Annotated in this window: 49 protein-coding genes, 1 tRNA gene and 1 pseudogene (1 of these 51 running past the window's edge); 13 read left to right on the plus strand and 38 right to left on the minus strand. The window is 63.1% G+C overall.

Annotation, left to right across the window (positions count from 1 at the left end):
* Together E3T35_RS20185 and E3T35_RS07555 are read right to left on the minus strand one after the other, a co-directional pair.
* Nucleotides 1-326, minus strand: a 326-nt coding sequence (locus tag E3T35_RS20185) for an Ig-like domain-containing protein (RefSeq protein WP_370449310.1), incomplete at its 3' end; no start/stop codon positions are given.
* A 64-nt stretch (nucleotides 327-390) separates the two neighbouring features.
* A pseudogene (locus E3T35_RS07555) lies at nucleotides 391-1,989 on the minus strand (ice-binding family protein); the annotation flags it as partial.
* A gap of 286 nt (nucleotides 1,990-2,275) precedes the next feature.
* Here E3T35_RS07555 and E3T35_RS07560 point away from each other — a divergent pair.
* Nucleotides 2,276-3,409: a class I SAM-dependent methyltransferase gene (locus tag E3T35_RS07560; protein WP_134344530.1), complete on the plus strand. Its 1,134-nt coding sequence runs from the start codon at nucleotides 2,276-2,278 to the stop codon at nucleotides 3,407-3,409.
* Nucleotides 3,410-3,501: 92 nt separating this feature from the next.
* Here E3T35_RS07560 and E3T35_RS07565 read toward each other — a convergent pair whose 3' ends face one another.
* The 4 genes from E3T35_RS07565 to E3T35_RS07580 form a co-directional block, all read right to left on the minus strand.
* Complete coding sequence (locus tag E3T35_RS07565) at nucleotides 3,502-4,266, minus strand: SCO1664 family protein (RefSeq protein ID WP_134344532.1); 765 nt, start codon at nucleotides 4,264-4,266, stop codon at nucleotides 3,502-3,504.
* Between the two features lie 5 nt (nucleotides 4,267-4,271).
* Nucleotides 4,272-4,817, minus strand: a complete 546-nt coding sequence (locus tag E3T35_RS07570; protein WP_092341241.1) for a DUF3090 domain-containing protein — start codon at nucleotides 4,815-4,817, stop codon at nucleotides 4,272-4,274.
* Nucleotides 4,818-4,826: 9 nt separating this feature from the next.
* A complete protein-coding gene (locus tag E3T35_RS07575) occupies nucleotides 4,827-5,534 on the minus strand; it encodes a histidine phosphatase family protein (protein WP_134378301.1) in 708 nt (235 codons plus the stop codon).
* Between the two features lie 81 nt (nucleotides 5,535-5,615).
* Nucleotides 5,616-5,688: transfer RNA gene (locus E3T35_RS07580), tRNA-Glu, on the minus strand.
* Nucleotides 5,689-5,829: 141 nt separating this feature from the next.
* Here E3T35_RS07580 and E3T35_RS07585 point away from each other — a divergent pair.
* The 4 genes from E3T35_RS07585 (at nucleotide 5,830) to E3T35_RS07600 (ending at nucleotide 9,406) form a co-directional block, all read left to right on the plus strand.
* Entirely contained in the window at nucleotides 5,830-6,483 is a 654-nt protein-coding gene (locus E3T35_RS07585; RefSeq protein ID WP_134344535.1) for an MBL fold metallo-hydrolase, read from the plus strand.
* A gap of 207 nt (nucleotides 6,484-6,690) precedes the next feature.
* A complete protein-coding gene (locus E3T35_RS07590) occupies nucleotides 6,691-7,377 on the plus strand; it encodes an ABC transporter ATP-binding protein (RefSeq protein ID WP_370449308.1) in 687 nt (228 codons plus the stop codon).
* Entirely contained in the window at nucleotides 7,374-8,666 is a 1,293-nt protein-coding gene (locus E3T35_RS07595) for an ABC transporter permease (RefSeq protein ID WP_134378302.1), read from the plus strand. The genes E3T35_RS07590 and E3T35_RS07595 overlap by 4 nt, the downstream gene beginning before the upstream one ends.
* 35 nt (nucleotides 8,667-8,701) lie before the next feature.
* Nucleotides 8,702-9,406: a TetR family transcriptional regulator gene (locus E3T35_RS07600; protein ID WP_134378303.1), complete on the plus strand. Its 705-nt coding sequence runs from the start codon at nucleotides 8,702-8,704 to the stop codon at nucleotides 9,404-9,406.
* 5 nt (nucleotides 9,407-9,411) lie between these two features.
* Here E3T35_RS07600 and E3T35_RS07605 read toward each other — a convergent pair whose 3' ends face one another.
* From E3T35_RS07605 to E3T35_RS07675, 14 genes are all read right to left on the minus strand, one after another.
* Complete coding sequence (locus E3T35_RS07605; RefSeq protein ID WP_134378304.1) at nucleotides 9,412-10,308, minus strand: response regulator; 897 nt, start codon at nucleotides 10,306-10,308, stop codon at nucleotides 9,412-9,414.
* Between the two features lie 4 nt (nucleotides 10,309-10,312).
* The gene (locus E3T35_RS07610; RefSeq protein ID WP_134378305.1) at nucleotides 10,313-13,105 is read right to left on the minus strand and encodes a response regulator; all 2,793 of its coding nucleotides are present in this window, start codon (nucleotides 13,103-13,105) and stop codon (nucleotides 10,313-10,315) included.
* 274 nt (nucleotides 13,106-13,379) lie between these two features.
* On the minus strand, nucleotides 13,380-15,839 hold the full coding sequence (locus E3T35_RS07615) for a hypothetical protein (RefSeq protein WP_134378306.1): 2,460 nt from the start codon (nucleotides 15,837-15,839) through the stop codon (nucleotides 13,380-13,382).
* Between the two features lie 743 nt (nucleotides 15,840-16,582).
* Nucleotides 16,583-17,749, minus strand: a complete 1,167-nt coding sequence (gene rhaI / locus E3T35_RS07625; RefSeq protein WP_134378308.1) for an L-rhamnose isomerase — start codon at nucleotides 17,747-17,749, stop codon at nucleotides 16,583-16,585.
* 40 nt (nucleotides 17,750-17,789) lie between these two features.
* Nucleotides 17,790-18,398: a histidine phosphatase family protein gene (locus E3T35_RS07630; RefSeq protein ID WP_134378309.1), complete on the minus strand. Its 609-nt coding sequence runs from the start codon at nucleotides 18,396-18,398 to the stop codon at nucleotides 17,790-17,792.
* Nucleotides 18,395-19,990 carry an FGGY-family carbohydrate kinase gene (locus E3T35_RS07635; protein WP_134378310.1) on the minus strand — a complete coding sequence of 532 codons (1,596 nt, stop codon included), beginning with the start codon at nucleotides 19,988-19,990 and terminating at the stop codon, nucleotides 18,395-18,397. Before E3T35_RS07635 ends, E3T35_RS07630 begins: the two co-directional genes overlap by 4 nt.
* Complete coding sequence (locus E3T35_RS07640; RefSeq protein ID WP_092341253.1) at nucleotides 19,914-20,687, minus strand: class II aldolase/adducin family protein; 774 nt, start codon at nucleotides 20,685-20,687, stop codon at nucleotides 19,914-19,916. Before E3T35_RS07640 ends, E3T35_RS07635 begins: the two co-directional genes overlap by 77 nt.
* A 35-nt stretch (nucleotides 20,688-20,722) precedes the next feature.
* Nucleotides 20,723-21,745 (minus strand): LacI family DNA-binding transcriptional regulator, encoded by a 1,023-nt coding sequence (locus tag E3T35_RS07645; protein ID WP_134378311.1) that lies wholly within the window; start codon nucleotides 21,743-21,745, stop codon nucleotides 20,723-20,725.
* 111 nt (nucleotides 21,746-21,856) lie between these two features.
* A complete protein-coding gene (locus E3T35_RS07650) occupies nucleotides 21,857-22,900 on the minus strand; it encodes a rhamnose ABC transporter substrate-binding protein (RefSeq protein ID WP_134378312.1) in 1,044 nt (347 codons plus the stop codon).
* A gap of 12 nt (nucleotides 22,901-22,912) precedes the next feature.
* On the minus strand, nucleotides 22,913-24,025 hold the full coding sequence (locus tag E3T35_RS07655; RefSeq protein ID WP_134378313.1) for an ABC transporter permease: 1,113 nt from the start codon (nucleotides 24,023-24,025) through the stop codon (nucleotides 22,913-22,915).
* Nucleotides 24,022-25,053 (minus strand): ABC transporter permease, encoded by a 1,032-nt coding sequence (locus E3T35_RS07660; protein WP_134378314.1) that lies wholly within the window; start codon nucleotides 25,051-25,053, stop codon nucleotides 24,022-24,024. The genes E3T35_RS07655 and E3T35_RS07660 overlap by 4 nt, the downstream gene beginning before the upstream one ends.
* Entirely contained in the window at nucleotides 25,050-26,555 is a 1,506-nt protein-coding gene (locus tag E3T35_RS07665) for a sugar ABC transporter ATP-binding protein (RefSeq protein WP_134378315.1), read from the minus strand. Before E3T35_RS07665 ends, E3T35_RS07660 begins: the two co-directional genes overlap by 4 nt.
* Nucleotides 26,552-27,550 (minus strand): aldose 1-epimerase family protein, encoded by a 999-nt coding sequence (locus E3T35_RS07670; RefSeq protein WP_134378316.1) that lies wholly within the window; start codon nucleotides 27,548-27,550, stop codon nucleotides 26,552-26,554. The genes E3T35_RS07665 and E3T35_RS07670 overlap by 4 nt, the downstream gene beginning before the upstream one ends.
* Entirely contained in the window at nucleotides 27,543-28,781 is a 1,239-nt protein-coding gene (locus E3T35_RS07675; protein ID WP_134378317.1) for a hypothetical protein, read from the minus strand. Before E3T35_RS07675 ends, E3T35_RS07670 begins: the two co-directional genes overlap by 8 nt.
* A gap of 215 nt (nucleotides 28,782-28,996) precedes the next feature.
* Here E3T35_RS07675 and E3T35_RS07680 point away from each other — a divergent pair, with 215 nt between their 5' ends.
* The 4 genes from E3T35_RS07680 to E3T35_RS07695 all read left to right on the plus strand — a co-directional run bounded on the left by E3T35_RS07680 (nucleotide 28,997) and on the right by E3T35_RS07695 (nucleotide 34,391).
* Complete coding sequence (locus tag E3T35_RS07680) at nucleotides 28,997-29,761, plus strand: DeoR/GlpR family DNA-binding transcription regulator (RefSeq protein WP_241988763.1); 765 nt, start codon at nucleotides 28,997-28,999, stop codon at nucleotides 29,759-29,761.
* Nucleotides 29,762-29,883: 122 nt separating this feature from the next.
* Nucleotides 29,884-31,920, plus strand: coding sequence for a bifunctional aldolase/short-chain dehydrogenase (locus tag E3T35_RS07685; protein WP_134378318.1), 2,037 nt, complete (start codon nucleotides 29,884-29,886; stop codon nucleotides 31,918-31,920).
* Between the two features lie 4 nt (nucleotides 31,921-31,924).
* Entirely contained in the window at nucleotides 31,925-33,349 is a 1,425-nt protein-coding gene (locus E3T35_RS07690) for a rhamnulokinase family protein (protein WP_134378319.1), read from the plus strand.
* A 121-nt stretch (nucleotides 33,350-33,470) separates the two neighbouring features.
* Nucleotides 33,471-34,391, plus strand: a complete 921-nt coding sequence (locus E3T35_RS07695; protein ID WP_166789877.1) for an NAD-dependent epimerase/dehydratase family protein — start codon at nucleotides 33,471-33,473, stop codon at nucleotides 34,389-34,391.
* A 24-nt stretch (nucleotides 34,392-34,415) separates the two neighbouring features.
* On the opposite strand, the gene E3T35_RS07700 is transcribed toward E3T35_RS07695, so the two are convergent.
* From E3T35_RS07700 to E3T35_RS07725, 6 genes are all read right to left on the minus strand, one after another.
* Nucleotides 34,416-36,230 carry an amino acid transporter gene (locus E3T35_RS07700; RefSeq protein ID WP_241988765.1) on the minus strand — a complete coding sequence of 605 codons (1,815 nt, stop codon included), beginning with the start codon at nucleotides 36,228-36,230 and terminating at the stop codon, nucleotides 34,416-34,418.
* Between the two features lie 387 nt (nucleotides 36,231-36,617).
* Nucleotides 36,618-36,836: a hypothetical protein gene (locus E3T35_RS07705; protein WP_134378322.1), complete on the minus strand. Its 219-nt coding sequence runs from the start codon at nucleotides 36,834-36,836 to the stop codon at nucleotides 36,618-36,620.
* 130 nt (nucleotides 36,837-36,966) lie between these two features.
* Nucleotides 36,967-37,653 (minus strand): cation transporter, encoded by a 687-nt coding sequence (locus E3T35_RS07710; RefSeq protein WP_134378323.1) that lies wholly within the window; start codon nucleotides 37,651-37,653, stop codon nucleotides 36,967-36,969.
* The gene (locus E3T35_RS07715; protein WP_134378324.1) at nucleotides 37,650-38,003 is read right to left on the minus strand and encodes a helix-turn-helix transcriptional regulator; all 354 of its coding nucleotides are present in this window, start codon (nucleotides 38,001-38,003) and stop codon (nucleotides 37,650-37,652) included. Before E3T35_RS07715 ends, E3T35_RS07710 begins: the two co-directional genes overlap by 4 nt.
* Before the next feature lie 209 nt (nucleotides 38,004-38,212).
* Nucleotides 38,213-38,524 carry a thioredoxin family protein gene (locus E3T35_RS07720; protein ID WP_134378325.1) on the minus strand — a complete coding sequence of 104 codons (312 nt, stop codon included), beginning with the start codon at nucleotides 38,522-38,524 and terminating at the stop codon, nucleotides 38,213-38,215.
* Nucleotides 38,525-38,655: 131 nt separating this feature from the next.
* Nucleotides 38,656-39,261: a hypothetical protein gene (locus E3T35_RS07725; RefSeq protein ID WP_134378326.1), complete on the minus strand. Its 606-nt coding sequence runs from the start codon at nucleotides 39,259-39,261 to the stop codon at nucleotides 38,656-38,658.
* 600 nt (nucleotides 39,262-39,861) lie between these two features.
* On the opposite strand from E3T35_RS07725, the gene E3T35_RS07730 reads away from it, so the two are divergent.
* A complete protein-coding gene (locus E3T35_RS07730) occupies nucleotides 39,862-40,425 on the plus strand; it encodes a hypothetical protein (RefSeq protein WP_134378327.1) in 564 nt (187 codons plus the stop codon).
* A gap of 210 nt (nucleotides 40,426-40,635) precedes the next feature.
* On the opposite strand, the gene E3T35_RS07735 is transcribed toward E3T35_RS07730, so the two are convergent.
* The 3 genes from E3T35_RS07735 to E3T35_RS07745 are packed head-to-tail and all read right to left on the minus strand — an operon-like array spanning nucleotide 40,636 to nucleotide 43,379.
* Nucleotides 40,636-41,646: a helix-turn-helix transcriptional regulator gene (locus E3T35_RS07735; RefSeq protein ID WP_166789878.1), complete on the minus strand. Its 1,011-nt coding sequence runs from the start codon at nucleotides 41,644-41,646 to the stop codon at nucleotides 40,636-40,638.
* A gap of 54 nt (nucleotides 41,647-41,700) precedes the next feature.
* On the minus strand, nucleotides 41,701-42,819 hold the full coding sequence (locus E3T35_RS07740) for an LLM class flavin-dependent oxidoreductase (RefSeq protein WP_134378329.1): 1,119 nt from the start codon (nucleotides 42,817-42,819) through the stop codon (nucleotides 41,701-41,703).
* Between the two features lie 47 nt (nucleotides 42,820-42,866).
* Nucleotides 42,867-43,379, minus strand: coding sequence for a flavin reductase family protein (locus E3T35_RS07745; RefSeq protein WP_134378330.1), 513 nt, complete (start codon nucleotides 43,377-43,379; stop codon nucleotides 42,867-42,869).
* Nucleotides 43,380-43,785: 406 nt separating this feature from the next.
* Between E3T35_RS07745 and E3T35_RS07755 the strand changes: the two genes are divergently transcribed.
* Complete coding sequence (locus E3T35_RS07755) at nucleotides 43,786-43,947, plus strand: AraC family transcriptional regulator (RefSeq protein WP_134378332.1); 162 nt, start codon at nucleotides 43,786-43,788, stop codon at nucleotides 43,945-43,947.
* Between the two features lie 213 nt (nucleotides 43,948-44,160).
* Here E3T35_RS07755 and E3T35_RS07760 read toward each other — a convergent pair whose 3' ends face one another.
* Entirely contained in the window at nucleotides 44,161-45,642 is a 1,482-nt protein-coding gene (locus E3T35_RS07760) for a Na+/H+ antiporter NhaC family protein (protein WP_134378333.1), read from the minus strand.
* 82 nt (nucleotides 45,643-45,724) lie between these two features.
* Nucleotides 45,725-46,894, minus strand: a complete 1,170-nt coding sequence (locus E3T35_RS07765; protein ID WP_198421007.1) for an aminotransferase class V-fold PLP-dependent enzyme — start codon at nucleotides 46,892-46,894, stop codon at nucleotides 45,725-45,727.
* Nucleotides 46,895-46,996: 102 nt separating this feature from the next.
* On the opposite strand from E3T35_RS07765, the gene E3T35_RS07770 reads away from it, so the two are divergent.
* Entirely contained in the window at nucleotides 46,997-47,536 is a 540-nt protein-coding gene (locus tag E3T35_RS07770; RefSeq protein WP_134378334.1) for a cupin domain-containing protein, read from the plus strand.
* A 75-nt stretch (nucleotides 47,537-47,611) separates the two neighbouring features.
* Here the strand turns inward: E3T35_RS07770 and E3T35_RS07775 are convergent, their stop codons facing one another.
* Nucleotides 47,612-49,261 (minus strand): thiamine pyrophosphate-binding protein, encoded by a 1,650-nt coding sequence (locus E3T35_RS07775; protein WP_134378335.1) that lies wholly within the window; start codon nucleotides 49,259-49,261, stop codon nucleotides 47,612-47,614.
* A 130-nt stretch (nucleotides 49,262-49,391) separates the two neighbouring features.
* Nucleotides 49,392-50,765: an aromatic acid/H+ symport family MFS transporter gene (locus E3T35_RS07780; RefSeq protein WP_198421008.1), complete on the minus strand. Its 1,374-nt coding sequence runs from the start codon at nucleotides 50,763-50,765 to the stop codon at nucleotides 49,392-49,394.
* A gap of 148 nt (nucleotides 50,766-50,913) precedes the next feature.
* Here E3T35_RS07780 and E3T35_RS07785 point away from each other — a divergent pair, with 148 nt between their 5' ends.
* The gene (locus tag E3T35_RS07785; RefSeq protein WP_134378358.1) at nucleotides 50,914-51,339 is read left to right on the plus strand and encodes a thioesterase family protein; all 426 of its coding nucleotides are present in this window, start codon (nucleotides 50,914-50,916) and stop codon (nucleotides 51,337-51,339) included.
* A gap of 51 nt (nucleotides 51,340-51,390) precedes the next feature.
* Here the strand turns inward: E3T35_RS07785 and E3T35_RS07790 are convergent, their stop codons facing one another.
* The 5 genes from E3T35_RS07790 to E3T35_RS07810 all read right to left on the minus strand — a co-directional run.
* The gene (locus tag E3T35_RS07790) at nucleotides 51,391-53,796 is read right to left on the minus strand and encodes a bifunctional salicylyl-CoA 5-hydroxylase/oxidoreductase (RefSeq protein WP_134378336.1); all 2,406 of its coding nucleotides are present in this window, start codon (nucleotides 53,794-53,796) and stop codon (nucleotides 51,391-51,393) included.
* A 28-nt stretch (nucleotides 53,797-53,824) separates the two neighbouring features.
* Nucleotides 53,825-55,453, minus strand: a complete 1,629-nt coding sequence (locus tag E3T35_RS07795; RefSeq protein ID WP_134378337.1) for an AMP-binding protein — start codon at nucleotides 55,451-55,453, stop codon at nucleotides 53,825-53,827.
* A gap of 132 nt (nucleotides 55,454-55,585) precedes the next feature.
* Entirely contained in the window at nucleotides 55,586-56,488 is a 903-nt protein-coding gene (locus tag E3T35_RS07800) for an acyl-CoA thioesterase II (protein WP_134378338.1), read from the minus strand.
* On the minus strand, nucleotides 56,485-56,922 hold the full coding sequence (locus E3T35_RS07805; protein WP_134378339.1) for a cupin domain-containing protein: 438 nt from the start codon (nucleotides 56,920-56,922) through the stop codon (nucleotides 56,485-56,487). Before E3T35_RS07805 ends, E3T35_RS07800 begins: the two co-directional genes overlap by 4 nt.
* Before the next feature lie 56 nt (nucleotides 56,923-56,978).
* Nucleotides 56,979-57,671: the 3' portion of a fumarylacetoacetate hydrolase family protein gene (locus tag E3T35_RS07810; protein WP_134378340.1), read on the minus strand. The gene runs 159 nt beyond the window's last position; 693 of the gene's 852 nt are visible here — the last part of the coding sequence; its start codon lies beyond the right edge, outside the window — the gene reads right to left on this strand; its stop codon occupies nucleotides 56,979-56,981.

A 57,671-nucleotide genomic window follows, 5' to 3' on the forward strand; every position in this document is an offset into this window, starting at 1 on the left:
GTGCCGGTATTGCCAGCAACATCCGTGACGGAGACCGTCACGGTGTGCCCGCCCTCGACGAGAGCCGCGGCCGTCACCGACCAAGATCCATCCGCAATAACCCTGGCGGTCAACGTTTGACCCGCAACCACCACAGTGACCGTCGTGCCGACCGGGGCATCCGTCGTACCCGAAATCGTCGGCGTGCCATCCGCGGTCGTCAGCGACGAACCACCAGAAATGACCAGCGACGGCGCAGTCACATCCAGCGTCAGACGCTGCGTCACCGTGCCGGTATTGCCNGCCGACCGGGGCATCCGTCGTACCCGAAATCGTCGGCGTGCCATCCGCGGTCGTCAGCGACGAACCACCAGAAATGACCAGCGACGGCGCAGTCACATCCAGCGTCAGACGCTGCGTCACCGTGCCGGTATTGCCGGCTACATCCGTGACGGAGACCGTCACGGTGTGCCCGCCCTCGACGAGAGCCGCGGCCGTCACCGACCAAGATCCATCCGCAATAACCCTGGCGGTCAACGTTTGGCCCGCAACCACCACGGTGACCGTCGTGCCGACCGGAGCATCCGTCGTACCCGAAATCGTCGGCGTGCCATCACTGGTCGTCAACGACGAACCACCGGCGATGGCCACCGTCGGCGCTGTCGTGTCGAGAGTGATGGTCTGGCTCGCCGTTCCGGTCGCGCCGGTGACGGTGATGGTAACGACGGCCGCGTAGGAACCATCGGCACCGAGGTTGGCCACGGGCACCGAGAATGCACCCTTCGTAACGGTCGACGTGGCGGTAACGCCGTCGATCAGTACCGATACCGCGCTTCCGTCGGGGGCATCGGTTGTGCCGGAGATCGTCGGTGTCGGGTCGTTGGTGAGGAGCGTGGCCCCGCCGGTAATCATCACGGTCGGGACGCTCACGTCCTCGGTGGAAAACGACTTTGTAATACGAATATTGCCAACGATCGTGGCGGTGATCGACCAGGAGTAGCTGGCCGAGTCAGTTCGCGTTCCCGCCACCGTTCCGGTGACGGGATCCAGAGTGATCCCGGGTGGTAGTTGGCCCGCTGTCACTGCCCAGGCCACGTCCTCAGCGCCGACCGATCTATTGTCGGACGACACGACCGAGAGACGGTCGGAGTAGGAGACTCCGTCTGTCATAGCTCCGAGGGTCTGATCGAGCCAATTCGTGGTGGCCGTGCCAGAGGGGGCATCGTTGATGATTCGTGCCGCCGCGCTGAGGGTGATCGCTGTTCCCGTCGTGAGCAGCTGACCGTGCAGCACGGAGCCCGCCGAGAGGGTACCGGCCGTGCCGCCGATGACCCGACCGCTGAATTGGGCGTTAGCCGCAATGGTGAAGGCCGCGCCGATGAACCAGTAGACGTTTCCGGCCTGCGCACCGTTGGCCAGAACCACTTCGGCATTTGCTGCGGTGTCGAATGCGCCGTGCGGCACCATGATGAAGATGGCATCGGGGTCGCCGCCCGCGTCAAGAGTGACATTGCCGGTCAGCGTGACATTGCTGTCAGCGGTGTGAATCCCCGGCAGAAGGGTCTTTCCCGCCAACTCTCCCGAAAGAATGTAGTTCCCGATCAAGGCCAGTGCGGCGGTGTGCGCTGTGGTGAGATCAGACTGCGCGCGCTGCGCCGCTGCGTTCCGCAGGTTGATGGCACCCACGCCCGAGAGCGTTCCCGTATTGGTGTAGACCCCGGTTGGACTGGACACACCCAGGTCGGAGCCGAAGGTGCCCTGGACGCTCCCCGCGTCGCTGATCGTGACGGCCGAGTTGCCCAGAACGACATACGAGTTCGCAAAACCAAGGTTGGGGCGCGCTGTCACCGTGGTGGCGGCAGCAACGCCGCCAACCAGCATCGATCCGATCAGGGCGACCACCCCGACGGTACCGGTCCATCGGAGTGCAATCGTCGTCCGTCGCGGTCGGGCAGAGTGTCTGGCACGACCAACTGGTGGCTTGCCGGTCGGTGAAGAGCGAAACGTCATGGTGCGTGCTTTCGTCAAGGTACGCCATCCCCCGGTGGAGTTTCTCGGAGAGCAACGAGTCGTCGGACTACCGAAGTTCCAGCCTGACGTACTTGTGGGTATTACCCCGGCGATGGAGCCACCCACTACGAGGGGAGAATACCCGTCTACGCCCCAGCCGGGTGACTCACCACGTATACAAGCCCTCAGAGTCAGGCCCTGGTGCGTCCCAGCCGGCGGTGACAACCCCGGGACACCGCCGCGGCAGCGATCTATAATTGAAGGCTATGACTATGCACCGGGTTCGATGACTCCCTTAGCCGACGACCCCGCAGACGTTCACTGGGCTCAGGAAGGCATTCCGGCCTCAGCACTCTGGCGTTCGGCCAATGGCGCGCCAGCCCCCTCGAGCGTCGTGCCCGTTGACGACACCATCACAGCGGATGCCGCGTATCGGCTGGCTTCGCAGGGCGTCGCCATGCTCTGGAGCGGGGACTTTCAGAACGCCCGCCAGATTCTGACGGCGCTGGAGCACCGCACTCGGCCACGTCCCGACAAATCCCAGCGCACGACCGGCGAGTTGTTCTACCGGTATCGGCAGAATCGTTCGCATCGGGCCCGGATCCTCGGCCTGCTCCTCATTCCGATGCAGGCCGGCAACATCATCGGGTTGCGGCGCGCCCCCGACGTGATCGCGGCCACGGTCGACGCTTATGGGAGCATCTCGGAGGCATCCGTTGTGTCGCTGCACGAGGTGCTCGGCACGATCGGAGCGCACCAGTGGCGCACCAAGGGCATTCCGGTTGCCGCGCTGAACGCGTCGATCTATCCCCACTACGGCACGTTCTTTCCAGTGCGTAGTGAATACGTCGACCTCGTCGCGACGGCTCCGCTCGCCGCGCCGAACCTCGCCTTCGACATCGGCACCGGAACCGGGGTGCTCGCGGCAGTGCTGGCGACCCGGGGCGTGCCGCGGGTGATCGCGACGGATATCGAGCCGCGAGCCGTCGCATCCGCTCGCGAAACGATGGCGCAACTCGGGCTCTCTAAACGCGTTGAGGTGCAGCTGGGCGATCTCTTTCCCGAGGGGCGTGCCGACCTCATCGTGTGCAACCCACCGTGGATTCCGGCGACCGCGCACTCACTGCTCGACGCGGCGGTCTACGACCCCGGTTCGCGCATGCTCAAGGGTTTTCTGGCCGGTGTGCGTGACCATTTGCAGCCCGGCGGCGAGGTGTGGCTCGTGCTCTCCGATTTTGCCGAACTGGTGGGGCTGCGCTCCCGCGACGATCTGCTCAAGGTCATCGATGCGGCCGGCCTGCGGGTGATCGGGGCACTCGACGCGCCCGCCGTGCACTCCCGCGCGACCGACGCGAGCGATTCGCTGCACGCGGTGCGTGCGAACGAGGTCACCTCGCTCTGGCGACTCTGCGCCAGCTAACCCAGCGCTCGTGTCCTGCGTCGGAAGTTCGTGCCAACCTGAATTCGCACTGACAGCCGCGTTTTGCGATTCGCGAGCGGACGCTCGGCCCCCTAGAACAGTGGCCAGGGCACGGCGGACTGGCCACCGCGCGGGGCGGGAAACCGGGGCTCGGCGATCAAGAGATCGCAGCGTGCGGCGAGCTGCGCGACCTCGGGCCCGGTAATCAACCCGGCGAGCGTCTCGCCGAGCTGGCCCAACAGTTGCGAACGCACGCGTTCCACGCCGGCCAACTCGTCACGTGTGAGAGCCTCACCCAGCCATCCCCACAAGACCGTCCGCAATTTGTCGTCGACGTGAAATGTGAGGCCGTGATCGACGCCGAAGCGATGGCCGTCTGGCATGGCCAAAATGTGGTCGCCCTTGCGATCGGCGTTGTTCACGACGATGTCGAAGACCGCCATGCGGCGCAGGGCCGCCGAATCTTCGTGGATGAGGGTGACCGCGCGGTCCTCCTCGTCCCGTCCGTCGAAAACCCGGCGCCAGCCGGCATCCGGTACAGCGTCGGTCAAGACAAGGTCGACCGCTGCCTGGTCCGGGTCGGAGTCCTGCCAGAGCTGCACCATGCCAACACCGCCGGGGCCGTCGCGCAACCAGGTACGCGGCACCACATTCCAGCCGAGCGCCTCCGAGACCAGGTACGCCGCAGCCTCACGGTGGGCAAGGATTGCGCCCGGAAAGTCCCAGAGCGGCCGTTCACCGGCCATCGGCTTGTAAACAACCACGACATCGTCGATGCGCCCGAGGAAGGTCGCATTGGACGCTGTGCGGATGCGGCCCGTGAGCCCGAGCTCCGCGTTCTCGAGGTCGGGCTGCATGGCTGTCAGCGTTCGCCGGGCAGGGCGCAGACGTGCCCGGCGGCATCGATGGGAGTGCCGCAGAGCGCACAAATGGGGCGACCGGCCCCGACGACCTCGCGAGTACGCATGGCGAAGGCCTGCGCGGAACCCACCGGAATGCGCACGACCAGCATTTCCGCCGCCTCTCGGCTAGCCGCGTCGGGGTCGTCCTCGTCGTCCACGAGCGGAAACGCCTCGATCACCACCTGCGCGGTACTCGGGTCCCAGCCCAGGGTCATGGTGCCGGTGCGAAACTGCTCGTCGACCGGTTGCTCGAGCGGGTCGTTGTCGACCAGTTCGATCGGCGTGCTGGCTGGCACGCTGAACGAGTTGCCCTCGTGCGTCGTCAGCTGCTCGAGCAGCTCGTCGATCTTCTCGGCGAGCAGCTCGGATTGCTGTTTCTCGAGGGCGATACTGACGATTTGGGCTCCCGTGCGCACCTGCAGGTAGAACGTGCGAGATCCGGGCACGCCGACGGTGCCGACGACGACTCGATCGGGCCAGTCAAATTCGTGAACAATTGTGGGCATACGACTATTTTACGAGCGCAATGTCTGTGGCGCATCAGGACCGGCCCCGCCGCCAACCGGCGCGTCGTCCCCGCCTGCAGTCGTACGCAGCCAGGACAGGTCACCGGCGTCGGTATTGGTGGCAATGACATTGGGTCGGCTCGGCCCGTAGCGCACGATCGACACCGAGGCCGGACCGACCGAGATGCGCTGGAACAGGTCCAGGTGCATGCCGAGCGCGTCGGCCAGGATCGACTTGATGATGTCACCGTGGCTGACCGCGACCCACACGGCGTCCGGCCCATGCTGCGTCTCAAAGAACGCGTCCTGGCGTCGGATGGCGGCAACCGACCGGGCCTGCATGGTCGCCATCGACTCGCCCCCGGGAAAAACGGCAGCCGACGGCTGCGTCTGCACAACCGCCCACAGCTTTTCCAGCGCAAGCTCGCTGAGCGAGCGACCCTGCCAGTTTCCGTAGTCGCATTCGGTGATGTCCGCGTCAATCGAGCTGACCGGTGAACCGGCCTGGTGCAGAAGGATCAGGTTCGAGGTCTCCTGGCACCGTTCCAGCGGGCTGGAGACCACGCCGACCAGCGGCACCGCGGCGAGCCGCTCCCCCGCGCGGGCCGCCTGCTCGCGCCCGACCTCGTCGAGGCTTACTCCGAGGGTGCGCCCGGCCAGCATTCCGGTGGCGTTGGCGGTGGTGCGGCCGTGCCGCACGAGAATGACTGTGGCCATGACTATAAGCCTATACAGGCTGAAGCACTCCCTTAAACAACGAGCGCCCGGCACCTACATGAGAAGGCATCCGGGCAATTGTGACCCCAGCGGGATTCGAACCCGCGTTACCGCCGTGAGAGGGCGATGTCCTAGGCCGCTAAACGATGGGGCCGTTTTTGCAACTTACCGAGTATGCCACACAGTTGAGCGCACTTCCAAACTGAGCGCGCGCGGCGCGTCGCGACTGCTGCCAACACCATTCAGGAAAGCGGATGCTGTTGCGCCACGACTCGAATCGGGGTTAGCTCGGAGCATGAAACTGACCAAGCTGGAGCATGCCGCGCTCATCATCGAACTCTCGGGCAAAAAGCTCTACATCGACCCCGGTTCGTTCACCACGGCGCTCACCGGCACGGCCGGTGCGGTCGCCGTGGTGATAACCCACGAGCACGCTGATCATTGGACTCCGGAGCAGCTCACCCGCATCATCGAAATGAATCCTGACCTCAGCATTTTCGCTCCGGCCGGTGTCGCTCGGGCCATCGCAGCGTCCAGTCTCAGCGACACCCCGGTCACCATCGTCAAGGCCGGCGACGTCATCGAAGTCGCGCCGTTCACCCTGCGCTTCTTCGGCGCCACCCACGCGGTCATCCACGAGTCGATACCGGTCATCGACAACGTGGGTGTGCTCGTCAACGACGAGCTGTATTACGCCGGCGACGCCTTCACAATTCCAGAGGGAGTGGAGATCGGCACGCTCGCCGTGCCGGCCGCGGCGCCCTGGATGAAGATGAGCGAGGCGATGGACTTCATTTTCGCGATCAAGCCCAAGCGCAGCTTTCCCACCCACGAAATGTTGCTGTCCCGCGCCGGAAAAGACCTGTCCAACACCCGATACGAGAACGTGACGAAAGTCGGCGGGGGCGAGTTCTTCCCACTGGAACCGGGCGACAGCCTCGATCTGTAGGCCGAGCCGCACCGAGCATCCGCTCGGAATCGGCCTACCCCCAGCCAACTTGCAGCCACTGTAAATTAGAGTGCAGTTACTGCAATTGTGGCCCGCGTGGGCCACCAGAACCGAGGGAAACCGATGGACAGCCAGTGGGTAATTGATGCGCAAGGCCTGGAGAAATCCTACGGGTCGGGTGCGAGCCGTTTCGACGCTCTGAAAGGGGTGTCCGTTCAGATCGCACCCGGCGAGACCTTGGCGATCGTCGGAAAGAGCGGGTCGGGCAAGTCCACCCTCATGCACCTGCTCGCCCTGCTCGACGAACCCGATGAGGGAACACTGCGGGTCGCCGGTCGAGACGCCAAGTCGCTGTCCAAGCGCGCGGTCAACGAGCTGCGCAACAAGGAGTTCGGCTTCGTCTTTCAGCAGTTCTTTCTCACACCCAACGTGAGTGTGCTCGAGAACGTCATCCTGCCGCTGAAGATTGCCGGCATGGGCGGCAAGGAGCGCCGCAAGCGCGGCATGGAAGTGCTCGAACAGCTCGAACTGGCCGACAAGGCCGGCAACAAGGCCACGACCCTCTCGGGTGGTCAGAAGCAGCGCGTCGTGATCGGTCGCGCCCTGGTCAATGCGCCGCGCGTGATCTTCGCCGACGAACCCACCGGAAACCTCGACACCGCCACGGGAGCCGTGGTCGAAGACATTCTGTTCGAACTCAATCGCAGCCAGGGCATCACCCTGGTCATCGTCACTCACGACGAAGACCTCGCCGCCCGTTGTGACCGTCAAATTTACATTCGCGACGGACTCGTCGTGTCGCAGACCACATCGACCCACACCGGTTCGACCCACACCGGTGCCCACGCGCTCGTCACCCCGGAAGCACTCAGCACCGCCGGAGGCGCAGAATGAGAACCAAAGACCTCGTCGCCACCGCGATCTCGAACACCTTTCGCAGCAAACTCCGCACGACCCTGACCGTTCTCGCCATCTTCGTTGGTGCGTTCACGCTCACCCTCACCAACGCGGTCGGCGCCGGCGTCAGCCAGTACGTCGACGCCCAGGTGGGTGCCCTCGGCGCCCCCGACGTATTCATCATCACGCAGGCCAGCGACGCCACCACGGCCGGCGACGGCCCGGTAAAGTACAAAGCTGGCAGTTCAGCGTCGGTGTCCAGCCAGCAGGGTCCTCCCGGCACCACGACCAAGGCGCTGACGAACACCGACCTCACCAAAATCGGCGACACCGCCGGCATCGTCTCGGTCGATCCGATTCGATCGGTGCAGCCCGACTACATCGAATACGGCACCGGCACGCAGTACGAGTTCAGCATCAACGCCACCTCCGCCGTCACCACGGCCGACCTCACCGCCGGCGCGCAGCTCGATGGCAGCGCCAACGAGGCCCAGCTCGTACTGCCCGACACCTTCGTGACTCCGCTCGGGTTCGCCTCGGCGGACGACGCAGTGGGGGCATCCGTTTCGATCGGAATCACCGATATTCTCGGCGAGCAGCACACCGTGAACGCCACCATCGTGGGCGTCTCGCTGGAGAGCCTGCTCGCTGCCGGCGCCGGCGCGAACGATGCACTCATCGCCGAATTGGCCGACGCGCAGTCCGGCGGCATCGAGACGGCAGTCACGAGCTACGGCGTGGCCGTCGCCCACTTCGACAAGGCGCTGTCAGCGGATGCCGTGACCGCGCTCAAGGCAGACCTCGCCACCGAGGGCTACACCGCGAACACCATCGAAGACCAGCTGGGCGCCGTGCAGACCGTGATCAACGGCATCGTGGGCGTGCTCAACGCCTTCGCCGTGATTGCCCTGATCGCAGCTGCATTCGGCATCATCAACACCCTGCTGATGAGCGTGCAGGAACGCACCCGCGAGATCGGCCTGATGAAGGCCATGGGAATGAGCGGCGGCAAGGTCTACACGCTGTTCAGCCTCGAAGCGATCGTCATCGGCTTCCTCGGCAGCGCCATCGGCGCCGGCGTGGCCATCGGGCTCGGCTCCGCGCTGAGTGCCGTGCTGTCACAAGGCCTGCTGTCGGGACTACCCGGGCTGAACATCCTCTTGTTCGAGCCGACTTCGGTAGCTTTCGTCATCCTGCTGGTCATGTTGATCGCGTTCCTCTCGGGCACCCTGCCGGCCCAGCGCGCGGCCAAGCAGAATCCGATTGAGTCGCTGCGCTACGAGTAGCGCCGACCGTTAACACCAATGGACCAGGACGAGGCATGACCGACACTTCGACACCACGCTCACACACTCGTGACGACAAGCATCACCAAACGAGCCTGCGCGTGCAGCGGAGCGCGGTCAGCCTCGTTCTGGAACACGGTTTCGACAACGTCACCGTGGACATGATCTGCAGCCAGAGCGGCATCTCACAGCGCACCTTCTTCAACTATTTCAAGACCAAGAAAGCCGCAATTATCGGCGCTGAACCGCCCAGCATCGACGAGAGCCGGGCCCGACAATTCATCGCAGCCCCCGGCGACGACCTACTGCCCGATGTGCTCACCCTGATGAGCGCGATCGGCCCCCGGGACGGCATCGACGAGCAGCTGTTCACGGACCGCCTCCGGGTGTTCGGCTTGCATCCCCAGCTCATGCAGGAACAGATGGACCGGATGACCCGGGTAACCTCCGAGGTGACCGAGCTGGTCTACCTGCGCCTCGGACGCGCTGCAATCCCGCAATCGGAGAGCGACGCTGACCGTGCCTTTCGGCGCGGACAAGCGGGGCTGCTTACCCACGCCATGCTCGGCGTGGTGCGTTTCATGGCCCTGCAGTGGATTCCCGACTTTGACCGCCTCTCGCCAACCGACAACGGGTCCATCGCTGCCGAGCGTGTTTTGCCCCCGTCATTGGCGGAATCGCTCGAACGAACGATCATCCTGCTGCGGCGCACGCTGGGCAGTCCGGGCCTCGGCGAGTAGTTCGGCTAACGGTCGGATTCCAGCGGTAACCATTTCAGCAGGGCCGCGCGCAATTTAGCCAAGTGCAGGGGGCGCATGAGGTACTCGTCCATGCCGACCATGCGGGCGTGATCTGCGTCGCCGCGCACTGCGCTCGCGGTCATCGCCAGAATTGGCATGCGCATTCCCGGTGGCTCGGCTGCTCGAATGGCCGATGCGAGCTCGTAGCCGGTCATCTCCGGCATGTGCAGGTCGGTGATCACCAGGTCATAGTCTCCGCTCGCCCACCGCGCGAACGCCAGGGCACCGTTATCTGTCATGTCCGCCTCGTAGCCCAGCAGGTTCAGCTGCCAAACGATGAGTTTCTGGTTGGTCGGGTTGTCTTCTGCCACGAGGATGCGGGGAGCGCCCGGAGCACGAGGTGTCGCCCGCTCCTGGTGCGCGAGTAAAGCATCCGCTCTCGTCGCGTTGTGCCGTGCCAGCTCGCGGTGCGACTCAATCGACTGCAGAACACTGCGGGTGAGCGAACCAGCCTCGTCCGCGGTGCGTTCGTCGTCGACGCGGGGCATGAGCCAGTTGATTGCGTCTTCGAGCTCCTGATACTGCAGCGGTTTGGTGATGTAGGCATCGCATCCGACCTCGCGTGCCCGCTCCTGGTCTCGGGACATAGCCATCGCGGTCAGCGCGATCACAGGGATTTCGGCGGTGACCGGATTCTTCTTCAATTCGGCGGTGGCGGCGAATCCGTCCATTCCCGGTAACTGGATGTCCATCAGGATCAGGTCCGGTATTTCGCGGTGCGCCAGCAGCAGGCCGCTCTCAGCATCAACGGCCTCGAACGTCACGTGACCCGCCCGGCGAACGAGCAGGGTGGCGAGCTTCATGTTGATGGGGTTGTCTTCGACGATCAGGATCCTGGCCACATCATCACTGACCCAATGAGTCGCCTGAGGCCAACGCGCGCTTCACCTCGGCCATAAAAGCCGTTCGGTTGAAGTTCTCCGTTCCAAGTATCCGCACGGGCTGGGTTGGGTCGCTCTCCACTGCGGCCAGTTCCTGAACGGTGAGCTGCTTGCCGGTCACTATCAGCACTGGAATGTGTTCCGTGCTCTCGTCGCTCTGCAACGCCAGCACAACCTGATAGCCGCTGAACCCTTCCATCATGAGGTTGAGCAGCACGAGATCGGGATGCAATCGTTGTGCCATTTCGATGGCCTCGTCCTTGGTGAAGGCGCGTTCCACGGCATATTCCGGTCGAGTGAGGAACCGTGCGATAACGTCGACGGTCTCGGGATCGTCGTCGGCCACCAACACCCGGCGGGTGCGCAGGGCATCAGGGCTGAGCCCCAACACGTTCAGCGATTGTTGGAGTGCCGCCCGACTGATCGGTTTTTCGAGCACGGCGGCCGCACCGTGGGTGAGCGCGAGGCTGACGTCTGTATCCCCCGCAATGATCACAATAGGCACAGCGGCAAGGTCAGAGAACTCGTGCAGTCGAATCAGAAACCCCCAGCCGTCCATCCCCGGCAAGCGGATATCGAGTGTGATAAGGCTGAGGTGCTGGTGCGGCGCAATCGCGAGCCCTTCCTCACCGCTCGGGGCAATGATGACGCGAAATCCTTCAGCTTCGAGCAGCAGTCGAAGCACTTCGGCACCTTTAGCGTCGTCTTCGATGACGAGCGCAACGTGCTTCTCGGAGCGCGCCTTGGACTCCTGCTGCGGTTGTGACTTCAGTGCCGCAGCCACGGATTCGGAGGTAGGCTGGCCGGTCGCGGTCGAGTACACTTCCCGGTCGGGCGATACCCCATCCGTTTTCAAGTCGGACGTTGATGACGGTGTGGCGGTAGCGGCCGGTTGGAACGGATGCGGTTTCGGCCGGTACGTACCGGATGTCTGCCTATCGGTCCCCGGGGCCGGATCCCGGCCGGTTTCCGACCTTTCCAACCCCGGCGCCGACCACTCCGGCGCAATCTGGTCGTTCGTGCCGAGCGGCAGCCAGACGGCGAAACTTGCGCCCTCTCCCTCGGCGCTGGCTACGGCCACCGTGCCGCCCTGAATTCCGACCATCTGCTTGACCGTGGCCAGGCCGAGCCCTGTGCCCTCGAACCGTCTGGCCAGGGTGCTGTCAATCTGGCTGAACGCCAGGAACAGTTTCGACATGTTCTCCGACGAGATCCCCATCCCCGTATCGACGACGCGAATCTCCAGAAAGTTCATTACACCGCTCTTGGGCAGGGGAAAATCATGAACGGGCCAGGAGCCGTCAATCTTTCCGACGGCGCTGCGCGGTACGCGTTGGGCGATGAGGGTGACCTGACCCTGGTCGGGTGTGAATTTCACCGCGTTCGAGAGCAGGTTGTAGACGATCTGTTTCGTCTTGCGCCTGTCAAGCTGCGGAACGCCGAGGTCGTCTGCACCCTCAAATCGAAGCTGGATGCCGTGCGCCGCGGCGCCATCGCGCACGATCAGCAGGCTCTGTTCCAGCAACGAGCGCACGTCAACGGCCTCCAACTCGATGTCCATCATTCCTGCCTCCACCTTGGACAGGTCGAGGATGTCGTTGATGAGGGCGAGTAGGTGATGACCACTGGTGTAAATATCACCGATATAGTCGCGCTGGGACTCACTCATGTCGCCCATGAGACCGTCTTTCAGCGCTTCGGAGAAGCCGATGATGGCGTTCAACGGTGTGCGCAGTTCGTGCGACATGGTGGCCAGAAACTCAGTTTTCATGCGGCTGGCGTGCTCCAGCTCGATGTTGGTTTCCTTGAGCGCCTGCTCAAACCGTTTGCGTTCCGTGACATCGCGAGCGGAGGCGAAAACACCCTGAACGACCCGATCTCGATCGTAGAATGTGGCCGCGTTGTAGGAGACGTCCGTTTCATCACCATTGAGCGCTCGCACCGTCAGCTCGTAGTCGGTGACCCTGTTCTCGGCCAGCGCCCGCCGAATCGCAGTGTCGGCTCGGGCAGGATCAGTGAAGAAGTTACGGCAGGGAGCGCCGATGAGTTCGTCTCTGGTTCGTCCGGTCAGCTCGATCATCTGCTGGTTCACGTCGGAGATGATGCCCATGGTGTCTGTCGTCATCAGTGCGTCGATATTCGACTCGATCAGCGAACGCGTGTAGAACTGCTGGTCGCGCAGCCGCTGGTCGAGCACGGATTGGGCGATCTCCACCTGTTTGCGCGAGGTGTTGTCGGTTCCGATCAGCAGGTAGCCGATAATGGCGGCATCGACGTCACGCAGCGCGGTCACCGAAACGATCGCCGGAAAACGGCTGCCATCCTTACGCACCTTGGTGAGTTCATAGATATCTTCGATGCCACGACTCGCCTTGAAGACGAGAGCCTCAAAACCGGGCTTAATTGTGGTGCCGAACTCCAGGCTGAGCTGGGCTGCTCGCAGAATGATCTCTTCGGGGTCGTGCATTTGGGCAGGGGTGACCTGGTTCACGACCTCTTCAGCGGTGTATCCCAGCATGCGCTGGGCGCCCACGTTGAAGATCTGAATCACGCCTTGGGCATCCGTTGCGATGCTGGAGAAATTGGCACTGTTGAAGATGGCGTCCTGCAGGCTCACGGTCTGCTCCAGCAGGTTCTTCTCCAGCACGGCAGCCTGGGCGACTGAGCTCTCCGCACCCGGCAGACTCCCTTCGACCACAGCCATGCTGTCGACGGCAGGCGGCCGCTGGGAGCGATTCTTACGGCTGTGAGGGGTCATGATCATCACGCCTTCCGTGATCCATCGATGCGCAGTGAGCGTTTTAGTTCAGTGAAACGCTTCACGGAAAGGCAGAAGAGGCACGCATTCGGCAACCTCGCCTCGCTTGATTGCCGCGAGTCGTCCAGGGAAATTTCCCCCAGTCAAATCTATATCATGAAATACCCTCAGATACCCCCTTATTGGGGTAGTCGTGTATGCCCTCCCCCCCGACACAAAAAAGGTTCGGGCTCGGCTTGCGCCGAACCCGAACCTTGAGTGCTGTGGTGATGGGTTAGTAGACCTCGGTCACCACGACCTCGCCGTCAACAACGTTGACCTCAGCGTTGACCGTGAGGTAGTTCTCCTCGGATTCATGGCGGATCTCGGAGGAAAATCCGTAGTTGACGTCGTACGCCATGGTCACAACTCCGTAGGTGTCGGTGCTGACCGTCAGACCACCCTCCTCGTAGGACAGGTCCACCGTGAGGTCGGGCGCCGTCACGAGGGAGTAGACCACGTTGGAGTAGTAAGAAGAGATGTACCCCAGGTATGGGCAGTCGTCGGACGCGGCCTCGCCCGCGGCGAGGCAGGTCGTGATGAGCGTGTTGACGGCTTCCAGGGCGGCGGCTTTGTACTCTGCGGTTGGGGTGGCCGTGAACACGTCGTCACTCGATTCGAACTCACCGGAGCCGCCGAGCAGCCCGCTCACGACATAGGTCACGGATGATTCTTCGAAATACTCGGTGGCAGGAATGGCCACTTCGTAGGTGCCGGGGAAAGCCGGAAGGTTCAGCCCGCCGTCCTTTGTCGTCCCGACCGACGTACCGTTCGCCTCGAGGTCAACATCGCCCATTCTGGACGGCAGGTAGACATCGATCTGGCCCGGCTCGGCGTTCAGTATGGACCACTTATCAGCGATCAGCCAGGCGGTGCTCGTGCGGGTGAGCTTCAGCACGGCAGAATCGGCGACTCCGCCCTGTTTGAAGTGCACCTCGATTTCGGCGACATCTCCGACAATGGTGACGTCCGAAATGGCGGCGTCTTTGATGCGATCGGTTGCCAGCCCAAAGATGTCGTTGGAGAGCAGGCCGTCGCCGGCATCCGCTGACGACCCCAGCAGCTTCAGAGCCGTCGTAGCGTTGCCCTTTTCCAATGAATCCAAGTAGGCGGTAGCGACATTCTGCGGGCCGAACACCGAGGAACGCACGATGCCGCCGGCCACACTGCCAGCAATGACGAGCAGCACAGCCGCACCGACGATGATGGCGCCGATCTTGACACGCTTGGCGGTGGCCGGCGACATGGTGGTGGTGGCAAACGGGAGCGGTGCCGCACCCGGCTGGCCGGCCAGGGTGGGATAGGCGCTGGCGGCGGCAGCGCTGGCGGCGGCAGCGCTGGCGGGATCGATGCTGTACGGCATCCCCGCGGCAAGAGACGCACCGGCTGCAGCGGGCACGAGCGGTGCCGTCGGCACGACGGGCAGCAGACGTTCCTGACCCGAGAGCTTAACCAGGGCGCCAATGGTCCCTGGCGTTGCATAGGCCAGGACAACCGGTGCGACGAAGCGCGTCAGGGCCTCAATGACAGCACCCCAGATTGCGAAGATCAGAAAGGTCCATGCAGCGGGGCCGAACGTTCCCGAGGCCGAGGCCCTCTCGGGGGCGGTCATCGACGCCGTGAACAATGCGCTGCCGAGGAGCTGGAGAATCAAGCCGAATACCAGGTACGTGGCAATCGTGGTCAGCCACGACGTGGGGGCCGGGAGCACACGGTTGCGACGAACCGCGAGCAGCAGCGAGGCGACAACCGCCAGAATGACGGCGAGCAGCACGATGAGCCAGATAAAACCGGTGACTCCCTCGGTGAACACTGAAATGCTCTGCTGAGGCTGCTCGCCGGACGCGCCGCCCAGGCCGGACAGCGCACGCTCCAGGTCGCTCAGGTCTGCGGAGAAGGCGCCAAGCAGACCGATCACGACGGCGTTGATAGCGATGGTGAACAGGAATACGGGGAGCACACCGACGAATTCGTCGGCTTCAGATAGCGGAGTCAGAACGGCCAGCACGACCGCCATGACAGCGATGAACGTGCCGAGGTGCAGGGCCGCAATGCGCACGGTGCCCCACGGCAGCCAGGTTGCGCGGGCGACCAGGCGTGACCATCCGTCTGTGGCCTGCAAACGAGCCACATACGAAACGGCGAATCCGATGACCAGAGCACCCAGGAAGGAACCGATGGATGCCGCGGAGGTGGAGCCGACAGGAATGTCCAACTGCAGGTCGGGGAACTGCACGGGCAGCACGGCCGCCAGCACTGTTGCACCAACGGCGAGCGTGAGCCCGGACACGGCCGACAGGATGAGGGCCGAGGATGTCTGCCAAACCCCGCGCCCCACGAAACGACTGGACAGATAAATTCCGGCCAGCAGAGCTGCGAGCACTAACAGCGGCAACGCCCCGACGGTGATACTGCCGGAGAAGGCGACGAAGAAGTCAACTTCTGCCGACGCACTCAGCTGGCCAAACGTTGCCATCGCGACCAACTGCACCGGGCCGGATACAAGCCAGCCGCCCGAGAACATCTCCCAGCCGGTGAGAAGCCCGGTCAGCGCAACCGTCAGGAGCGCGACCACGAACGCCACTCCGTATCCGATTCCAGCGGATGCGATGGCTCCCCGCCACGCGCGCGGCGCGATCGTGGAGAACGCGTTCGGAGCGCTCGGCCCCTGGGCCAGGGGCTGTCCGGCTGGCACGGCGTAAGGGTTTTCCTGTGTCGGCGCTGACTGAGCAGGAGCTGCCTGGTCAGAAGCGGGCGGAGTCGGCGCGGGCGGAGTCGGCGGCATCGATCCAGGCTGGAACGGATTCGGTGGCGTGGACGGCGGCGTGTTTTCAAGCGACATAAATGTCGTAATCTCCCCAAGAGTGATGTGTGTGTGTGCGGGCACAGGGTGAACATCACCTGTGCATTCCATGAGAAACCCATGGCAGCATTAGCCTATTGCACACAAAAGACGTCGCTGACCGGTGCATTCGAAGCTCGATCAGCCAACTCGCCAGCGAATTCAGCGAAGAACACTCTCCGGCGTTCCACGCCGCACGACGGCACGAGAAACTTCGCAATTTCCGTGCTCGACGCGAGCAGCAGATCCACTGGGCAGCTGCTCGTGAACACCATCGGCGCCTACGCCGGCACGACCGAGCACGGCCCGAGGACGGCGTCGCTGCCAACACCTTCGCTGGCGACGGAACATTTCGGGTTGGCACGGATATTCAGCCGGGTACGTACCCGTCGGATGGCGGATCGAGCTGCTAGTGGGCGCGACTAAATACCACCGGCGACGACATATAGACAACAACAACAGCTCGGGTCCGGCCCCGGTAACCGTGCAGTCCTCGGACGGCCTGATCAAAACCTCTCGCTGCGCTCCGTTCATCAAGTCAGGCTAGGAATGCGCTATCGCTGACGGACGGCGCTGAATCGAAGTCGTGGATCCGCTTAAGCGCCCCAGCCGGCCTGGCTGCCGCCAACGCGCTCGGCGGAAATCTTCGCCTGGTACCCGGATGCGGCAAATGCCGTCATCGGGTCGGCCGGGAGACCCCGGCTCTCGCGCCAGGCGGCGAGCGCGGGGCGCACGTCCGTGTAGAAGGCATCCATCAGAATGCCATTGGCTCCGAGCACATCGCCGGCGTTCTGGGCCAGGGTCAGGGCGCCCTGGTCGACGAGCAGCGCGCGGGCGGTCATCTCCTGCACGTTGAGCACCGAGCGAATTTGCCCGGGGATCTTGTCTTCGACGTTGTGGCACTGATCGAGCATGAATGCCACGGTCGATTCCGGGCCGTAGCCGCCGCCGCGAATGACCTCGTAGAGAATGCGGAACAGCTGGAACGGGTCGGCCGCACCGACTATGAGGTCGTCGTCGGCGTAGAACCGCGAGTTGAAGTCGAAGGAGCCGAGCTTGCCGAGGCGCAGCAGCTGGGCGACGATGAATTCGATATTGGTGCCTGAAGCGTGATGGCCGGTGTCGAGGCAGACGCTGGCCTTCTCCCCGAGCGCGACCACCTGCGCGTAGCTGGTTCCCCAGTCTGGAACATCAGTGTGGTAGAAAGCGGGCTCGTAGAACTTGTATTCGAGCACCAGTCGGTGGTCGTCGCCGAGGCGGGCGTAGATGGCGGCGAGTGACTCGGCGAGCCGGTCCTGGCGGCCGCGGATATCGCCCTGGCCGGGGTAATTGGTGCCGTCGGCCAGCCATATCTTGAGGTCGGTCGACCCGGTCTGGTGCATGATATCGATGCACTCGAAGTGATGGTCGATGGCCTTCTGGCGCGTCGCCGCGTTGGTGTGAGTGAGGCTGCCGAACTTGTAGGCGTCGTCCTGAAAGGTGTTGGAGTTGACGGTGCCGAGGGCGAGTCCTTGGTCGGCGGCGAACGCCCGCAACGCCCCATAGTCATCGACCTTGTCCCACGGAATGTGTAGGGCAATCTTGGGTGCGAGGCCGGTGTATTGGTTGACCGTGGCGGCATCACAGATCTTCTCTTCGATGGTGCGCGGGGTTCCCGGGGTTCCGAAGACCTTGAACCGGGTTCCAGAATTACCGAACGCCCAGGAGGGCAGCTCGATGGCCTGCTGCGCAAGTAGCGGCTCGATCGAAGCGAAAGTGGTCATGATGTGATCCTGTTCTCTTGGAGGTTGTTGGGCGTGGTCGTCAAGGTGTCAGCGGCACGTTGTAGCTGAGCAGCGCGGTGCCTTCCGTCGTCCAGGACACCGTCGTGATGCCTACGTTGAGCACTGCAGGGAAGACCGCGCGGTAGCGGTCTGCCGGAATCCCCAACGCGCGACAGAGAATGAGGCGCATAAGGGTCGAATGCAGAACAACGAGCACCGTTCCGGCAGGATGCTTCGCGGCGATCGCCTCGAGGGCAGTCCATGCTCGCTCGGCGGCGTCGACCCCCGACTCGGCCCCCGGCAGCGGGGATGTACCTGGATTTTCGACGAATCGGGCGGTTTCTTCGGGAAAGGTTGCCTTCATTTCGGCAGAAGTCAGGCCCTCTCCCCGCCCAAAGTCGACTTCACGCAGCGCTGGAACGACGCTGAGAGGGAGCCCGAGCGCCATGGCCGATGGAGTGGCGGTGGTCACGGCGCGCGACAGGTCGGAAGCGTAGACCGCGTCGATCGACTGCCCCTGGGCCCAGCGTGCAAGATCTTCGGCCTGGGCGATACCCAGCTCGGTGAGCGCCACATTTGAGCTTCCGGCGTAGCGATTTTCGGCGTGCCACGTCGTCTCGCCGTGACGCACGAGAAACAGGGTCGTCACGGTGTGATCCAGTTCTTCGAGCCGAGTTCGGCGACGAATCTGTCGTAGCGATCGTTCCAGAGCGCCGCCGGAGCGGAGCGCGGCTCGACGACCCGCCCAACGATCGACATGCGCGAGGCGGTTTCGGGCAGAGAGCTTCCGGCTGTCCCCGCCCACGCGGCCAGGATAGCCATGCCCATCGACCCCTCGGACGATCGCGGAATACTGATCGTGCGTCCAAGCAGATCGGCGCGAAGTTGGGTCCACCATTCGTTGTTCGTGCCTCCCCCGGACGAACTCAATGTGCCGTCGACGGCGGCGCCAGCGCGAGCCATCATCTCAAGACTGAGGCGTTCGACGCAGGCGATACCCAGCATGATCGAGGCGAGGAGAAGGTCTGGGTCGAGCAGAGTTGCGGCTGCGCTGAGGCTGTAATCAATTCCGTCAACGGTGACGAACCCGTGAGCATCGGGGCGGATCACGGGGAAGCGCTCGCCGGTACCGACCAGGGGATAACTTGTCGGAATCGATGAGAGCCGGTGCCCCAGGCCGCTCAGGCGGGAGGATGCCCCCGCCAGGTCGATGGAAGGTAGCCCTGCGGTGATCGCTCCGGCACCGACGCTCGAGGCACCGCCTGGAAACCACAGTCCATCGTGGGGCGCGCGATGCGAGTAGACCGCTCCGCTGTCGTCGATGATGATGCGGTTGGACACACCCTTGAGCACCATGGTGGTCCCGATCGTGGTGTGCCAGTCACCCAGGCCAAGAGTGGCGGCGCTGAGCTGCGCGGCACAGCCGTCGGTCATTCCGGCGAAGACTGGAATACCGACGGGCAACCCGGTCACATCGGCCCACCATGCGCCCGATCGGCCGAGCTCGGTGCCGGGAGCGACGACGCTCGGCAGCTGGTCGGGGTCGATGCCGAGTGCGTCGAGGGCACCGACGGGCCATTCCAGTGCCAGCAGGTCGTATCCCGATTTAAGGGAGTGACTCCAGTCAGACGCGACACGCGTTCCGACGATTGCGGATGCCAGCACGTCGGCTTGGTGGGCGACCCAGCGCTTTTCGGAAAGCAAGCCGTTGCGCGCGAGCCAGGCGATCTTCGGCAGGGCCCAGGTCGGCTGAATTTTGTAGCCCAAGCGCGCCCAGCGCGCCGGGTCAGACTGGTTGGCTTCCGGTCCGATCGCTTCAGCCCTGGCGTCGTCGTACATGAGTCCGGCCGAACACGGCCGACCCGCGGCATCCACTGTTGTGATGGTGCCCGATGTCGCGCAGATGGATACCCCCGCGATGCGGGCCACGGCCGTGGACGGTAGCGACGCCAGTGCCACGGCCAGCGCTGCACCGGCCTGGTTGATCCAATCCTGCGGATCCTGTTCGTGTCGGTCGCCCATTCGCCGACTTATCAGGGGTACAGCGGATGACGCGGCGACAGACCCCTCATCGTCGACGATGGATACCTTCGCACTCTGAGTGCCAAGATCAATGCCGATCCACAGCGCTGTTATCGCCACTGTGGACCTGTTCCAACGGGCATCAGGCGGTGCCTGCGAGGTTCTTGCGGCGCTCTGCCATGTCCGTGCGCTCGAAGTAGTGTGCCACAGTGTCGTCACCGAGGCCGATCACACCACCGATCGACAGCGCCTGCACTCGGGTTCGTGCACCCTTGACGGTCATGAGGGTGATCGCCTCCACGGCCTCTGCGCTGCCGCCGATCGCGACAATGCCATGATTGCCCAGCAGTACGACCGATGGCAGCTCGCCACGCGTCGCCACGTAGTCGCGTAGACGCTGAAGGAAGAGCCGGCCCAGCGCGATACCGGGCGCCGCGTACGGCACGAAGAGGGGGGTACCGATGACAACGGCCTCGTCGGAGTAGACCCACTGCGCGAAGGCGGACTCCGCGTGCACGCTTGCGAGCAGACCGAGCACCGATGTCGGATGGGTGTGCGCGACATAGGCGGTGGGCTGCACCGACTGCACGGCCACGTGCACGAGCGTCTCGATCGACGCGCGCCGCCTCGTGCCGGTATGCTCACCCGCATCGAGCATCTCGGTGAGGTCCTCCTGGGTCGAGGTGGCGTCATCCATCAGGTCGATGAGAGGTTGAACGTCGGTGACGACGAAGTCGTCACGAGTCACAGCAGACATGTAGGCTCCCGATGCCTTCACGACGATTCGACCATCGGCGAGGCGCTGGGAGGTGTTGCCCTCGGCCAGGATCACCAAGTCTTTGGCGGGCTCGCCCAGGGAATGAGTCAGGGCGACGAGATCGTCGGTCACAAGTTCGGGTTGCCAGATGGTAACCATGGGGATCTCCTTATGGGTCAAGAGTGGGCAGCGCTTCAGTTGTCAGAGCGCATCGGGCGTGGGGCCGCGCTCGACGCGCGGGTGACAAGTTCGGGGACCAGCAGTTCGTGGTGGTGCTCATGGGCCTCGCCACGGTCGATCTCGTCGAGAAGCAGGCGCACTGCTTGCCGGCCCATTTCTTCACGCGGCTGACGTACGGTCGTAAGAGGAACAGTGGCTGCTTCCGACCAGGACAAATCGTCAAAACCCACGATCGAGACATCGTCTGGTACGCGGATGCCGCGGTGTGCGAACTCGAGGAGCACGCCGAGCGCGGTGAGGTCGTTGCCGCACATGATCGCGGTCGGCAGTTCGGCGGTGGCCCGTGCGGCGAGCGCTGCGCCTGCCATTCGTCCATCGGTGATTCGCCACGAGTCGGTAGGGACTCGCTCGGGAACAACATCAACTTCAGCGAGCGTCGCGGCGAAGCCGTCGAAGCGACGATTGGCCTGCAGACTGCTGGCGAAGTTGCCGACGAAGGCGACGTTACGGTGGCCGAGCGCAATCAGGTGCTCGCCAGCCAGCCGACCTCCCGCGACATCGTCGGTCTTGACCCAGCAACGCTCGGTCTTCTCGTCTACGCGGTCCACGTAGACGAGGGGGATATCGCGGGCATCGAGGCGCTCGACCGCCGAATCGAGGGCGCGCACGGGCGCGATCATGATGCCGTGAACGCGCTGCTGCACGAGCAGGTCGAGGTTGTCCTGTTCACGCGCGACATCGTCGCCGTTGTGCACAATGACTACTCCCACGCCGAGTGACTTCGCTTCGGCCTCTGCGCCCAGGGCAACGTCGACGAAAAACGGATTGGCCAGATCGGCCAGGGCGAGTCCCAGGGTGCGCTGGCGACCGGCAGGGTACTTGCGGGCCCTTTGGATCGGGGTGAAACCCAGATCGGCAATGGCCGCCAGAACACGTTCCCGTGTCTGGGGGGCGACATAGCCGGGACGGTTGAGGACGTTGCTGACGGTCCCCGCCGAGACGCCAGCATATTTTGCGACATCGTGGATGGTCGCCATCGTCTTCCTCCATCCTGCTGGGGACGGGTAGAGCCTGCAACGAAGACCGTTGCAGACCCCGCCCCTGTGTTGATTCAGCCCGACCCGGGTGGAGTCAGCCGCCTGAGGTGTTTAGAAGGAGAAATCACCGACGTTGCCCTTGTCGAACACGAACATCGGGCCGAGGACAACCTCTCCCCCGGAGCCGACAGTGAAGTCTCCGAGCTTTCCGGCGGTGAACTTGTCGCCTTCCTTACCTGTGATCGTGCCCTGAGTGAGCGCGTCCGCGGCGTAGGTAGCCAGGTACCCCAGGTCCTCAGGGTTCCAGAGACCGAACTGCTCGATGACGCCGCTCGTGACATAAGTTGCCATTTCGCTGGGCAGGCCGAGGCCAGTGACCCACACCTTGCCCTGGAACTGCGGAGTGTCAGACAGGTAGTGTGCTGCTTCCTTCACCGACACCGTGTCCGGAGCGATGATGGCCTTGAGATCCGGAATGCTCTGCATGAGTCCCTGAGCGGCCTGGTAGGCCTTCTGGTCAACGTCTTCGCCGTATGCAACCTGGGCGATCGTGATCTCCGGGTGTTCCTTCTCAATGAGAGCAGTCATCGCATCGACCCAGGCGTTGAGGTTCGCTGCGTTGGCGCCACCGGAGAGGATTGCGATGGTGCCTCCGGCCGTTCCGAGGTGCTTCGAGGTCAGGTCGACCAGTCCCTGGGCGATGCCGTCAACCGTGGCCTGGTTGATGAAGATGTCGCGGCAGTCGGTGTCGGTGTCGAAGGCAACGACCTTGACGCCAGCGTCCTGCGCCGCCTTCAGGTCGTTGCAAACGGCAGCAGGGTCGTTCGCCGCGATGGCGATCGCCTTCTGGCCGGTCTGGATCGCGGTCTGGATGAACGGAACCTGATCGGCCGAACCGGTCGAGGTCGGACCGACCTCGGAGAAGTCAAGGCCGAGTTCGTCCGCAGCTGCTTTGGCACCCTTGTCCGAGGCCTCGAAGTACTTGTTACCGAGGCTTTTGGGGATAACGGTCAAGCTTCCGGCGCCAGCAGCGTCGGTCCCGGTGGAGCCGCCCGTGGGTGCGGCGCAGCCGGCCAGCAGCACCGACGCGGCCGCGATGGCCACGGCGATGGATACAGCGCGCCTGTGCGCCGACTTACTGAATGTGAAATTCACTGTTTTGCCTTCCTAGTGGTTGCTTGGTACAGATTTCGGATTTGGGATTGCCCGGTGCTTTTCAACGCCTGCCGCGATCACGGAGGCCTTCGACCGCCGCCGCCGCGAGATGAATCCCGCAATACCGGCGACAACGACGGAGAAGATTAGGGTGGCGCCAGTGACGATGCTTATCGTGTCGGAGCCGATACCGGCGAGCTGCAGCGTCTTGTTCAGCGTTGCGATCAGCACGCCGCCGGCCAGTGCCCCGAGTATTGAACCGCGGCCGCCCCAAATCGAGACGCCGCCCAGCACAATGGCTGTCACGACCTGCAACTCAAAGCCAAGGCCGTTCGTTCCAATCGCATTGCTGTACTGCAGCGTGTAGTACACACCGGTCGCCGACGCGACCAGCCCGCTGAGAACGAACAAAATGAGCCGTGTGCGATTGACCCGAACGCCCGAGAACGCGGCCGTCTCGGAGCTCAACCCGATGGCGAATACACCGCGTCCGAACGGAGTGAGGTGCAATAACACCGCGAAACCGATCGCGACCACGATGATCGCCACGGTCACCATCGGAACTGGAGCACCGACGAAAAGCGGAGCGCCGATGAACTGCGTGACCTCACTCGGAAAACCCGTGATCGCCGTGGTGCCAAGCAGCCCGACGGCGATGCCGCGAAACAGCGCCAAAGTGCCGATGGTGACAGCCAGGCTCGGCAATCCGACGACCGTCACGAGCACGCCGTTGAGTAGGCCCACCAAGCCACCGCCAACGACCGCGACCCCGGCGGCCAGTGGAAGGGGAACTCCAGCGTGAAAGCTCAACCCGAATATGGCACTTGAGAAGCCGACCACACTGCCGACCGACAGATCGATGTCGCCGGTGATGATGATCAGGGTCACCGGCAACAGCATGAGCAGGATCGGCGCGGAGTTCAGGATCATCGTTAGGTAGGTATACGGCTGAGCAAAATACGGCACCGTGGTGATGGCAAAGATGATCAGCAGGATGATGGCCAGGACGATTGCCGTCTCTGTACGCAGCAGCATCCGGCGCCACAGCGGGCGGCTATGCCTGCGGTACTGTGCGGCAGCACTACCCACGGCGTTGGTTGTGATCGTTGCGGTGTCGGCGCTCATGTCGCAGTCCCCCTTCTCTTCGCCCGGCGAATGCGGGTGATGAATACAATGCGGTCGAGCAGGATGGCGCCGACGATCAACACACCGACGATGGACTGCTGCCAGAGGCTCGGCACTCCGAGAACGGGAAGCGCGTTGCTGATGGTGGCGAGAAAAAACGCGCCCAGTGCGACGCCCCAGATCGAGCCGGATCCGCCGACGATGGCGACTCCGCCCACCACGGCTGCCGCTACAGCCTGCAGCTCATATCCGGTACCGACCTGCGCATCACCGGTCGCGAAGATCGCGAGGTAAACGAGCCCGCCGAGACCGGCAAGGGCGCCGCTCGCGACGAAGGCTGTGACCGTCAGACGACGCTCGCCGAGCCCGAACAGCGTGGCTGCCTCGGGGTTGGAACCGAGCGCGTACAGGTCGCGGCCCACCCGCCGACTCGTCATGAACCATCCGATCAGCAAGACGATGATCGCGACAACGATCAGCAATACCGGAATGCCCAGGAACTGCAGGGTACCGAAGGAGCGGTACTCGTCAGGCAACCAGCTGGATCGAATAAAGTGCGGGCCGATCCAGAGGATCGCGATCCCCCGGTAGGTGTACAGCGTGCCCAGAGTGATAACCAGCGATGGCACTCTGAGGAAGGCGACCAGCAGGCCGTTGACGAGTCCCAGAAATGCGCCGAGGAGGATGCCGCTCAGGATGACCAGAGGTATCGGGATACCCGGAAAGTTGGAGAACAAGCTCCCGGCCGCGTACGCCGAGAGGCACAGGATCGAGCCGACCGACAAATCGATGTTGCGGGTGATGATCACGATCGCCTCGCCGAGAGCGATGAGGATCAGAATCGTCGGCTGCCGAAGCAGTTCACGCCATCCGCCGTCGCTGAAGAGGAACCCGGGTTGCGTCACACTGGTCAGCGCCACGAGCGCGAAGATCATCACGATCAGGCCGACCTCGCGGGCGCGGAGGATCCTGCCTAAGAATGAACTCCGTCCTTGGCTAACCGGCGGGACGGTGTGCGTCACGCTCATGCGGCCACCTCCGGTGCGTGCGTCGCGGCGTACATCACATTCTGGGGAGTTGCCGTCGCGCGCGGCAGTTCCGCCGTAATCCGACCTTCTCGGACCACGAGCACGCGGTCCGCCATACCCATGACCTCCGGCAGTTCGGACGAAATCATCAGCAACGCGACGCCGGTTCCGGCCAGCTCGGACAGCAGGCGGTGCACCTCGGCCTTTGTGCCCACATCGATGCCACGGGTCGGCTCGTCCACAATCAGCAACTTAGGTTTTGTGGCCAGCCACTTCCCGAGTACGACCTTTTGTTGATTTCCGCCGGAAAGCATTTGTGCCTCGGTGTCGAGGGCATACATTTTGACCTGCAAGCGCGCCGCCCAGGTACGAGCGCTCGGCTCTTCGAGCGGTGCGATGATGAATCCGAATCGGGCCAGCTTGTGGCGGATCGCGAGAGTGATGTTGGTCTGTATGCCCGCCGACATCGCCAGGCCCTGCTTGCGCCGGTCCTCGGGAACGAAGCCAATGCCGAGTCGCATCGCCGCTGCGGGGCTCGTCCGGGGCACGCTGATACCGCCCATTCGAACCGATCCAGAGTCATAGGGGTCCACGCCGAACACTGCGCGGGCGATCTCACTTCGACCGGCACCGACAAGGCCGGCCAGGCAGACGATCTCACCCGAACGCACGGTGAAACTGACGTCCTGGAAAACTCCGGCGCTGGTCAGGTGCTCCACCTCGAGTACGGGTTCGCCGATCAGTGCTTCCTGCTTGGGGTACAGGTTGTCGACGCTTCGACCAACCATTTGATGGATGATCTCGTCTTCGGTCGTGCCGGTCGTCAAGTTCGTGGCGACGTAGCTGCCGTCCCTCATGACGGTGATGACATCGCAGAGGGCGAACACCTCGTCAAACCGATGGGAGATGAAGATGAGGCCCTTTCCCTCGTCGCGGAGCTGGCGTGCGATGCCCATTAGACGCTCGACCTCGATTCCCGACAGCGCCGCAGTCGGCTCGTCCATGACGATGACCTTGGCGCCGACCGAGATTGACTTGGCGATTTCGACGACCTGCTGGTCTGCGATCGACAGTCCTCGCGCCTCGCGGTCGGGATCGATCGGCACGCCAAGCCTTTGCGTGAGCTCACGAGTCTCGCGGCGCATTTTCGCGCGGTCCAGCGCGCCAAATCGGGTGTACGGCTGACGGCCAACGAAGAGGTTCTCGGCGACCGAAAGGTCGGGGAACAGCGTTGGCTCCTGGTAGATGACAGCGATGCCCGCGGCTTTTGCCTCGCGCGTGTTGTGAAAGTCGACGCTTTCCCCGTCCAGCAGAAATGTACCAGCGTCGCGGCGGTACAAACCGCCGATGATCTTGACGAGCGTCGACTTGCCCGCGCCGTTCTCGCCGATGACGGCATGGATAGAGCCGGCCTTGAGGACCAGCTCTGCGTTGACCAGCGCGGCCACCGCGCCGAAAGTCTTGGTAACGCCATGGAGTTCCAACAGTGCGGTGTCATTCATGCTGCGCTCACCTCGATTTCGATCACATAGGTACGGCTCTCGCCCGGCTCCAGTCGGGGCAACGTGCCGTTGGCGCGTGCAGCGGCGCGGCCCTGGATTTCGGGGGTGTTTGCAGGTTCGAGACCCAGCACATAGTGCTTTGTGGCGGTCAGTTTCCATTGAAAGATCGCCGGTAGCGTCTCGGAGTAACGGAGGGTGAATGTCAATCCCCGGGCCGCGTTGGTCACCCGGGCGACACGCTCATCGCCAGCGGTGTGGATATAGACCTGCTCGCGCGTGCCGGCCACGGGCTCACCAATTTCAGCCCGCTGGTTGAAACCAGTGGCCGCGTCGGGGTCACGGGACCTTACGGAGGCGGCGGGGATGTCGATGACGGTCCCAGCGTCGAGCAGCGGCCACCCGAGGTTGACGTGGTAGAGCACCATGTGCGGGCTCACGCTCTCGCCCTCGTTCGTCACGGTGTCCTCGATCGTGAAGGAGGTGGACCCGACACGCGAGGTGATGCGGCGGCGAAGCACGAGATTCTCCTGGAATACGCCCGTCTGGCGTACTTCCCCGGCCACGGTGATCAGCTCGGGAGTCACTGTGACCTCCGTCACCCGCGCCGGCACGGCCCCGATGCGGCCGTGCATGCCGGAAACGCCATCCTCATCGTCTACGGGCGGGCCGAAGGTGTCGAGTCCACAGGTCGTTACGAGGCCACCGCCAAAGGTGCGGAGCCACCCTCGCCCGGCAGGCTCGTATGCGTCGGGACGCGTGATGCCAGTCGACGAGAGCCAGGCAAGCGGGATCCCATTAATGGTCGCGGCACCAATATCGAGGGCGCGGTCGGGATGAACGTCGAACTCGAACCCGCCGCCGTTCACCACTCGGAATCGGCGAGCACCACGTGCCGGACCATCATCCTCAACGAAGCGATCGACGCGCGCGACCTGATCAAGCGATCCGACCCGGAGGAGGGCCTGGCCGACCGGGGTTCCGAAGATTTCAGACAAGGCCCAGCTCCAGATTTCCGGGACCGAAATGCTTCAGGATGACGATGTCATCGGTTGCGCTGCGGTTGGTGATCGTGACGCCAGCACGTGCCGCCGATTCGGAGACGAAGAACTCGTCCTGGCTGAGTTGCCCGAAACGGATGAGCGTCGCTGCCTGCGCGTCATGCACTCCGAAAGTGCCGCCGCCCTGAACAAAGAGGGCGCCGTAAGCATCCTGGTCCCTGATCGTTACCGTTTGGCTTGGGCGTACCGTGAGCTCTTTGGCGCTAAATGAGGTGGAGCGGAAGACGATCCAGTTCTCGACATAGCTTGAACCGCCATCGGCCGCTGAAGTGGAGGTGCTGTACGGACGCATGAACCGGTTGGGTACAAAATCGACGTCAAGATTCTTTTCCCAGTCCAAAAGGTCGAGAAGAAACTCATAGTCGCCGTGGTGCGTTGGGGGCACGTCCTTCCAGAGCAACTCCTCGGGGACCTCCTTGTTGTTACTCCACGATTCGCACATTGCGAACACGTCGCTGGCGGATTGCGGCTCATAGGTGCAGATGCTCGCCGGAGCGTGCAGAACACCCGCCGGAATGTCCCATCCCGTTCCAAGTTGAGTTCGGTATCCGAGCGACAGATCGGTGATGCGATTGTCGCCACCATCGGCGAAGCGCATGAGACGCTCCTTGACCTGGTCGCGGGTAGTGCCCGGCTGAAATCCGAAAAAGGAGATGGGTTGCAGGCCCAGGTTGTCGTTCATATGGGGCGAGTAATAGTACGCCTCTGGCTTTCCTACCTTGTCGACGAGTGCGGCCTTCTCGTCAGAGTGGTGCACGTGGAAGGGCAGGGGCATCAGGTTGTCGTAGAACTTGGAGTACATTGTCCAGCCTCCGAAGCGGTCCCACAATCGCGACCCGATCACGTCGGCCTTATGGTGCTCGACAAAATCATCGAAGGGCAGAAGGCCGCCGTCGGGGTCGACGACGAGACTGAGGCCTTCGTGGGCCCCGGTGAGTGGACCGTTGTCAGCGCGAATCGACGAGGCAAGCCAGCGCTCGTCAATGCCGCCGCGCCCCTGGCCGAGCGGGAAATAGTCATCCGGGTGCAGTCGGATGCGCTTGCCAGGAGTGCAAAAAGCACGGGGAACCCAGGTGGGTGCAAACCGAACAATTCCCTTGCCGGCGTCCAACGCACGATCGTGCGCGGTTGCCGATGTGACGATATTTTCGTAGGCCTCAGAGGTCATCGGTGACACTCATCTTTCAGTTCGTGCATCACCCAGGAGGCAACGCTGCCAACAGGACCGGTTCAATGAACCGCCTTTTGGGACAGTAACACCACACTCGTTGTGCGTCAATATATTTATTCAACACACATTCGCTCCTAGAAAATAAGGCAGAGGACTGCATTAGTGTTAGGTAACGCGAAAAGTTAACATACAAGTCACAAAGAATCGAGACCGTGGTGGCCACAACCGGAAGTACCGAATCCGAAGAGCGACGCCGGCAATTGCTGGCCTCGCTTGAGCACGAGAACGTCATTCGACTGACCGAGGCCGCAGGGACTCTGGGCGTCTCAGCCATGACCATCCGTCGTGATCTGGCCGATCTCGAGGCGGAAGGACTGCTGCGCCGCGTGCGTGGCGGAGCGATCTCGGTCATCGGCCCACGCCCCTTCGAAGAGCGGCGTTCCGTGCGCTCGCGGGCGAAAGAACTCATCGCAGACAAAGCTCTGACTCTGGTTCCACGTTTCGGTTCTATCGCTTTCGATGCGTCGACGACCGTTGGAACCATGGCGAGCAGGCTGGGTCCGAGGTCCGGTCTCATCGTGAGTACGAATTCCTATCCGACCTACGCGAGTCTCAAAGGAACCCTCGGAGTGAACCCCATTCTCATCGGTGGTGAGACGGAAGAATCAACGGACACGTTCGTGGGCCCACTGGCGGTACAGGCCGCCCAATCGTTGCGCTACGTCAGGTTCTTCGCATCGGCCAGTGCCGTGGACGCCACGTTCGGGACCACTGAGGTTTCGCTGGCCGAAGCGCAAATGAAGCAGGCCTTCGCTCGGGTGTCCAAGGAGATCGTGCTCTGCATCGACTCGTCGAAGCTGCACCAGCAGGCCACGGCGGCGTCCCTGGAATTGTCGAAGATTGCAGTTCTCATCACCGAGCTCGACCCGGGCGACAGCCGGCTCGATGAGTTTCGAGATCGCGTCGAGTTGCGCTGAAGCAGCCACGAACGAGTCGTGACCTTTCGTGTGCTTATTTGTTATGTTTCACAACTGCGCACATTTAGCGTATGGTCATCCAGCAGACCACCTTCACCGACGCAGGAGCAGGAGCCAGAACGATGACGAACCGAACCGCGGCCGAACTGGTCGCTCGCAGCAACAGGCTGGGCAGCGATCCCAAGGTTACAAACTTCGCTGGTGGAAACACCTCCGCCAAGGGCACCGACACCGACCCCGTCACGGGCGAGCCGGTCGAATTGATCTGGATCAAGGGTTCCGGCGGCGACCTCGGCACGCTGGCCGCCTCCGGTCTTGCCGTGCTGCGCGTCGACCGGTTTCGCGCCCTGCAACACGTGTACCCGGGGGTGGAGCGCGAGGACGAGATGGTGGGAGCATTCGACTACTGCCTACATGGCACCAATGGTGCGACACCGTCGATCGATACCTCGATGCATGCATTAGTCGATGCCCAGCACGTCGACCATCTGCACCCCGACTCGGGCATCGCGATCGCAACCGCCACCGACGGCGAAGCGCTGACCAAGAAGATTTTCGGCTCCAAGGCGCTTTGGGTACCGTGGCGCCGACCCGGATTCCAACTCGGACTCGACATCGCTGTGCTCCAGAAGCAAAATCCAGATGCCATTGGGTGCATCCTCGGCGGACACGGCATCACGGCGTGGGGCGAGACATCTACTACATGCGAGGCGAACAGCCGCTGGATTATCGACACCGCCCAGGCCTACATCGATGCGAAGGGTTCGAAGACACCGTTCGGTGCTCCAGTCGCCGAGAATACCGCGCTGCCACAGCACGAACGCCGAGCCAAAGCCGCCGCTCTCGTTGCCACGATTCGAGGCATCGCCTCGCAGGATAAGCCGATGGTCGGCCACTTCACCGACGACCCCCGCGTGCTGGAATTTCTCGGTAGTGCCAATGCAGCCAAACTTGCTGCTCTCGGCACAAGCTGCCCAGACCATTTTCTGCGGACCAAGGTCAAGCCGATGTTGCTCGACTTGCCGGCCGGAGCATCCGTCGCAGCGTCTATCGAGCGACTGAAGACACTCCATGAGGCCTACCGCGTCGACTACACCGCCTATTACGACAAGCATGCAGCCTCAGACAGCCCCGCCATGCGCGGCGCAGATCCGGCCATCGTTTTGGTTCCTGGGGTCGGAATGTTCAGTTACGGTGCCACGAAACAGGTCGCTCGCGTGGCCGGGGAATTCTATCTCAACGCCATCAATGTCATGCGGGGCGCCGAGGCGCTCTCCACCTATAGCCCGATCTCCGACGCAGAAAAATTCCGCATTGAATATTGGGCACTCGAGGAGGCGAAGCTGCAGCGGATACCGAAACCCAAGAGCCACCAAGGCCGGATCGCCCTCGTCACCGGAGCGGCATCGGGCATTGGCAAAGCCATCGCCACACGGCTCGCGGCTGATGGCGCCTGCGTCGTCGTCGCGGACCTCGACCTGGAGAAGGCGCAGGCGGCGGCAGCGGAATTAGGTTCCGTCGATGTGGCCATCGGCGTCGCTGTCGACGTCTCCGACGCCGACGCCGTGAAAGCCGCGGTCGATGCAACGCTGATGGCATTCGGCGGTCTGGATCTTGTCGTGAACAACGCCGGGCTGTCCATTGCGCGCTCATTGCTGGAGACCACTGAGACCGAATGGGATCTGCTCCACAACGTCATGTCCAAGGGATCGTTCCTGGTCTCGCGCGCCGCAGCGAGCGCCCTCATCGAGCAGGGAATGGGCGGCGACATCGTCTATATCTCCTCGAAGAACTCGATCTTCGCTGGCCCGGATAACATCGCATATTCGGCGGCAAAGGCCGACCAGTCACACCAGGTTCGGTTGCTCGCTGCTGAGCTGGGTGGGTATGGAATCCGCGTCAACGGCATCAACCCTGACGGTGTCGTGCGGGGTTCTGGCATCTTCGCGTCGGGCTGGGGCGCTAATCGGGCCAAGACCTACGGCGTCAGTGAAGAGAACCTGGGCCAGTTCTACGCTGACCGAACCATATTGAAACGGGAGGTCATTCCCGAGAACGTCGCTGACGCGGTGTGGGTGCTCACCGGCCCCGCATTGAGCCGGACGACGGGTGTGCATATCCCGGTCGACTCCGGCGTCGCCGCCGCGTTCCTGCGATGACCCGATGACCCGCGCAGCTGTCGCCGCAATCGATCTCGGCGCGACCAGTGGACGTGTCGTGGTCGGTCGCTTCGACGCTGACACTGTGCGCCTAGACGTAGTCGAGCGATTCTTGAACAACCCCGTGCGCTGCTGGGAGGGAACAACAGACGGGCTGCACTGGAACGTGCTCGAACTGTTTCGTTCAGCCCTGATCGGCCTCCGCAAAGCAGTGATTGAGGAGCCTGATCTGCGCAGCATCGGAATTGATGCCTGGGGGCTCGACTATGGGTTGTTGCGTGGCGGTGCGCTGCTCGGCAATCCCTACTCGCACCGCGACGCCCGCACACTCGAGGGCGTGCGGGCGACCCATGAGCTCGTCTCGCAGAAGGAACTGTATGCCGCCAGCGGTATGCAGTTCATGCCGATAAACACCGTCTATCAGTTCACCGCCGACCGGCTTGCCGGACGGGTGCAAGCTGGCGATACAGCCCTGTTGATACCCGATCTCATGGGGTACTGGCTGACTGGCGTGCCTGTCGCCGAGCACACCAACGCCTCGACGACGGGTTTGCTGGACATACACACGCGAGGTTGGTCGACCAAGCTGGCGAACAGCCTCGGCTTCACAGCGAGCCTGTTCCCGCAGTTGGTCGAACCTGGAACGACGCTCGGCCCACTGCTGCCGACCGTGCAAGCCGAGGTTGGCGGGCAGATCCCCGTTGTCACCGTGGGGTCGCACGACACGGCCTCAGCCGTGGTCGGAGTGCCTGCCCGGGGCGATGAATTCGCCTACGTCTCGTGCGGTACCTGGGCGCTCGCCGGGGTCGAACTGGAAATGCCCGTGCTCAGCGAGGCGGCCCGCGTCGCCAATTTCACTAACGAGAGCGGACTTGACGGTCGCATCCGCTTTCTGCAGAACATCACGGGACTCTGGCTGCAGTCGGAGAGCATCCGCACGTGGGAGCGGGCGGGACTTCAGATCGACCTTCCTGCACTCATCCGTGAGGCCGCGGCTCTACCGCGCGGTTCGGTGTTCGATGCCAACGATCCGCGCCTGCTCACGCCTGGCGACATGCCCGCGCGCATTGCGCAGTGCTGCCTCGAGGCCAATCAGCCTGTGCCGCACACTCTGGCGGAGGTCACGCGCGCAATTTGCGAGAGCCTGGCCGAGGCGTTTGCACACACCGTTCGCACCGCTTCGGAGCTGTCGGGCAAGACCGTGAGGGCCATCCACATCGTTGGCGGCGGATCGCAAAACGCCCTCCTGTGCCAGTTGACCGCCGACCGCAGTGGACTGCCCGTGATCGCTGGTCCGGTCGAGGCAACCGCCTTCGGAAACGTGCTCGTGCAGGCGCGCACCGGGCGGCTCATCTCGGGCAGCCTCGAGGCGATGCGGGCCGTCATAACCCGGTCGGTGACGCTGCAGCATTACGCGCCGCGCGGGTGACATCGCGCTGAATACGCCCGCACGGGAGGGGGTTGATCAAGCGTTTCTGGTGCACCGGCATATTCCGTCTGTCAGACTCGGCGTTAATCGCACGACGCGACCACCGAACTGAATGGATCCCATGAGCAAGCAGCTTGTTGTTGGAGCCGGCCTCATCGGCCGCCCCCTGGCCGAACGCCTCGCAGCGCGCGGCGACACCGTGACCATTGCCACCCGCTCGGGCTCGGCCGCCGCAGGCGCGACTGCTCTGGTACTGGATGCGAGTGATCCGGCAGCTTTTACGCACGCCGCAGCTAATGCTTCCACCATCTTTCTCTGCACGAATCCGCCCTATACCGATTGGGCTGCACAATGGCCGCCCATCTACGAGGCGGTGATTGCCGCCGCATCCGCTACCGGTGCCAGTATCGTCGTGATGGGTAACCTGTATTCCTATGGGTCACCGACCGGCGCCATGACCGAACACTCGAGCGAAACGACCACCGAAGCCAAGGGACTCATTCGCCGCGCAGGTTGGGCAAAGTTGCGCGCCGCGCATGACGCCGGCCACATTCGTGCTGTCGAGGTGCGGGCCAGTGACTACTTCGGGCCTGGGGCCACCGGCACCGCGCACCTGGGCGAAGCGTTTTTCACCGCTGTTCTTCGCTCAAAGACGGCTCATGTCGTGGGTAAGCCGCACCTCGCGCACAGCTGGAGCTACCTGCCCGACATCGTGACCACGCTCATCGCCGCGGCAGACTACACCGGCGACTGGGGCCGAATCTGGCACGTTCCGAGCGGTACCGTCAGCCGTGTCGACATCGTTGGGCAACTCAATGCGCACTACGGCACACGGGGAAAAGTCACCGGCTATCCGCAGCTGTTGCTGCGGTCCTTCGGGGTGGCCAATCCGATGATGCACGAAGTGTGGGCGTCGAGTTACCAGTTCGTGGTGCCGTTCGTGATTGATGCGACCGAGACCGAGCGTGAACTCGGTGTCGCCGCCACGCCGTGGAACGAGGCACTCGTCACCACCGCGGAGAGCTACCGCAGCCAGATCTGATCGAGGCGGTCTGCGCCAGGGGCCTCAGCTCACGTGCACGTGCGGGCGCCGTTTGGCGTTCGGCTCCGACTCACGCAACACTTCGCGGGTCACCGGGGCGATCTCGCCCTGGCCGGTGACGAGGAACTTGAACATATTCGAGATGGGGTTGTTCTGGGTCCACTCAAAATAGATTTCCGGGATGATGCCGGTCTGGTCACGAATCTCCAGAAGCGCGGCCGCAATCGTGTTCGGCACATTGCCGCTGGTCACCTGGAGAACCCGGTAGCCGTGTTTGGCCACGCCGCTCACGACGAGATCTTCCTCAAAGTCCGACGAGTCTGAGGGGAGCACTTCGAGAAAGATGATCGGTGAGCCGGTCGGTATATTGCCGAATCGGCGTTCGTCGCGGCTCTTATCACGGTACTCGGATTCGGTGTCTTCGTCGGGCTCGTGGGAGATGATTCGCACGACGTCGTAGTCCTCGGCGTCGCCCGTGACGAAATCGAGGGCCGAGGAATCCAAAGTGATCGACGTCGCCCTGAGTTGGAACGACCGACGCACGCGCGAGACGAGGGAAGTCACCATGATGCCCACGATGAACAGGGCGGCGATGCGCACGCCGTCGGGGCGTTCGACGATGTTCGCGATGGTCGTGTACGCCATGATCGCGGCGATTATGCCGAAACCAATGGTCGGCCAGCGTTGCCGTCTTTTGCGGGCGGACAGGGTGACCGCGACGGATGCCGACGTCATCAGCACGAGCACGCCCGTTGCGTAGGCACCGCCCTGGGCGTCGACGCTGGCCTGGAAAGCAATCGTGATCACGAAGGCGATCCCGATGAAAACCAGTACGAGCGGGCGCACGGCCCGGGCCCATTGCGGTGCCATGCCGTACCGCGGCAAGTATCGAGGCACGAGGTTAAGCAGACCGGCCATAGCGGATGCCCCAGCAAACCAGAGGATGCAGATGGTGCTGATGTCGTAGACGGTGCCGAATGCGTTACCGAGGTATTCGTGGGCGAGATAGGCCAGGGCCCGACCATTGGCGGGGCCGCCGGGCTGGAAGGCGGCCTGCGGGATCAGAAACGTCGTGACGAGGCTCGACGTGATCAGGAAACCGCTCATGATCAGTGCCGCTGTGGTGAGCAGCCGTTTCGTACCGCGAATCCGGCCGACGGGATTGTCGTCACTGTCGGTCGGGCTTCCCGTAACCTGCGGCATCACGGCCACACCGGTCTCGAAGCCGGACAGGCCCAAGGCCAACTTGGGAAACACGAGCAGTGCGATCCCCACCATGACGAGCGGATTACCGTGCTGCACGGTGAGCGCCGCCCACCAATCCGTGATGACCACGCTATTCGTCGCCACGTGCTCAATCGCAACCATGATGACGATCAGGTTGAGAATGAGGTAGACCGCAACAAGAACCACGGCGATGCTGATTGCTTCCCGAAAGCCGCGAAGGAAGACAATTCCAAGCAGGGCGATGATGAACAACGTGATCGGTACTTCCTGACCGTGAAACCAGGTTGGCGTGAACGGATTCTCGACTGCGTGAGCCGTGGCATCCGCTGCAGACAAGGTAATCGTGATCATGAAGTCCGTGGCCGCGAACCCGAGCAGAACCAGCACGAACAGTTTGCCCGACCACCACGGCAGCAGCTTCTCCAACATATGGATGGAACCGGATCCCCGAAAACTCTCTGCAGCCACCCGCCGATACACGGGCAAGGCGCCCAACAGTGTCAGGGCGACCAGAACGATGGTAGCAATCGGCGATAGCAGTCCGGCGGCGAGGGCCGCGATCGCCGGCTGATATCCGAGCGTCGAGAAGTAGTCGACACCGGTCAGGCACATCACACGCCACCAGGACTGCGTCTTTTCAGCGGTGGCCGCGTGCGGTCCCACCCGTGATCCATGGCGGTCACCGGTGTCTTGCAATAGCCACGCTTTGACGCTTTTGGCCGAAGCCCGCGATATGGTCACGAGCACACCCTACGCCCTCGCAAACTACCGCAAGAATTGCTTTCACTTTCATTTACTGCACGCTTCTCGCTGCGGCCGAACAAGGGGGCAAGCCGCCATCTGGTGCCCCCTACTCGACCTGTTACGCGACGTTTGCGGTTGCGTGGTTGTGAGCGCGAGAGAGGACCACCGCAAAGATCAGGAAGACGGCTGTGCTCAGCGATCCGCTTATCTCTCCCAGCTGCGGAATTACAAGCAGCCCGCTCACTCCCAGCAGAATCAGCACCCCGCCAAAACTGCGAACAACCGCATGCCATAAAGCAACATGAAGACGAGGTAGTGCCCGCCAACGATGAAGAGCGCAGCCATACCGCCAGCAACGGAGCCCCAAGTGAACACCGCGCTCGCCGCCGCCCAGATGACCGCGGACACCAATGGTCCAGGGAAGCCGGCACGATAGATTCGTCGAACATCGGCCTGTGCTTGTGAAATTTCCATGACATCTACCGTGATCGAGCCGAAGAGCGAGTTGCACACTCGTCAGAGCCCACTTCGATCATGGCGCACCAGTCGCGACAGGACCAATCAGAGCCGCGTTGCCACGCTGTGTCAGAGCGCGCGAGTAGCTTCAGCAGCAGTCTTCGAACTCGACGTCGCGTTCCCCGGTGAGCGCAGCCACGGGCACTTTGCAGGCGTCGCCACGCCAGGCCTCGAAGCCTTCCCTAACGGCGAAGACCACGATCACGAGGGCTGCAACCGAGTCCGCCCACGCCCAACCAAAGAGCGTGTTCAAAAGTAGCCCGACCAGCAGGGCTGCGGAAAGATAGGAGCAGATCAGGGTTTGTTTCGAGTCAGCGACCGCCGAAGCAGAGCCCAACTCATGGCCGGCGCGACGCTCGGCGAAGCTCAGAAAGGGCATCACCAGCAGGCTGACCGCTGCCAGCACAATGCCGACCGTGCTGTGCTCCGCTTCGCGAACGCCGAAGAGGGACAGGCCGGCATCGACGATCACATACGCGGCGAGAGCGAAGAACGCCCACGCGATTACTCGCAGCGCGGTCTTTTCTCGCTTCTCCGGATCAGGCGCTGCGAACTGCCAGGCGACAGCGGCAGCGGAGAGGACCTCCACGATGGAGTCCAGGCCAAACCCGATGAGGGCTGCTGACGATGCCACGCTGCCGGCCGCGATCGCAATGATGGCTTCGATGACGTTGTAGCCAATGGTCGCCGCGACGATCCACCGAATGCGGCGGCGGAGAACCTGCGTTCGGTCAGGCTGGATCGCAACAAATCGGTCGTCGCTGGAGAGGCTCATGCGTCGTTCCCGCAGCACAGCGGTACGTCGCAGTCCTCATCGACGCAGCCGACACCGTCATCGATAGCGAGCACCACATCCATCAGGGCGATTAGCGCCCTGGTCACGTGAGGATCCGCGATCTCATAGCGAGTCGAGCGTCCCTCCGGAACGGCGGCCACGATTCCGCAGCCTCTGAGGCACGCCAGGTGGTTGGATACGTTCGACCGCGACAACTGCAGCTCGCGCGCCAACGCACCCGGAAACCCCGGGCGTTCGAGCAAGGAGAGCAGGATTCGAGACCTGGTGGGATCGGCCATCGCTCGACCCAACCGGTTCATCACGTCAACCCGCGAGGCAATAGTCAGCATCCACTGACATTACAGCAGGGGCTGACCAATCACCACGGTCCTGCCAACACAGTGTCAATTAGTGCTGATCGTGCCCGATTGGATCGGCCCGGAGGCGGAGCGCGACCCACAGTCCACATCGGCGGTAGATGTAGGCATTGTCGCTGAGGGCGTGCAGCCTGCGGCGCGGATAGCTGCGACCGCAGCAGGAACAGGTGAGTTCTGGGGTATTATCCATGAGCCGCGAGCGCTGCCGCAATCTGTTCTTGGGTGGGAGCTCCGGCCAGGCCGTTCGGCGTTACATAAATCCGGCAGGCGAGATCGCTGGTGCGGCCATCCGTCGGGAAGAGATCAACACCGTCGACGAGGATCGTTGGCGACCCAGCAAATAGGACTTGCCCGGCTGTCTCGGCGGAATCGATCAGTGTGGATGTGATCACTGTGTTCGAGTGCATCGTGTTGTCGACGGCGCGCTGCAGGCGGATGAGGGCCTGTACCGAGTTCGGACAGCCTGCAATGTAGAGCAGCTCGATTGTTGTCATGGATTCTTTTCCTTTTGAGGGGGCCATCCGTATCATCCAACGGATGCGTCGCCTCGCGATACCGCGGATGGACAGCAATCAACGTGGGTACCCAGTATTTTCCGCAGGACAGTCTTTCAGGTCGATGCGAGCTAGTTGTAAATCTCGATGAGGCTCGGGTCGGTCAGCTCAATCTGAGCCACACCTTCGTACAGCGTGATTTGGCCGGAGGTGCACAGGGTCACGCCGCCGTCAATCGGCTCGAGGTCGCCGACGTCCCAAACCACGATCTGAAAACGTTCCGGGTCGGGGTAGTCGCGACCGAGGTTGAGGAACACGTCGTCTTCCGAGTTGCCGCCGCCGGCGAGTGGCCCGCAGACGCGCTGCGTCGAACCGGCGTAGTCCACACCCTGGTTCCAGGGGATCCCGCCGCCAGGCTGCTCTTCCGCGGCCGCGGCAAATGGGAGCGGGGCTGGAGCGCCAGGAGCCGGATCTGCCTGGTAAACCCAGTTTCCGTTGCGGTCCTCGACGCAGCCGAGCTCTACGGCCTTCCGCTCGGCCAGACCCGCCGGTGCCGCAACGAGCGCCGCGCAGGCGGTGGCAGGATCGACCGGCGATGACTCTTCGGTCAACAGTTCAGCCGCGTTGGGCTCGTCATAGGAATAGGAGCCCGAGCTGCAGGCAGTGAGCAGCAGCATCGAAGACAGGGCCGCAGCAGCTGTCAGAGCGGCGATTGGAGCGCGAGGCGATCGGGGCATGGGCAAAGACTAGGGCATCGCCGACGGACGTGTGTGTCCCCGTCCGAGTGGGCGTCCAGCGGGCAGTATGCCCCCTTTCGGCCGAACACGTCACGAGAAGATCGCGGCCGCTGAACGACTAATACTCGGAGACTCGAACCAAGAACATCACATTCCGAGTCATCTTCATCAAGACTTCGAAGTCGCACAGATTCGGAACTCCCCCGACAACCGGCACGAAAGGGGCACCACGGGCTCACGAGCCCGGGCTAACCTAGCGGGATTCGGACATGAGTACCTCGCGACCGCAACTGCCAAAACCCCCAATTGACCGGAGATTTTTTACAAAGCTGGGGTACCTGGACTCGAACCAAGAACAAATGATAGGCGTCTGTATAGTGGTGCGCACCCGCACATGGGGCAGACTTCCGCGGAATTCCGCGGTTCTCATGAGCTTTAGTGCACGCGCTGTACGGCGAGATACGGCCTGAATCTGGTCAGATTTTGGGGTTTATGGTGCGTTTTTGGTCACGCTCTCCTGGTGACGCAACCCCCGTCCCGGACGAAAGGAAGCGATGCAGCGGTCCGGCCTGCGAGCCACTTACGCCGCCGTTCCGATCCATGACCGCCGTATTGCACTGGGCTCGACGGCACGAGCTCCTCCCGACCAATCCCATGGACCACGTGACCCGTCTGCACCGCGAGCCTCATGTCCCCGACGCGCTCACCACGGTCGAAGTCAACAAGATCCGCGTCGCGATCTCCGCCTGGGAGGCTGGCTTCGGCTACACGTCCGGTCCCCGGCCAGACGGGCAGCTCGGCTGCATCGTCGAGGTGATGCTCGGCACGTCTGCTGGAATCGGTGAAGTGCTGGGAATCCGCCGCCTGGACGTCACCAGCGACGTACCGTTCATTCACTTGGCCGGCACGATCATCAGCCGCAAGGGCGAGCTGACCTTTCGGCAGATCACTCGGAGACCGCCACTTCGAGGCGCTGACCACGGCAAACGTGCGGCGTCAAGTGCGCAGGGTTCTTGGCGAAGCGGGAGGCGCTGGGGTGACGCCGCACCTGTACCGCCGCACGGTCGCGACCGCGGTCGGCGACAACGCGAACGTCGAGCTGGCGCCGGAGTTGCTTCGCCACACGGGCACAAAGATCACGCTGCAGCACTACATCCGGCGTAGCGAAGTGGTAAATCCGGCGTAGCGAAGTGGTAAATCCGGCGACGGCGGAGCTGCTGGAGCGAGCGTTTGCGAAGGACGCTGAATAAACCCTGCGGTGGCGGTCGTCGTCCACTGCTCGCGCAATATTCCAGCGCGGTGGACGAAGGTCTAGGTAGGGCCATGGGTGATGGCAGCTCGGATCCAGCTCGCGCGGCTGACTGCAAGTCTGCTTCAGGTCCGCGACCGCACGCGTCGGAGCGTCTCGGACGGCTGCTCACCGTATCTCTGCGCGTAGTACTCGGAGAACCTGCCCAGGTGGAAGAAACCCGATTCCGCTGCGATGCTCGACACCGTTGCCGTGTTCGAGTGCCGCTCGTGTTCGATTGCCAGCCGCGCCTTCTCCAGCCGTACCCGGCGCAGGAACTGCGCCGGCGAGGTGCCGAGATGCTCCTGAAAGGCCGCGTTCAGCTGCCGGGCACTGATACCTACGGCCGTGGCAACCTGTTCCATTCCGAGGTCCTCCCTCGAGTGACTGTCGATAAACGCTCTAGCGGCCGCCACGTAGCTGGGGCCGAGGGCGCCGATCTCCGGCTCCAGCACATCCCTTATGTAAGGGGATAGCCCGGTCAGCATTGACGTCATCAACACACTCGCCAAGCCGTAATCCAGCAGTGGATTGCGCCCGGCTGGCTGGGAATCGATCTGTCTGACCACACCCAGCCACGAGGACCTCACCACGTCTGGAGCCGCCAACTGGAGCGGTTCATGAGTCGAGATCAGTATCGGGTTGGCAAGGTTTCGGCCGTAGGTGGACACCAGCAGGGACTCCAGCGCGCCCGCATCTACCGATCCCACGAGGCAGCCTCGCTCACCATCGGGGGCCATAAGCGTGGGCCGGGTGCCATCCAGCGCGAACGGACGTTTGGCCACCCATTCATGACCTCCGCATTCAACGCCCATGGGTCCAAGCGGAAGAACGAGCATGGTGCGGCGACCAGATGGAGGACTGGTCACCGTCACTTTCGCGCCATATGCGACGAAAACTAGGCTCACGTCACCGATCTTTAGCCCGTTAACGATGCCCTGAACCCGGCCGCTCGGCGGGGGCAGTAGACGGTGGTCATCCTCGGTCAGGCCGTTAACGACATCCCTGACGTCTTGGGCATCGTCGCTCGCCAGCAGATGGCGAGAACCGAGCGGCAATGGACGCGTCGGCACGGCGTTGGAACCGATGCTGGTCATCGTCAGACCCTTTCTGCAACCGTCGCATCCTCGCGCGGTTCTCATCGTGACTTGCTACGCGGCGACCACGGCTTTCGCCGGGCTTCGAATACCCATTGCTTCCAGCCGCGGCAGCACCTCCTGTGCAAAGTACTCCAACTCCGAAACATAGTCGACAAACGCGAGAGTCATCCCTGCGAATCCGGCGTCGTGGTACCGCTTGATCTCCGCGGCGACGTCATCCGGCGTGCCGATCAGGGGAACGCCTCCGTGTCCGGCCGCGAACCGCGGCCGGAATGCCGCCAGCATCTCCTTCGTGAACGACTGCGCGTGCAGCCCCTGCAGCTTCATCAGGTAGTCAACGGCACCCCAGTCGGCGTTCTCTTCCGCGTAGTAGTGCAGGTACTCGTCCGCTTCTCTTTTGGTCTCGCGGCAGACGACGTGGCTGAATGTGAACACGCCCATGTCCCGCGCGTGATCCCGCCGTGCCTGCTCCTTCAATCCCTCAACGATGGTCTTGCCGTCTTCTGGGCCCATCACGCTGGTGAATACGAAGTCCGAGTTGCGGGCAGCGAAGCCTCGCCCTTGCGTCGACGATCCTGCATTGATGATCGGCAGGATGCCCTCGACGGGCTTTGGCATGCTCTCTACGTGCTGCAGTTGGAAGAACTCGCCGTTGTGGTCGAATATCTCCGGGTCCGTCCAGGCACGGCGGATGATGTCCCACCACTCCTGCGCAAGGGCGTAACGGTCGTCGTGGCTCTGCGGCAGATCCAACCCGAACGCCTCATACTCGGGCTGGTTCCAGCCGGCCACGATGTTCAAGCCGGCCCTGCCGCCGCCAATGTGATCGAGCGTTGCCATTTGCTTGGCCACCGACAGTGGGTGATTGAACGCCGTGTGGATCGTGGCGAATATGTTGATGTTCTTGGTGACAGCGAGGAGCCCTGCGGCCCACGTGACGGGGTCGAGCACAGCACCGTGGAAGTTCGTATCCCCCTTATAGCCGATCCAGCGTGCGATCGGCAGCAGGAAATCGATGCCAACTTCATCGGCGACCTGTGCCATCCGCAGGTTGTCCTCCCATCCTGCCGACCAGCGCTCCGGGATCTTCGTAACGGCCATGCCGCCAGAGCAGTTCGATGAGAACAGACCGAGCTTGAAATGGTTGGAAGCCAGGATTGCACGTGTCATTTGTATCTCCTTTTGATCTTGATAGGTCGAACAAGTGAAGTAGTTGGTCAGTGGTAAAGGGCGTGGTTAGTCAGTGGCGCAAACGACTCCGGTCGGGTCACCCTGATCACCCTGCCGACGACAATGAGGTGGTCGCCACCTTGATACCGAGCCCAAACTTCGCATTCAAGGGCCAGCGGTGACGCAGCCAACATCGGTGAACCGCAGATTCCGGGAGTCCAGTCCATCCCGGAGAACTTATCGCCGCCCTTTTTCGCGAACCGGGCTGCGAGGGCCGTCTGCTCTTCGTCCAGCACATGTACGGCAAAGTTGTCGGTGTGGTTCCACAGCTCCAGGCTGCTGGAGCGCAAGTCGATGCACCAGGAGACCAATGCGGGCTCGAGGCTAACCGACGTGAAGCTGTTGCTCACCAGACCCGCTGTCTGATCGCGCCAAGAAGTGGTGATCACGGTTACTCCGGTCACCCAATGACGCATGGCATCCCGGAGTTCGGCCGACATGACCGCAATGTCGATTATTGTGCTCCGCTCGCCGGTCGTCAGCGAATTTAGTAAAGCCATGGTTCGAACCTCCGAAACAGGTGCCCGCCACGTCCCTGTGGCCGGTGTCTTTCGATTCTGCCCGGTACGTGAATTGGCAACTATCCAGAAACGGACGTCCGATAGCCAAATGCGGAAGTCGCCTCGGCGTCAGCGCCGGGGCTTTCGCTTCCGCAGAATTTCCTGCGCCACCAGATGCCCTGATCCGGCTCCCAGCCCCGGACCCGGATGCGTGGCCGCGCCGATAGGCCCGCCACTGAGTTCCGGTGCAGAGAGGCCGATGGCAGGGGCCGCCAGAGCAAGTTCTGGTAAAGCTCCGCCGAGCCCCCGTATGGGTCGCCGCATGGGGCGTTCACATTCGCGGCCGCCAGGTCGACCGGCGAGATTACATGGATGCCCAGCACGGCTGGTCCGGCGTTTCGAGCGAATGTTCGACGACCATGCCCAAGACGAGCTCAGCATCGTCGACATCGCGAACGCCCTGAACGTGCCCCTGCGCACGCTGCAGGACACCATGCGGCGCGAACTGGGTATGACCCCATCGCGGCGTCTGCAGGAGGTCAGGCTGGGCCTCGCCCACGCTCGGTGACTGGCCGCGGATCCAGCGGTCCTCAGCGTGAGTGACATAGCAGCCAGCTACGGCTTCATACACCCCGGCCGATTCTCCGGCAGCTACCACGCGGACCACGGCGAGTACCCGTCCGGTAACCTCCGCCGGTAATGTGCGCGAGTCCCGCCAGTTCAAGTCTCCGAGCGGCGTCCTGATTCTTTACGCGCCGGACGCCGCTCTGGCTATCGCAGATCAACCGCGCATGGCGGTTTCGAGTTCATCATCGCTGAGACTCGCCGGCAGAGGAGTTTTGCGCTCCTCACCGTTCTTCCCCTCAAAACGCCGGCCCCATCCAGTCAGAATCGCCAGAAGTATCACCACGGTCAGCACCAGCGGATAGAAGGTTGCAAGAAAGATCGACGGCGCTGCCAGTACGGGCGCGCCGTCATGGCCTTGGGTCAACAGGCTGGCAATCAGTAAGAATGAGCTGACAATCGGGACGACCGACCCGAGTCCGAGGGTGAAGCAATCCATCACATTTGCACGCCGGTAGGGGTGCAGACCGGCCGCCGCGCCGATACGGTCGGCGACTGGGCCAAACATGATCATTGAGGGCCCATTCACGCCGGCAAAGATGGTCGCCGTGGCGAGTGCCCCGATGCCGATGGCGAGCTCCGCTCCCATGGGCGTCTTGGCGAATGCGGATTTTCCGACGGCATCGACAATGAGGTCGAAGATTCCAGCTTGCTGCAGAACACCGATGATTCCGAAGATTACAATCCCCAGCCCGATGAGCGGCAGGATGTTGGCGATTCCAGCCACTAGGAATCCGCCCGGAGTCCCGTCTTCATTGGCGGACATAACGTCGGAGAGGGTGAGAAGTCCTGTCAGCAGGCCGAGCGCGATGCCTGAGACGAGGCCAATCGTAGCCGCCAGGAAGATGTCCCTCTTCCAGAAGGCCACGAAGAGCAGGATGGCAATGGGGATGACCATGATGAGGCTTAGAGGCGTGCCGGTGACGTCCATCTCCGCTGCCGTTTCATTCTGGGATCGCATGGAGCCGACGACCAGGAACAGAATGGTGCTGATGCCGGCAGCGACCAATGCATACTTAGCGCGTGCCTTCACGACACCGCCGATCTCGGCGGAACCCTCTCGGTTTCGATATTTCTGGGTCGACGAGGAAACAATGGTCGAGTCGGAGATCGGGGCAAGATTGTCGCCGAACAGCGCGCCAGACAGAATCGCCCCGGCCAAGATCAACGGATCCGCTCCGAGAATGACACCCGCCGGGTAGAAGATCGGGAATGCGGTGAACAGCGTGCCGATCGAGGTGCCCGTGGACATCGCGATCGCACACACCGCGACAAACGTGACCGCGATGAACCAGCCCCCCGTGACACCGAGGCTGCTGGCTAGCCAGACGAAACCGCCGGAGACACCCGTCTGCTTTATCAGCGCCGAGACAAGACTCACGATCAGAAGGATCAACAGGAGAGTGATCGAGGTCCGGGATGAGACACCCATGATGACGCTGTCCCAAAACTTGGAGTAACGGCGGGCAAAAAGCGCGGCGATTAGGAGGCCGGCCAGCCCTGACGCCGTGAGCGCGTTCATATCGAATACGCGGAAGATCACGAAATAGGCAATGACGCCAATCAGGAAGGTAGCCGGAGCTATCAGCGCCCCCAGGACCCCTCCCCTGAATTCAAGCCGTTCGCTAGTTTCATTCATTTTTTCAGGCTCCTTTGCCCTAATACGAGATCGTTGGGTGCGTCGTCGGCCGCGCGTGTAGTCGACGGCCAGAGGCTCGCGCCTATCGACGAGATTGATGCTGACGGAGAGCCGCCAGCGCTGTCTCGATATCCTCTGCCGTTGTGTAGTAATGCAGGGACAGCCGGAGAAGCCGACCGCGAGGCGCTGTCATGATCCCCCGTTCGAAAAGCCATTCGGACAACCCTGCAGGGTCCTCGTCAAAGATGGCGACCTGGGGGCCACGGTGTTTCGGGTCGGCGGGCCTGCTCATGCGGATCCCGAGGTCCGAAAGACCGGTCGCAAGCTGCTCAGACAGCCGCATAATGTGCTCATACCCCACGGCTTGGTCGACGCGCTCGAGAACTCCGAGGCCCGCGTTCGCCGCGTACACGGCTGGAACGGCCGGGGTCCCACACTCGAACCTTCGCGCGGTTGTTGGATAATCGACGAGCTCCGGGTCAAAGGCGAAAGGATCGACTCGACCGAACCAGCCTGTGAGTTCCGGTGACCGCTCGGAGGTTATTCCATCCTTCACGTACAGAAAAGCCACCCCGGCGAGCCCGAGCATGTACTTCAGTGAACCCGTTACGAGATAGTCGCAGTCGAGTTCTTTCACGTCAATCGGTACGACGCCGGCACCCTGGTACGCGTCAACGAACATCCGCGCGCCTGCCTCGTGCGCAAGGTCGGTGAGTTCCCTCAGCGGAGGGCGTGCGCCATCGTGATAGCTCACCAGCGGCGCCGAGACTAGGCTCAGCGATTCATTGATCGCGGAATCCCACTCAAGCACGTCGAGCGCCTGAACTCGGTCGGAGATCATGTGCACTTGTGCCCCCTGCGCGGCTTGTGCTCGCCAGACATGCCCCACCGAGGGGAATTCGAGGGCGGATGTCAGAATGCCCGGCCGTCGGTCCCAAGAGAAGCTGGATGCCACCTGGTAAGCACCCTCCGATGCGGAGGAGACGATCGCAATCTCATCCGTTGAGGCGTTGATGAATCGTGCAAACCGTTCACGCAGTTTCTCGACCTCGCCCATCCAGAGGCCCCAGGGTGCGCCCGAATCCGTCAAGGAGCCGGTGAGGTCGCTAAGACTAGAATTCAGTTGCGTCGAAAGGGCGCCTTGACTGCAACTAGCAAGATGAACCATATGTTTCAGAGGCGGAAATTGAAGTCGAAATTCTTCCGCATCGAAGAGCTTTGCGGTTCGTACGATTGTGTCTGATGTTTCCATGCGGGCGAGCCTATGCCCAAGTGTTTAGTGTGGTCAACTATTTTTACTCTGACTTATGATTTCTTTTGACGTCATGAGATGCTCATGAAAGGAGCGCACCCCGTGGATGGCTTTCGAATTCGGGAATTGCGTGCCAATCGAGGGATGACCATTTCGCAGTTGGCGCTGGCGACGGAGGTCTCTGCCGGGCTAATCAGCCAGGTCGAGAGGGGGCGCACCGATCCAAGCCTTGAAACACTGCGCAAGATCTCGCGCGTTCTGGACGTGCCCCTGTTCGAATTGTTTGCGCAGGAGCCCGAAGGTAGCGGTGTCTCAGTAGTGAGGAAAGATCACCAAGTTCGTATCACTTCCCCAACTGAGGACATCACCTATTCACGACATTCCGCTGGGAACGGTCAGCTCGAGGTCCTCCGGGGAACCTTGAAGCCGGGCGGCTCCTCGAGCGCTGAGCCATGGAGCCACCCGTCCGAGGAATGCGTGGTCGTCGTCGAGGGCACCCTGGTTGCGGAGGTCCAGGGCAAACGCTACTCCCTGACAGAAGGGGACAGCTGTCATTTTAATTCCAGGCTTCCGCACCGACTTCTCAACGAGAGCAATGCCATGGCCACGTTCATCGTCGCGGCGACGCCTCCCAGCTACTGATCCGCGCCAGCTCATGCTGCCAGTGGGCAAGGCCCGGTTGCAGGAATCGCCTGCGCGAACTCGCCGCGAACGAGATCAATGCCCCTTGAAGGCCTCGGCAAGCCACCACGCGCCGCCGTCGCTGGCGATCTTTGCGTCGATGACGAGTGGCGAGTTCCGTTGCCCGTCCAACCACGTCTGTACGGCGTGAAGGTCGGCGTTTGTGCGCACCGTGATGGCATCTGCACCATAGCCGCGGGCGATGGCAGCCAGGTCAGAGTCGGGGAACGTGACCGTGCCCAGGTCCTCCTCCGCTGTGAAGTGGTGCACCTCTGCGCCGTAGGCCGCGTCGTTGTACACAATGATCACCAGGGGCAGGTTGAGTCGTACCGCCGTCTCCAGCTCGGAAATTCCCATCAGGAAGCCTCCGTCACCGGTGCCGAGCACGGGTAGCCGGTCCGGTCTAGCAAGTGCCGCTCCAATAGCCGTGTACAGACCCAGCCCGATCGATTGAAAGGCCTGGGTGAAACAGAAGCCGAACTCATCTGGAACGCTCAGGTGCGTACTTGGGTAGCCCATGAAGTTTCCAGAGTCGACGGACAGGATCCGTTCTGCCGGCAGGATGCCGTCCAAGGTGATGCTCAACACCCGGGGGTCGATACGGTGTTCCGTCGAGATGTCCTGTACTGGAACGTCTTGCCAGCGGGAGTTCGCGGCTATCAGCTCCGCGTTCTGCTCCGTGCGATACTTCTCTTCCGCTCTGCTGCCGTTCTCCCGTATGACCGCGAGGGCGTCCCGCGCCGTCGCCGCGCAATCGCCCAGTACGCCGAGGTCGATGTGCCGGTTGGCACCCAAGGAGTTGTCTTCGACGTCGACCTGGACGACGCGGGTGTTCGCGGAGATCAAGGCACCGTGGCGCATGGTCCACATGTTAAGGGTGCAGCCGAACCCGATAATCAGGTCGGCCCCGCTGATCAATTCCGCGGTCTGGGGTGAGGAGAATCCGCCGGAGATGCCAAGGGAGAAGCGCTCACCGTTGAAAAGCCCGCTGGCCACGGCAGAGGTGGCGACGAGTGCGCCGGCCTGGTCGGCCAGCTCGAGGATTTCCAGGCGGGCATCGCGCCCGCCGCGGCCGGCGACGAAGACCGGGCGCTCGGCAGCTTGGATCAACCGGACCAGATCGCGCACGGCCTCATTCGAGGGACGCACCAATTGCGCTGGCGGGATGCCTGCCACGAGGTCGGGCGTGTTTTCCGGGGCCGGTGCTGCCTGCACGTCGAGGGGAAGATTTAGGACTACCGTGCGGCGTTCGTTGCGCGCCGTGCGATAGGCACGCACCGTGTCAGCGACGGCGCTGCCGGGCGAATGCACTCGTTCGGCCACGGCCCCCACACTGCGGGCCAGGGCCCGCTGGTCGATCGTGAAATTCGAGCGCACGGCCGAGCTGGCCGTTTCAGCGGCCAGAACGATCATCGGCGTATGGCTCTTGGCGGCTTCGCCGATTCCGGTCATGGCGTTAGTTAACCCGCACCCCTGGTGCACGGACACAAGGGTGACCTCGCCAGACATCCGAGAGTAGGCGTCGGCCATCGTGGCAGCGCCCCCCTCGTGCCGCGCGGCCACGTAGGTCACCCCGTGGCGACGCAAAGCATTCGTGACCTCGAAGTTGCCGCTGCCGACAACTCCGAAGGCGTGACTAACGCCCAGTTGAGCCAGGGTCCGGCCGACCAGTTCCGCTACGTTCATATGCGTTATTCACTCCTATTTCGGGCCTGCGGGCTGTGCCCGCCGGCGCCTCCGGACAGTCCCCGAGAGGCGCCGACGGCCAAACGTACACGAACTGCATTCTTGAATTGAACTACACGCGCAACATCGATTAGGCCGATGCCTGCGCGGGCACGGTTTCGACAGCGGCGACGCTCTTCTGAGGTTCGCCTGTGCGTGTGGATACCGAGGACACGATAATGGCCCCCAGTACGGCCACTGCCGCGAAAGCGTAGAAGTTCACCTGGTAACCGAGTGCGGTACTGGCGATGACGCCGCCGATGATTGGTCCCATCATGGCCCCGATGCGCCCGACACCGAGCGACCAGCCGAGAGCAGTGGGACTCAGGCGCTGCGGGTAGTGCGTAGCGCAGAAGCCGCCGACCAGGATCTGCGTTCCGACGCTGCCGAGGCCGGCGAAGGCCACCAGCACGAAGAGCATGGCCACCGGCAGGTTGAGGCTAATCAGGAAGATCGAGATGCACGCGAGTATGAACGAGGCGGTGACGACCTTCTTGATTCCGACCCGATCTGCCACCCACGATGCGCCGATCGAGCCGACGATCGCTCCAAGGTTGAGCACAAGGAGGAACGCAAGCGCATGGCCGAGTTCGAATCCGGCGCCACGCATGATTTGCGGTAGCCAGGTGTTCAGACCGTAGACAAGCAGCAATCCGCAGAAGTTTGCGGCAGCGAAGAGGATCGTTGATCGGCGCCAGCGGGCACTGAACAAGTCTTTGAGGCTCGACTGTCGGGCCGGCGTTGCGGCGGCCGTTGCATCGGCGGCCGGGTTCTCAGCGACGATGTCCCCATAAACCAGGCCGAACCGATCGGCCGCAGCCCGAGCCTCGGCCGGGGAACGCCGGTTCGCGAGAAAGGCGATGGACTCGGGGAGGTACTTGTAGGCGATCGGCAGCAGGGTGACGAGCGGGAGGGCACCGACCGCGTAAAGCCAGCGGAAGTCCATTGCAGGGAGGGTCGATATTGCAAGCAGGGCTGCTCCTACGCCGCCCACGGAGTAGCCACTGAACATGAGCGCGTTGGCGATCTGACGGCGGTTTTTCGGCGCATACTCGACAGTCAGCGCGATGCAGGTTGGCACGACACCTCCCAGGCCAAGCCCGGTCAGGAAGCGCAGCACCGCGAATACGGTCTCGTTCGGTGCTGCAGCTGTGGCGAGCATACACACGGAGAACCACGCGATGCAGAACAGCATTATCTTGCGGCGACCGAGAATATCGGTCAACCCTCCAACCGTCAGCGTACCGATCAGCATGCCAATGAGAGCTAGGCTCCCGATCAGGCCAGCCTGAGCCGGGTCAATATCCCAGGTGGGATGCGCCAGCAGAGTCGGCACCGTTGCGCCAAAGACGACGAGGTCATAGCCATCGAAGACGATAGTGAAGAAGCAGAGGGCCAGAACAAGGCCGCCCCTTCGTTTCGGCAGGTCCTTCGTGGTGGCCGGTGGTGTGCGAAATTGCGTCATGAACTCTTCCTTGAGTTTTGCAATGCAGGGCGGTAGTCATGGACGGAACGCCCACTGGCCCCCAACCATACACTTTCTCTTACGACCGTCAAGTAATCGCAATATAGTTTTCTGAAGGTTAAACATGACAGATTACGGGAGCGAACATATGACGGTCACAAGAACACCGTCCACCTGCAGCATCGACCGCACGGTGGAGTGGGTGGATACGGACGCCGGGGGTCACCAACACAATTCGGTACTGCTGCGCTGGGCCGAATCCTGCGAGGCGGAGCTCTTCCGCGGGTTGGGCTTGCCGGAGCACTTCCCGCGCGCACCACGGGTACAGCAGAGCGTGAACTTTACGGCGCGGTTGTGGTTTGGCCAGCGGGTGACCACGACCGTGACATTAGAGAAAATCGGCCGCACCTCAATGGCGTTCCGCTTCGACGCGTACGCCCACACGTTTGAGGGGCGGGGTGCCAGCTCGGCCGCGCACGGCACCTTTGTCACCGTGTACATCACTCCGGGCCAGGACCTGGCCGGACCCTGGCCGCAACACTTCCTCGACAGGCTTACCCCCGCCACGACCTAGCAGGCCAGCCTCCGGTCCGGGGAAGCGGACGGGCAATGTGCCGGTCCCCGGCTACACCGGTATGGACTGCGCGCTCTCCGAGGCTTGATCGGCCGACTGCGGCCGCCAGCGAACATGGTTCCCTTGCTCGATCGGCACATCATGGTGCACGAGCTCCAGCCGGGGTCGTACGGCCTCGGTGCGCGCCGTCGGCGGCTTGCGCCGCCCGGCCCGGAACTGCAGCGGCCACTCCGCCGCCTTGCCGACGTACTCCTGCTCCGCCGCGGCGTGCAGCGTCCACTTGGTGTCGTAGAGGTGCGAGCGGCCCAGGGCGCACATGTCCGCCCGACCGGCCAACAGGATCGAGTTCATGTCGTCGTATGAGGAAATCGCGCCCACGGCGATGACGCTCGCTCCGTACTTGACCGCTACCTCATTTCGGATGCGGTCCGCGAACGGGGTTTGATAGCTCCGTCCGTAGGCCGGACGCTCCGCCTTGCTGACCTGGCCGGTGGACACGTCGATCGCGTCGGCGCCGTGCTTCACGAAGGCCTCGGCGATCGCCACGGCATCGTCCTCGGTGTTTCCCCCGTCCACCCAGTCGGTTGCAGAGATGCGCACGCTCATCGGGCGCTCGGCGGGCCAGACCGCGCGCACGGCGTCGAACACCTCCAGCGGATACCGTAGTCGGTTCTCCAGGCTGCCGCCGTAGGCATCCGTTCGCTGGTTCGCCAAGGGCGACAGGAAGGAGGACAGCAGGTAACCGTGGGCGCAGTGCACCTCGAGCAGATCGAAGCCGGCGTCGGCCGCTCGGCCGGCGGCGCTCACGAACTCGTCGCGGACGGCATCCATTTCGGCCCGGGCGATCTCCCGGGGAGTGGCGCTCTCCGGTCCGTACGGAAGGGCCGAGGGGCTGATGGTCTCCCAGCCACCCTCCTCGAGGGGCACGTCGATGCCTTCCCACATCAGTTTGGTTGAGCCCTTCCGGCCGGAATGGCCCAGCTGCACGCCGATCTTCGCGTTGGACCGCTCGTGCACGAAGTTCACGATCTCCCGCCAGCTCTCGCGCTGCGGGTCGGTGTACAGGCCGCTGCAGCCGGGGGTGATTCGCCCCTCCGGAGAGACGCACACCATTTCCGTCATCACGAGCCCCGCACCGCCCATGGCCAGGGAGCCCAGGTGCACGAGGTGGAAGTTTCCGGGGACACCGCCGGCGGCAGAGTACATGTCCATTGGGGAGACGATGACCCGGTTGCGCAGGTCCAGCTCCCCCAGTCGGTGCGGCTGAAACATGGCCGGCGCGGCTTCGCCCGCGCCCTGGCGCGCGGCGAAATCGGCGTCCACGAGGGCCGCGAAGTCGGGGTCGCGCAGCTTGAGGTTGTCGTGGGTGATCCGGCGGCTGCGGGTCAGCAGGTTGAAGCAGAACTGGACCGCGTCCTGGTCCTTGTACTGGCCGATGTTCTCGAACCATTCGAGGCTGGCCTGGGCCGCGCGCTGCGTCGATTCGACCACGGGCCGGCGTTCCGTCTCGTAGGCGGCGAGGGCATCCTCCACCTCGGCGTGCTCGTGCAGGCAGGCCGCAAGGGCGAGGGCATCCTCCATGGCCAGCTTGGTGCCGGAGCCGATCGAGAAGTGCGCGGTGTGGGCCGCGTCGCCCAGCAGCACGATGTTGTTGTGCCGCCAGTTTTCGTTCCGCACGGTAGTGAAGTTGATCCACTTCGAGTTGTTGGAGAGCACGTCGTGTCCCTGCAGTTCCTCCGCGAATATTTCGCGGATCTTCGCGATGGATTCCTCGTCGCTCACACCGGGCGGGAAGGCCGTGTTCGCACTGGCGTTGAAGCCGGCCCGTTCCCACACGTCCGGGTGCATCTCCACGATGAAGGTGCTGCCCTGGTCAGAGTAGGGGTAGCCGTGGATCTGCATGATGCCGTGCTCAGTCTCCTTGACGAAGAATTTGAACGCCTCGAAGACGAGGTCCGTGCCCAACCACATGTACTTGGAAGCGCGCAGATCCAGTGTTGGCTTGAACGAATCGGCGTAACGGGTGCGGATGCTCGAATTGAGTCCGTCCGCGGCCAGTACCAAGTCGTAGTCCCGGCTGAGCTCCTCCACGTCGGGGGGCATGGTCGAGAATCGTACGTCCACGCCAAGAACGATGGCCCGCAGTTGCAGGAGCCGGAGCAGTTCCTTGCGGCTCATAGCCGCGAAGCCTTGACCGCCCACCGTATGCGCTTCTCCCTTGAAGTGCACGTCAATGTCGGTCCAGCGGGCGAACTGGCTGGCCATCTCGGCGGCGATGACGGTGTCAGCGTTCTCGATCCCGCCGAGGGTCTCGTCGCTGAAGACCACGCCGAAGCCGAAGGTGTCGTCGGCGGCGTTGCGCTCCCAGACGACGATTTCGTGTTCCGGCTTGAGCTGCTTCATCAGGGCGGAGAAGTAGAGCCCTCCGGGGCCTCCGCCGATGACTGCAATACGCATGGGACGTCCTTTCTCAGACATCGTCTTCTCAGGCATCGTTCGCGACCAGACGGTCGCGCAACTGGAAGTGCTGGAGTTTGCCGCTGGGGTTGCGCGGCAGTTCGCTCACGAAGGTGACTTCGCGCGGGTATTTGTAGGGGGCGATCGTTTGCTTGACGAAGTCCTGGAGCTCCCTGCGCTTGGCGTCGTCACCCTCCACGCCCTCCCGGAGAACCACGTATGCGCTGACGATGTTGCCGCGATAAGCATCTGGCTTGCCGATCACTGCGCATTCCACTACGTCGCTGTGCTGGCCGAGCGCCGACTCGACCTCAGGGGCACCAATGTTGTAGCCGGAGGAGACGATCATGCTGTCCGAGCGGGCCTCGTACCAGAAGTACCCGTCCTCGTCGCAGCGGAACGTGTCACCAGTGACGTTCCAGCCGTTCTTGACGTAATTGAGCTGGCGGTCATCGTTGAGGTAGCGGCACCCCGTCGGGCCGATTACGGCCAGGCGGCCGAGCTGGTTGACCAACGCCTCATTCCCGTCGTCATCCATCACCATCGCACGGAATCCTGCGACGACCTTGCCCGTGGCGCCGGGGCGAATGTCGTCGTCCGCTGCGGAGATGAAAACGTGCAGCATTTCGGTCGATCCGATGCCGTTGATCAGCTTCAGCCCGGTTTTCTCATATACCTCGGCCCAGACCGAGCTGGGCAGATGCTCGCCGGCCGAGATGGCTCGGCGGATGCCGCGGAGCAGGTCGGCCTTGCCGCCGCGCAGGATCGCCCGGTAGGCGGTCGGCGCCGTGGAGAGGATAGTTACACCGGCCGCGTGGGCGAGTTCCGCTAGCTCCACGGGAGTGGCGCGCTCGATCAGCAGCGAGGAGGCACCGAACCGCAGCGGGAAAACGACGAGGCCGCCGAGGCCGAAGGTGAATGCCAGGGGCGGGGAGCCGGAGAAGACGTCATCGACCGTGGGTTTCAGTATCAGTCGGGCGAACGTATCGGCGTTGGCCAGGATGTCACGGTGGAAGTGCATGGTGATTTTGGGCGTGCCGGTGGTTCCCGACGTGGGGCCAAGTAAAGCAACATCATCCGCTGCGGTCTGCACGTTGACGAACTCCCCGGACTTCTCCGCGCACCGGGCGACCAGATCGTCCGATGATGGACTGCCGTAACTGATCAGCGCCATCTCGGGGCCGCCGGCCGCGTGCAGCTCGTCCGCGAAACGATGATCGCTGATTCCAACGACCGTTCCAGTGAGTGCGATGAGGCCTTCGATTTCTTGGGCACGCAGGGCCTGCATTGTGGTGACCACGACGCCACCGGCCTTCACCACCCCGAGCCAGCAGGCCACCAACCACGGGTTGTTCGGCCCGCGCAACAGTACCCGATTGCCCGGCACGACCCCGAAGTCCTCGGTCAGCACCTGGGCTACCTGGTTGGCCTTCGTGAGCAGATCGCCGTAGGTCCAGCGGATTCCCTCCGGCGTGAGCAGGCACGGTCGGTCAGCACCAAACTTGGCGACGGCATCGTCGATGAGCACGGTGGCCGCGTTCAGCCGGTCCGGGTACTGCAGCTCGGGGAGCGTGAACTCCAGGGTAGGCCACAGCTCGGACAGGGGCAGGTTGTCTCGGGCGAATGTATCCACATGGGCCGAAGCACTGAGATCCATCGGGCACCTTTCCGTTTGTGCGACCGCGGCCCGGGGCGTCTCTGCGCCGGACCCGCCGCTGTTCGTTGACGATAGCGTACATGTCTTCTTTGTGACGGTCGTAACAAATACGACACTTTTGCAGGCTGGTTGCTATTTCGGCGGCAGCTTGCGGATCATGCCCTCCTGCGCCACCGTCGCGAGCAAGACGCCCTCACGGGTGTAGAAGTGTCCGGTGGCGAGCCCTCGGCTGTGCTGCGTGGAGACCGCCTCCTGCACGTAGAGCACCCACTCGTCCATCCGCCCCTCCCGGTGGAACCACATCGAATGGTCCAGGCTCGCCGTGACGAGGCCGGCATCCGCCCAGGCGCTGCCTTGCTCCCGCAGCACGGGCTCCAGGATCGTGTAGTCGCAGACGTAGGCGAGAGCCGCACGCTGCACGTGCGGGTCGTCCGGCAGTTCGCCGAACGCCTTAATCCAGACTGCCTGGTGCGGCAGCCGCTCGGCTCCGGACTGCAGATACACCGGCGAGGACACGTGGCGCATATCGAAGCTGCGACCAGTTCCCCAGTAATCGGCTGCCGGTCCCTCGACACCCGCTAGGGTCGCCCCCGATGACGGCAGGTCCTCCGGTTGGGGCAACTGGTGCCGGTAGGGCAGGGGCAGCTCCGCTGCGAACTCCGGGCCCTCCTCTGACACATGGAAGGACGACAGCGCCGCGTATACGACCTTTCCGTTCTGGTACGCGCGCACCTGCCTGGTCGAGTACGAGCGGCCGTCCCGCAGATGCTCCACCTCGTAGCGAAGTGGCTGCAGAATGTCGGCTGGCCGCATGAAGTAGCTGTGCATCGAGTGCAGCTCGCGGTCGGAGTCCACGCTGCGCATCGCCGCCATCGCCGCCTGCGCGACCAGATCGCCGCCGTATGCCTTGGGCCAGGGCACGTACTGGGTGACGGCGGTGAAGGCTTGGTCGAAATTCTCCGGCTCGGCCGGCTCCAGCTCGACGGCCGCGAGGAAACGTGCCGCGCTCAGCGCGGCCTCAGCCGTGTCGCTCATGAGCGGCGATAGCCCTCCAGGCTGGAGTCGTCCACATCGGCCAGGTTGATCACGATATTGTCCGGGGTGCGCGTGGTCAGCCAGATGAGGTCCTCGGTGGTGCTCATGTTGACCTCGACGTGAGGCATGAACGGCGGCACGAAGACGAAGTCGCCCTCGCTCATGTCGATGAACTCGGAGTAGTTCTCGCCGAAGTAGATGCGGCCGAGGCCCTTGAGCACATAACCGCCGGTCTCAGCCTCACCGTGGTGGTGCGGCAGCGAGCGGTAGCCCGGGAGGTTGGTGACCTTGCCGAACCAGATTTTGGTGGCCGGCGTGTGCTGGATACTGACGCCGGAGACGCGGTGCGCTCCGCCGGACTGCCCGGTATCACCGTACTCGTGGCCCTGGCGGGTCACAACGGGAACGATCTTCTCGGTAACGATGTCTGACATGGTCAGCCCTTCTTAGCGGTCGGTTCGTGGTTGGGTTTGGCTTGAAGTGGCGCTGTTCAGTTCAGGGCGGGCTCGCGCACCGGCATCCGTACCCGGTTTCGCATTTCGCCGATTCCCTCGATGGCCGTTACAAGCACATCGCCGTCGGTGAGGAACTGCGGGGGCTTGCGGGCCATGCCCACTCCCCCGGGCGTTCCGGTTAGCACGACGTCACCGGGGCGCAGCACGGTGAATTTCGAGATGTAGGAGATCAGCGTGGCGGCATCGAAAACGAGAGTGGAGGTGCAGCCCTCCTGCACCACCTCGCCGTTGACGGTGCAGGTGACTGCCAGGCCCGACTCGGGGCTGCACTCGTCCGCGGTCACCAGCACCGGGCCGAGCGGCGTGCTGGCATCGAACGCCTTGCCCTGCAACCACTGGAGCGTACGACGCTGCCAGTCCCGCATCGAGACGTCGTTGGCAACGGTGTAGCCGGCGATGGCAGCGGATGCCTCCTCCGGCGTGCATTTGTAGACCTCGGCACCGACCACTACGGCCAGCTCGGCCTCCCAGTCGATCTCGCTGGACTCGCCGTCGAGCCTGAGGTCGGCGTAGGGGCCCGTGAGCGTATCGGCGAACTTGGCGAACAGGGTAGGGAACTGCGGCAACTCCCGCCCCAGCTCGAGAATGTGCTCGGAGTAGTTGTGGCCGCAGCACAAAACCTTCGACGGGGCGGGGACGACGGCGCGGTAGCTCGCGTCCTGCACGCT

This window comes from Cryobacterium sp. TMT1-2-2 (genome assembly GCF_004403505.1).
In the GTDB taxonomy this organism is placed as follows: Bacteria; Actinomycetota; Actinomycetes; order Actinomycetales; family Microbacteriaceae; genus Cryobacterium; species Cryobacterium flavum.

Excerpts from the sequence above, each read along its gene's own strand:
- rhaI (WP_134378308.1), bottom strand. The coding sequence starts at position 17,749 with ATGACCACTTTCGCTTCGATCGAGCCGCTACTTGCGCAGCAGGCCATC.
- E3T35_RS07735 (WP_166789878.1), bottom strand. The coding sequence starts at position 41,646 with ATGACCAGCATCGGTTCCAACGCCGTGCCGACGCGTCCATTGCCGCTC.
- E3T35_RS07655 (WP_134378313.1), bottom strand. The coding sequence starts at position 24,025 with ATGAGCGCCGACACCGCAACGATCACAACCAACGCCGTGGGTAGTGCT.
- E3T35_RS07665 (WP_134378315.1), bottom strand. The coding sequence starts at position 26,555 with ATGAATGACACCGCACTGTTGGAACTCCATGGCGTTACCAAGACTTTC.
- E3T35_RS07570 (WP_092341241.1), bottom strand. The coding sequence starts at position 4,817 with ATGCCCACAATTGTTCACGAATTTGACTGGCCCGATCGAGTCGTCGTC.
- E3T35_RS07805 (WP_134378339.1), bottom strand. The coding sequence starts at position 56,922 with ATGTCAGACATCGTTACCGAGAAGATCGTTCCCGTTGTGACCCGCCAG.
- E3T35_RS07640 (WP_092341253.1), bottom strand. The coding sequence starts at position 20,687 with ATGGTTACCATCTGGCAACCCGAACTTGTGACCGACGATCTCGTCGCC.
- E3T35_RS07800 (WP_134378338.1), bottom strand. The coding sequence starts at position 56,488 with ATGAGCGACACGGCTGAGGCCGCGCTGAGCGCGGCACGTTTCCTCGCG.
- E3T35_RS07660 (WP_134378314.1), bottom strand. The coding sequence starts at position 25,053 with ATGAGCGTGACGCACACCGTCCCGCCGGTTAGCCAAGGACGGAGTTCA.
- E3T35_RS07780 (WP_198421008.1), bottom strand. The coding sequence starts at position 50,765 with ATGACGCAATTTCGCACACCACCGGCCACCACGAAGGACCTGCCGAAA.
- E3T35_RS07720 (WP_134378325.1), bottom strand. The coding sequence starts at position 38,524 with ATGACAACAATCGAGCTGCTCTACATTGCAGGCTGTCCGAACTCGGTA.
- E3T35_RS07690 (WP_134378319.1), top strand. The coding sequence starts at position 31,925 with ATGACCCGCGCAGCTGTCGCCGCAATCGATCTCGGCGCGACCAGTGGA.
- E3T35_RS07675 (WP_134378317.1), bottom strand. The coding sequence starts at position 28,781 with ATGACCTCTGAGGCCTACGAAAATATCGTCACATCGGCAACCGCGCAC.
- E3T35_RS07765 (WP_198421007.1), bottom strand. The coding sequence starts at position 46,894 with ATGGAAACATCAGACACAATCGTACGAACCGCAAAGCTCTTCGATGCG.
- E3T35_RS07695 (WP_166789877.1), top strand. The coding sequence starts at position 33,471 with ATGAGCAAGCAGCTTGTTGTTGGAGCCGGCCTCATCGGCCGCCCCCTG.
- E3T35_RS07585 (WP_134344535.1), top strand. The coding sequence starts at position 5,830 with ATGAAACTGACCAAGCTGGAGCATGCCGCGCTCATCATCGAACTCTCG.
- E3T35_RS07740 (WP_134378329.1), bottom strand. The coding sequence starts at position 42,819 with ATGACACGTGCAATCCTGGCTTCCAACCATTTCAAGCTCGGTCTGTTC.
- E3T35_RS07705 (WP_134378322.1), bottom strand. The coding sequence starts at position 36,836 with ATGGAAATTTCACAAGCACAGGCCGATGTTCGACGAATCTATCGTGCC.
- E3T35_RS07595 (WP_134378302.1), top strand. The coding sequence starts at position 7,374 with ATGAGAACCAAAGACCTCGTCGCCACCGCGATCTCGAACACCTTTCGC.
- E3T35_RS07645 (WP_134378311.1), bottom strand. The coding sequence starts at position 21,745 with ATGGCGACCATCCACGATGTCGCAAAATATGCTGGCGTCTCGGCGGGG.
- E3T35_RS07700 (WP_241988765.1), bottom strand. The coding sequence starts at position 36,230 with ATGTGCCTGACCGGTGTCGACTACTTCTCGACGCTCGGATATCAGCCG.
- E3T35_RS07560 (WP_134344530.1), top strand. The coding sequence starts at position 2,276 with ATGACTCCCTTAGCCGACGACCCCGCAGACGTTCACTGGGCTCAGGAA.
- E3T35_RS07685 (WP_134378318.1), top strand. The coding sequence starts at position 29,884 with ATGACGAACCGAACCGCGGCCGAACTGGTCGCTCGCAGCAACAGGCTG.
- E3T35_RS07760 (WP_134378333.1), bottom strand. The coding sequence starts at position 45,642 with ATGAATGAAACTAGCGAACGGCTTGAATTCAGGGGAGGGGTCCTGGGG.
- E3T35_RS07725 (WP_134378326.1), bottom strand. The coding sequence starts at position 39,261 with ATGCCCCGATCGCCTCGCGCTCCAATCGCCGCTCTGACAGCTGCTGCG.
- E3T35_RS07730 (WP_134378327.1), top strand. The coding sequence starts at position 39,862 with ATGACCGCCGTATTGCACTGGGCTCGACGGCACGAGCTCCTCCCGACC.
- E3T35_RS07575 (WP_134378301.1), bottom strand. The coding sequence starts at position 5,534 with ATGGCCACAGTCATTCTCGTGCGGCACGGCCGCACCACCGCCAACGCC.
- E3T35_RS07600 (WP_134378303.1), top strand. The coding sequence starts at position 8,702 with ATGACCGACACTTCGACACCACGCTCACACACTCGTGACGACAAGCAT.
- E3T35_RS07790 (WP_134378336.1), bottom strand. The coding sequence starts at position 53,796 with ATGCGTATTGCAGTCATCGGCGGAGGCCCCGGAGGGCTCTACTTCTCC.
- E3T35_RS07610 (WP_134378305.1), bottom strand. The coding sequence starts at position 13,105 with ATGACCCCTCACAGCCGTAAGAATCGCTCCCAGCGGCCGCCTGCCGTC.
- E3T35_RS07755 (WP_134378332.1), top strand. The coding sequence starts at position 43,786 with ATGTTCGACGACCATGCCCAAGACGAGCTCAGCATCGTCGACATCGCG.
- E3T35_RS07715 (WP_134378324.1), bottom strand. The coding sequence starts at position 38,003 with ATGCTGACTATTGCCTCGCGGGTTGACGTGATGAACCGGTTGGGTCGA.
- E3T35_RS07745 (WP_134378330.1), bottom strand. The coding sequence starts at position 43,379 with ATGGCTTTACTAAATTCGCTGACGACCGGCGAGCGGAGCACAATAATC.
- E3T35_RS07795 (WP_134378337.1), bottom strand. The coding sequence starts at position 55,453 with ATGGATCTCAGTGCTTCGGCCCATGTGGATACATTCGCCCGAGACAAC.
- E3T35_RS07565 (WP_134344532.1), bottom strand. The coding sequence starts at position 4,266 with ATGCAGCCCGACCTCGAGAACGCGGAGCTCGGGCTCACGGGCCGCATC.
- E3T35_RS07710 (WP_134378323.1), bottom strand. The coding sequence starts at position 37,653 with ATGAGCCTCTCCAGCGACGACCGATTTGTTGCGATCCAGCCTGACCGA.
- E3T35_RS07785 (WP_134378358.1), top strand. The coding sequence starts at position 50,914 with ATGACGGTCACAAGAACACCGTCCACCTGCAGCATCGACCGCACGGTG.
- E3T35_RS07775 (WP_134378335.1), bottom strand. The coding sequence starts at position 49,261 with ATGAACGTAGCGGAACTGGTCGGCCGGACCCTGGCTCAACTGGGCGTT.